This window comes from Rhizobium sp. 01N48 (genome assembly GCF_056399145.1).
Genome location: NZ_JBFTQT010000008.1, coordinates 56,683 through 111,313 on the forward strand (window position 1 = coordinate 56,683; position 54,631 = coordinate 111,313).

The window sequence follows — 54,631 nt, forward strand, 5'->3', positions numbered from 1 at the left end:
AGATCGCTGAGCGGCTTGCCCTCGACGGTCGATTCCTCTGCGACGGTGGCTTCGGAGAAGTAGGCCTTGGCGTCGAGTGCTTCTTCGAGCGACGGGTTTTCGTTCTTTCTTTCAGGCACCAGCCAGTGGAAGAAGATCAGGAAGACGACGCCAACCAGCGCCAGCGTGGCGCCGACGGGGGTGAAGTCGAACATGGTGAAGGGCGTGCCGGTGATCTCGCCGCGCAGGCGCGAAACGACGATGTTGGGCGAGGTGCCGATTTGCGTCATGAGGCCGCCGAGAAGGGCCGCGAAACTCATCGGCATCAGATAGAGAGAAGGCGACTTGCCGCTCTTGCGGGCGAACTGGAAGGCGACGGGGATCATGATCGCCAGCGCGCCGATATTCTTGATGAAGGCGGAGAGGACGGCGACGACGATCAGCAGCAGCGCGAGCTGGGTGTGCAGCGTGTCGAGATTTGGAAAGAAGCGCTTGATTGCGGTATCGACGATGCCGGAGCGGGCGACGCCGGCGCTGACGACGAGCGCGCTGCCGACGATGATGACGATATCGTCGCTGAAGCCGGAGAAGGCCTTGTCGAAAGGCACGAGGCCGACGGCGATCGCCAGCACCAGCGCGCAGCAGGCGACGAGATCGTAGCGAAAGCGGTCCCAGATGAAGACCGCCATCATCAGGCCAATGACGCCGAAGGCGAGAATCTGCTGTGTTGTCATGCGTTTCCGGGAACTGGATCGGATGCCGGGAGATTTCCCGGCCTTCGCGGATAACTGTGCCGCGCGCGATGTACTTCAATGGCTTAGGGCGTGCAAAATTCGTGAGGGCATGCAGCGCCTGGGGGAGTTCGCATTGAGATTTCGGTCGCGGCCGGTATATGGACGCTGATGGGCGGTTGGCGCCGCCGAGGAGTGAGCATGGGCAATGAGACGCGCAAGGGCGCAGCTAGCAGCAAGCGTCCGGATGAGAAGGCGCCCGATACGCTCGCGCTATTGAAAGCGATCGCGGATAGCCCGCGGCGCGACAACTCCAGCTATCACGATGCCATGGCGCAGGCGCGCCAGGCATTCGAGGCGGCGGAGGCGGCCATTGGTGGTCCCGTCAGGGTCAAGACGAAGATCAAGACCAAGCGCAACGGCGATTATGTCGTGAAGTGGACCTTCAAGCCGGCTAAATGATCGCCGTCAGGCGGAGCCGGGCGTGAAGCCGAAATAATAGACCATGGCCATGACCACGGCGACGGTGAAGATGATGGCGACGAACCGCGTCATGCCGCGGCGGGCTTTCTTTTCTGTGCTCTTCATACGGACCAAACCGATCGAGTGCCGATATGGTTCCGCATCTGGTTGTCGTCAGCGCTGAAGTTCGGCCAGCGCGCGGCGCAGCGGCAGGTCGGAGATCTGGATGAGGCCGTTGAAGGGGATGTCCATGTCGAGCACCAGATAGATCGAGGCCGAGATCAGGAAGGCTGCGATGACGAACATCGAGACAACGATGATGTTTTTCGGCGCGCGATAGCCGAAGCTCGCGAAGATCAGGATCAGCCATGTCGCCAGCATGGCGATCAGCGGCCTCGGGATAACGCCTTCGGATTGCTCGACGAGAACCCAGCGCTGCTCGACGATGCGCTGGTATTGCTGGCGCGCATTGTTCAAGAGCGCGATATGGCCGGGATCATCAGGGGTGAGAAGGGCAAGGCTGTTTCCGACCTCGTTCAAAGCGAACTCGGCCGCCGGGTCGCCTTTCACCAACGGGTCGCTGGATGGCGGAACGTTGCCGAGTGCAATCTCCACATAGGTGGAAAGTCGCGCCTTGGTCGGGTTGGCTTCCAGCCCGTAGGTTCGAAGCGTCTGGTCGAAGAGGATGATCTCGGTGGCGAAGCTGTGGACATTGCTGTCGATGCCCTCGAAGGTGTTCTTCGCCGAGTTGATCATCAGACTGAAGACCAGCGAGGTCATGACCACGAAGATGTTGGCGACCAGTCGCACGACGGCATTGGTCTCTTCCTGCCGGTGGTGGCTTGGCAGCTTGTGATAGCTGAGCATGGTGCCGATCGAGGCTGCGATCAGGCAGGCGCAGATGAAGGCTGCCAAAAACACTTCCCGAGACATCCAGATCCTCCCGCCCGATCCTACGCATGGGGCCGCGCCTTTCCGTCCAGACTAGATGGTTTGGACGATTTTGCCAGCGGGCGATTTCGGCGCTGGACAAACGAGCGCGCGGGTATAGCTTCCGCGTCGGTATTTCATGTTGGAGATTGATTATGACCGATATCTTGAGCGTGCCGGTAAAGCTCGCCGATGGCCGCGAGACCACGCTGAACGAATACAAGGGCAAGGTCGTGCTTGTCGTCAACGTTGCCTCGAAATGCGGGCTGACGGCGCAGTATGAAGGGCTGGAGAAGCTCTACGAAGACAAGCGCGAACGCGGCTTCGTGATCGCCGCCTTCCCGGCCAACAATTTCAAGGGCCAGGAGCCGGGCACCGACGCCGAGATCGTCGAGTTCTGCACGCTGACCTACGACGTGAAGTTCCCGATCTTCTCGAAGATCTCGGTGAAGGGCGATGACCAGCATCCGCTCTACAAGCTGCTGACGGGCATGGACCTGCCGGCAACGGGCGAGGGCCCGATGCGCGAGAAGCTGGTCGATCGCGGTCTTGCCGAAGCCGGCGACAAGGGCGTTCTCTGGAACTTCGAGAAGTTCCTGGTCGGCCGCGACGGCAAGGTCGTCGCCCGCTTCGCACCCGATGTGACCGCCGATGACCAGCGGCTGGTGCAGGCGATCGACAAGGAACTGGCGGCCGGTTGATCTGATCAGGCGCGACGGTGCCGGCGACGAAATTCGCTCGGCGAGCACCGTTCGCGATCCTGGAACAGCCGTGAGAAATAAAAGGCGTCGTCGAGGCCGATCGCGCGCGCAATCGCCTCGATCGCAAGGTCCGACGTCGTCAGCAGCTGCTTGGCATGATCAATGCGCAGGCGCAGCTGGAAGGCCTTGGGCGAGAGCCCGGTCGCGGCCGCGAAGCGGCGCCGCAGCGTCGCCGGCGACAGGCCGAATTCTGCTGCGAGGGCGGCCATGTCGACCGGCTCGAACGCCCGCTCTTCCAGCGCTTCCACCACCCTCTCAATCGTCGTATCTGTCTTGGCGCTCGCTGTCGCGCGGGCTGCCTGTCGCGCGGCTTCGACGACGATCCGATAGAGCGTCGCGGCCGATGCGGCGAGGCCGAGCGGATTGTCTTCGGCGAACTCGTCCTGCAGCGTGGTGAAGAGATGCCGCATCTCGCGCGGGTTTTCGAGCGGCACCATTGGTGCGGCCTCGTCGATCAGGCGCTGGCGGAGCCATTCGTCGGCGAGGGTGCCTGAAAACAGTGCCCAGCGTTCGTCCCAGCTTTCGCCCGGATCGGGGCCGTAGCCGTGTATCTTACCGACTGGAAGCCAGAAGAGCGCCGGGCCGGATATCTCGATCGTCCCCGCCTTGTCGCAGTGTAGCCAACCGTGCCCGCGCTCCACCATCACGACGCCATGTGTCGGTAGCCTGCGGTTCTTGAGCCGGCTGGTGACGCGCTGGCGGCCGAAGCCTGTGACGGCCAAGCTCGTGGCGCCTGATGGAGGAGAGCGATAGAGCGCAATCGTGGCGTCGCTCATGAGCGAAAAGTCCAGCCTGTTTTTCCGTCCATGGTCTTCCTCCCCGGTACAGGCGATAAAGCGTCGGACTATTCGCTTGGGAGGTGATCGAAATGTCAAGTCTTGCTGTTCAATCCCGTGACGCACCCGCGATCGAGCTGTTCGCCGACGGCAAGCGCCTGTCGACCGCGCCGAACCGTATGGGGCGGCTGGAGGCGACGGATCCGGATGTCGGGCTTGAGGCGATCCGCGCGCGCTATGAGCGGGACGGCTATGTCTGGCTTAAAGGGTTCCTGAAGCGGGATGACGTGCTGGCGTTTCGCGGATGGGTGTTCTCTCACCTCGCGCGTTCCGGGCTGATCGAGGCGGGGTCCGACCCGACGCTCGGGCTGGCGTCAAGCGTCGAGCCGGACAAGCAACTGGCCGATCGCATCCTGATGGCGCTGGTGCGCTCGGCGGCCTATGAGGGGTTTTGCGCGCAGCCTCGGCTGACCCGCTTCATGGACCAGTTCCTTGCCGGCATCTCTTATCTCCACAAGCGCAAGATCATGCGATTCACCCGCCCCGGCACGCCGACGGCGACGCCGGCGCATTACGATCTCGTCTATCTGCGCGGCGGAACGAGCCGGATCGTCACGGCCTGGATTCCGCTTGGCGATACGCCGGTCGATATGGGCGGACTGGTCTATCTCGAAGGCTCACACGCGATCGGCAAAAGGATGGAGGCGGATTTTGCGGAGAAGAGCGCCGCGCTCACGCCGGAAGAGCGGATCAGCGCCTATAACAGGAACATGAGCGAGGGCGGCTGGGTGTCGAAGGATCTGCCTGATATGGCCGAGCGCTTCGATACGCGCTGGCTGATTGCCGATTACGAGGCGGGCGATGTGGTTCTGCACAGCCCCTACATGATCCACGCGGCGACCACCAATCGCAGCGCTGAACATCTGATCCGGCTTTCGACCGATATCCGCTTTCAAAATGTCGAGGACGAGATCGATGCGCGCTGGGCGAACCATTGGACGCTCGGCGACATGCTCTGAACGATGGCTTGATGCGAAACGGGCGCGGCCTGATGGTCGCGCCCGTTTTGCTTTTTAGTGCAGGGTGTTCTGCTTGTTCGCCTCGCGCTTTCGCTTCTTGGCGTTGCGGGCCAGCATGTTGAGCACCTCGACGAGCGCCGAGAACGCCATGGCGGCGTAGACGTAGCCCTTGGGGACGTGGAAGCCCATGCCTTCGGCGATCAGCGTCGTGCCGATCATCATCAGGAAGCCGAGCGCCAGCATGACGATGGTCGGGTTCTTCTCGATGAAGTTGGCAAGCGGGGTCGCGGCAACCAGCATGACGGTGACGGCGGCGACAACCGCGATCACCATGATCGGGAGGTGCGGCGTCATGCCGACGGCGGTGATGATGCTGTCGACGGAGAAGACCAGGTCGAGCACCAGGATCTGGCCGATGACGGCGGTGAAGCTGGCGACGACAGCAGCGGATGCCGCATCGTTCTCATGGTCGACAGGGTCCACGGTGTGGTGGATTTCCTTGGTCGCCTTCCAGAGGAGGAAGAGACCACCGGCGATCAGGATCATGTCCTTCCATGAGAAGCCGTGGCCGAAGACTTCGAAGACCGGCGTCGTCAGCTTGACGATCCAGGCGACGGTGCCGAGCAGCGCCAGGCGCATGATCAGGGCCAGGCCGATGCCGAGCTTGCGGGCCTTTTCGCGGGTTTCAGGTGGAAGCTTGTTGGTGAGAATGGAAATGAAGATGAGATTGTCGATCCCGAGGACCACTTCCATCACCACCAGGGTGACGAGGGCCACCCAGGCGGCCGGGTCCTGCACGAGCATCATGATGTCTTGCATCTATGTATATCCCTTTGCGCCACATTAGCGGTCGCTCGAATGTAACCGCGCGCCTCTGCTTGGCAAGCATGTCTTGGAAAGCGCGCAAGGGAGTATACGAAAGTCGGGGAGGTTTTATTCCATGGCCTAGGTCGCTTAAGCCGGACCGCTCCTGTGCCGGAACGGTCCTGATACGGGATATGAACCGCAGGTCAGTTCTTGTTCGCAACCCCATAGGTCGCCATGAACATGCGCACGGCGCCATTGATGACGCGCTCGGCTTCCTGTTTCGATGGCGGCTTTTCCATGCTGCCAAACAGGCGGAACTTGAAGAAGCTGCCGCTGGAGAGATCGAGGAACTGGGCGGCCGCAAGTTCGATGTCGCCGATATTGAGCTGGCCGGCCTCGACATAGCGAATGAGATAGTCGCGCAGGATGGTGCGCAGGTTTTCCGGGCCGTTGAAGAAGCGCTGACAGAGCGCCGGCATGCGGTCGCGCACACCGAGTACGGTGCGCATGGCGCTGATGACCTTCTCATCAGTCATATGGGCTATGAAATCCATGCCGAAATCATGGAGGCCGGTTTCCACGTCCTCGCGCTCGGCAAGCGTGGTGCGCATCGCGGCGACGAAGGCAGCGCGTTCGCTTTCGATCATCGCGGCGAACAGCTCTTCCTTGTTGGCGAAGTATACGTAGAGCGTACCCTTCGAAACGCCGGCCTCGCGCGTGATGTCGTTCATGCTGGCGGCGTCGAAGCCGTACTTCATGAACGCGCGGCGGGCACCGTCGAGAATTTGTTTGCGTTTTGCGGGATCTTCACCCGCTGCCCATCTGCCTCCTGCAGATGTCGATTCCTCCACGGAAACGTCGGAAAAGTCTGTCATAGCTCCTTAACCATATTCGCACATGCGAATGTTTCGTTAACAAAATCGAACCGGGTGGTTCGATACATCTTGATATGAACGTAAAAAGGCTCTATGTCAACTAAACCGAACCGTTCAGTTCGATCAGTTTTACTCGATTTACCGGTATTCTCTCATGTCGTCCAGCCAGAACGCCAATGTCACCAGGATTGTCAGCAAGCCTGCGGAAGATGAGGCTCAAGAAGCAGCCGTAACCGCTGAAGCGCCGCGTACGCCGCAGACCGTGGCCGCCCCGGTCGAGACAGCGCCTGAGCAGAAGAAAAAGAAGCGCAGCCCCGTGCTGCCGATCCTTGGGCTCGCCCTTCTCGCCGGCGCTGCCTATTTCGGCTACCAGTGGTTCACGGTCGGCCGTTTCATGATCTCGACCGATGACGCCTATATCGAAGGCGATATCGCCACGATCTCTCCGAAGGTCACCGGCTATGTCGCCAAGGTGAACGTCGTCGCCAACCAGCAGGTCAAGGTCGGCGATACGCTGGCAACGCTCGACGACGGCGACTACAAGCTGGCGCTGGAGCAGGCGCAGGCCTCGCTCGACACCGAGAAGCTGTCGCTGCAGCGCATCGACGCGCAGATCGCCGGCGGCGAGGCGAGCCTCGACCAGGCCAAGGCGCAGAAGGTTGCGCTCGAAGCCACCGTTCGCGGTGCCCAGATCACCCAGACCCGCGCCAGCGAACTGCAGGCGAAGTCGGTCGGCACCACCGCATCGCTCGATACCGCCAACATCGCGCTCGACCAGGCGAAGGCCAATCTCGTCGGTGGCGACGCCGCGATCGCATCGGCGGAAGCCAATGTGACGCTGCTGCACGCGCAGCGCCGCGAAGCCGAAGGCACGATCCGCCAGCTTGAGCTTGCCCGCGACAAGGCCGCCCGCGACCTGTCCTTCACGGTTTTGAAGGCGCCTTATGATGGCGTCGTCGGCAACCGCTCGGTTCAGGAAGGCGATCTGGTTTCGCCCGGCCAGCGTCTGATGGCGCTCGTTCCGGTCCGCCAGCTCTACATCGACGCGAATTTCAAGGAAACGCAGATCCAGCATCTGGTTCCGGGCTCCAAGGTCAATGTCCATGTCGACGCCTATGACGATCATGCGATCGTCGGCACGGTGGAATCGATCTCGCCGGCATCGGGCTCGGTGTTCTCGCTGCTGCCGCCTGAAAACGCGACGGGCAACTTCACCAAGATCATCCAGCGCGTACCGGTTCGCATCGCCCTGCCGCAGGACGCGCTCGACACGGGTCGCCTGCGCGCCGGCCTCAGCGTCGTTGTCGACGTCGACACGCGCACGGCGCCGGATGCCGCCAAGTAAGGCGCTTCGCGCTTAACTTGGCCCGTAATATCGTCTGACGAGGTAGGCCGATGGCCGCGAGCACAACAGCAGGATCGATGCCGGCCGCGCCGGCAGCCGATGCCATGGACCCCCGCAAACTCATCGCGTTCTTCGCGATGGTGGTGGGCATGTTCATGTCCATCCTGGACATTCAGATCGTGTCGGCGTCGCTGGCCGAAATCCAGGCCGGCCTCAGCGCCGGCACGGATGAAATCGGTTGGGTCCAGACGTCATACCTGATCGCGGAAGTCATCATGATTCCGCTGTCGGGCACGTTGGCACGCATCATCTCGACGCGCTATCTGTTCGCCTTTTCGGCGGCCGGCTTCACCGCGGCCAGCGCGCTCTGCGCGACCGCCACGAATATCGACCAGATGATCGTCTATCGTGCGATCCAGGGCTTCATCGGCGGCGGCATGATCCCGTCGGTGTTTGCGGCTGCGTTCACCATCTTCCCGCCCTCCAAGCGCAGCATCGTCTCGCCGATCATCGGCCTGATCGCGACGCTGGCGCCGACCATCGGCCCGACGGTCGGCGGCTACCTGAGCCATGCCTTCTCCTGGCACTGGCTGTTCCTCGTCAACATCATTCCCGGTATCATCGTCACGATCGTGACCTGGAATTTCATCGATTTCGACAAGCCGGAATTCTCGCTGTTCAAGAAGTTCGACTGGTGGGGCCTGGTCTCCATGGGCGTCTTCCTCGGTGCGCTGGAATATGTGCTCGAAGAAGGCAACTCGAACGACTGGTTCAATGACCGCAACATCGTTCTTGGCGCCATCGCCTCGGCGATCGGCTGCGTGGTCTTCTTCTACCGCGCCTTCAAGGTGGACTTCCCCGTCGTCGATCTCAGGGCCTTCAGCAACCGAAACTTCGCGGTCGGCTCGTTGTTCTCCTTCGTCATGGGTATCGGCCTCTACGGCCTGACCTATATCTACCCGCTCTATCTCGGGCGCATCCGCGGTTACGATTCTCTGATGATCGGCGAGACCATGTTCGTTTCCGGTCTCGCCATGTTCTTCACCGCGCCGATCGCCGGCAAGCTGTCGGCGAAGATGGATCTACGCCTGATGATGGTGCTCGGCTTCGCGAGCTTCGCCGCCGGCACCTGGATCATGACCGGCGTGACCACGGATTGGGATTTCTACGAGCTCTTCATCCCGCAGATACTGCGCGGCTTCGGCCTGATGATGTGCATGGTGCCGATCAACAATATCGCGCTCGGCACGATGCCGCCGGCGCGCATGCGCGGCGCTTCGGGCCTCTTTAACCTGACGCGTAACCTCGGCGGCGCCGTCGGTCTTGCGGTCATCAATACCGTGCTGACGAACCGCCAGGATGTGCACTACCAGCGCATCCGCGAGCATCTGGACTGGGGCAACCCTGTCGCGAGCGATCAGATCAACAACATGGCGTCGAAGTTCGACACCTATGGCATGGATGGCGCTGCCGTCGCGATCAAGCAGATGGTCGGCATGGTGACCAAGCAGGCGATGGTAATGTCGTTCAGCGATATCTTCGTCATCCTCACCGGACTTTTCGTGGCGATGATCCTCGGCATCGTGCTGATCGACAAGCCGGCGCCGCCGCAAGGCGGTGGCGGGGGTGGCGGCGGCCACTGACGGTTCACGACAGCTTCGACGAATTCTGGCGCCGGCTTGGGAAACCAAAGCTGGCGTTTTCGCGTATGTACAGTGATATCATCGGGATCGACCGCGCTTCATGTTCAAAGCTTCCGCCAGGTTCGCTGCACTTCTCACCCTTATGCTGTCCGTTGCCGTGAACCATGTGTTCGCCACCAGTCCGTCCGCCGACGAGACGCGTATCGATGTCGGCGGCTACAGGATGAACAGCCTCTATCTCAAGGCGCGGCGTCCGGATCTGCCGCCGATCGTGTTCATCCACGGCGCCAGCGCCAATCTGCACGATCCGGTGTTTTCGTTTCGCGACCGGCTGGAGGGGCGTGCCGATCTCCTCTTCGTCGATCGCCCCGGCCACGGGCGCTCGGATCGCGGCGATCAGGAGAATGCATTTCCAGACGGGCAGGCCGATGCCATCGCTGATGTCATGGCGAAACGCGGCATCAGGAAGGCGATCATCGTCAGCCATTCGTTCGGGGGCGCGGTGGCGGCGAGCTTCGCGCTCAGGCATCCCGACCGGGTGCTCGGCCTCGTTTTCCTGTCGCCTGCGGTCTACCCCTGGCCGGGTGGTATCGCCTGGTATTACGATGCCGCGAAGGTGCCGGTGACTGGCGCGCTGTTCAGCACCATCGTCGTGCCGCCTGTGGGGCTCGCGATGATCGACAGCGCCACCCGCTCGGTGTTCGCGCCCAATCCTCGGCCGCCCGGCTATATCAAGGAAACACAGGCGCTGCAGGCGCTTGGGCCGAAGGCTTTCCGCGACAACGCCATCGATGTCGCCAATCTCCTGGAATGGACGAAGCGCAATTCACCGCACTATGGCCGCATCCATGCGCCGACGGTGATCATCTCGGGCGACACCGACAGCGTCGTCTCGCCCGATATCCACGCACGCCATCTTGCCCGCGCCATCAAGGGTGCGAGGCTGCTGATGATCCACAACATGGGCCACAAGTCGGATTACGTCGCGCGTGATCTGGCCGTCGCGGCGATCGAAAGCGTCGCCGACAGGCCGCGTGATCTGAAGCGTGCGGCAGCCAGGCTCGAATCCGAAATCGCGAGGGGTCACGAAAAATAGCGGTCATCTCGACACGGAAGACACGTCGTCGAAAAATTTGATTTACGTACATCAAAAATGGCGTTAAAGGTCTCGTCAGGAGGAGCGATGAGACCTACGGTTCACGATATTGCCGCAGCTGCAGGCGTCAGCCTTGCGACTGTCGATCGGGTGCTGAACCAGCGCCCGGGCGTCCGGCACGTGACGCGGGAGAAGGTCGAAACCGCCATTCGCGAGATCGGTTATGTGCGCGACGTCGCCGCCGCCAATCTCGCGAAGGGGCGGACCTATTCGTTCGTGTTCATCGTTCCCGCCAGCGACAATTCCTTCATGCACGGGCTGAACGCCGAGGTTATGGCCGCCGTTGCGCGCTCGCCGGTGGAGCGCACCGATATCCGCACCTTGGAGGTTCCGGCCTTCGATCCGACAGCCCTTGCCGCGGCACTCGATACGCTACGCATCGAGCGTCCCGCCGGCGTAGCCTTGGTCGCGACCGATGCGCCCGAGGTTCGCGATGCCGTCGACCGGCTGGTGCAGGATGGCATTCCCGTCGTCACCGTCGTGTCCGATCTCACCGGCTCGCAGCGCCATCATTATGCCGGCGTCGACAATATCGCGGCCGGCCGCACGGCGGCGCGGCTGCTCGGCCGTTTTCTCGGCGGTGCCAAGGGCGATGTCGCGGTTCTCGCCGGCTCAATGCTGGTGCGCGACCATCGCGAGCGGCTGGAGGGTTTTGCCGCCGTCATGGCCGAGGAATTTCCCGGTCTCTCCATCCTGCCTGTCATCGAGGGCCGCGACGATCCCGACATGGCGCATATGCTGGTTTCGGATGCGCTCTCCAAGCGCGACGGCATCATCGGCGTCTACAGCCTCGGCGCCGGCAATCGCGGCCTGATCCGGGCGCTGAAGGAGAAAGCCGTCGACCGGGCGCTCACCGTCATCGCGCACGAACTGACTGATCATACGCGCACGGCACTGCTCGACGGTACGATCGACGCAATCTTGAACCAGGATGCGGGCCACGAGGTGCGCAGCGCCATCCGCGTGTTGAAGGCCAAGGCCGACGGGCTTTCGGTCATCGACGCGCAGGAGCGCATCCGTCTCGATATCTTTCTGAAAGACAATCTGCCGTAACGGCAAAGGGAGAAACACATGTATCTGGGTCTCGATCTCGGAACCTCCGGCGTCAAAGCGATGCTGATCGATGGCGATCAGAAGATCATCGGCTCGGCCAATGGTTCGCTCGACGTGTCGCGTCCGCATCACGGATGGTCGGAGCAGGAGCCTTCGCACTGGGTGCGGGCGACCGAGGAGGCGATTGCCGGTCTGAAGGCGAAGCACCCGAAGGAGCTTGCCGCCGTTAGGGGCATTGGCCTTTCCGGCCAGATGCACGGCGCGACGCTGCTCGATGCCGACGACAAGGTGCTGCGGCCCTGCATTCTCTGGAACGACACGCGCAGCTATCTCGAGGCGGCAGCGCTCGATGCCGATCCGAAATTCCGCAAGCTCACCGGCAATATCGTTTTCCCGGGCTTCACCGCGCCGAAGCTCGCCTGGGTCGCCAAGCACGAGCCTGAGATTTTCGCCAAGGTCGCCAAGGTGCTCTTGCCGAAGGATTATCTTCGCCTGTGGCTGACCGGCGAGCACATTTCCGAAATGTCGGATTCCGCCGGCACCTCCTGGCTCGATACCGGCAAGCGCAAGTGGTCGTCCGAGCTCCTGGCCGCGACCGGCCTCGATGAAAAACACATGCCAACGCTGGTCGAAGGCACGGAAGAGGGCGGCAAGCTGCGTGGTGAGCTCGCCTCGCAATGGGGCATCACGGGTTCCGTCGTCGTTGCCGGCGGGGCGGGCGATAACGCCGCGTCCGCCTGCGGCATGGGCACCGTCAGCCATGGCGCGGCCTTCGTCTCGCTCGGCACGTCGGGCGTGCTCTTTGCGGCCAACGGTTCCTATCTGCCGAAGCCGGAGAGCGCCGTTCACGCCTTCTGCCACGCGCTGCCCAACACCTGGCACCAGATGGGTGTCATTCTCTCGGCCACCGATGCGCTGAACTGGCACTCGCATGTGACGTCCAAGTCGGCGGCGGAGCTGACCGCCGAACTCGGCGAAACGCTGAAGGCGCCATCGGGCGTGACCTTCCTTCCCTATCTCTCCGGCGAGCGCACGCCGCACAACGACGCCGTCATCCGCGGCGCCTTCATCGGGCTCGAGCATGAGAGCAGCCGCGTGGTGCTGACCCAGGCGGTGCTCGAAGGCGTGTCGTTTGCGATCCGCGACAATCTCGAGGCGCTGCGCTCAGCCGGCACCGACATTGCCCGCGTCACCGCCATCGGCGGCGGCTCGCGCTCGCGCTACTGGCTGGCCTCGATCGCCACAGCACTCGGCGTTCCCGTCGACCTGCCCGCCGACGGCGACTTCGGCGCCGCCTTCGGGGCCGCGCGTCTTGGTCTGATCGCGGCCACGGGCGCTGATCCGGTCGCGGTCTGCACGCCGCCTGAGACGGATGGGACGATCGAGCCGGATACGGCGCTGAGCGGGGCGTATGAGGAGGCTTATGGCCGCTATCGTGCGCTTTATCCGGCGATCAAGGCTTTGGCGCATTGAGGAAAATTCACTGGGAGGTGTCGTAAGACCCCTCCCCAACCCCTCCCCACAAGGGGGAGGGGCTTCGTGCCCCGCGCGCCCGCCTTCCGAGGTGAGGGGCGGTGCCACCAGCTTTCTCCCCCCTTGTGGGGGAGATGCCGGCAGGCAGAAGGGGTCTTGAGCCGCAGGCCACACGGAACACCATCACTTTTTAAACCACCCAAGGAGGAGTACCCCATGAGCACCGGATTTTTCGGCGATATCCAGAAGATCAAGTATGAAGGCCCTGATAGCACCAATCCGCTGGCCTTCCGCTATTACCAGCCGGACGAGATCGTTCTCGGCAAGCGGATGGAAGACCATCTGCGTTTCGCGGTCGCCTACTGGCACACGTTCACATGGCCGGGCGGCGATCCCTTTGGTGGGCAGACGTTCCTGCGTCCGTGGTTCGAAGACACGATGAAGGCTGCGAAGCTGAAGGCCGACGTCGCTTTCGAATTCTTCTCGCTGCTCGGCGCGCCCTATTATTGCTTCCACGACGCCGACGTGCGCCCCGAGGGCAAGAACTTCGCCGAAAACACCAAGAACCTGAACGAGATCGTCGATTACTTCGCCGAGAAGCAGGCCGCGACGGGCACCAAGCTGCTCTGGGGCACGGCGAACCTCTTCTCCAACCGCCGCTTCATGTCGGGTGCCGCAACCAATCCCGATCCCGATGTCTTCGCCTTCTCCGCCGCGACCGTAAAGACCTGCATGGACGCGACGATGAAGCTCGGCGGCGAGAACTACGTGCTGTGGGGCGGTCGCGAAGGCTATGAGACGCTGCTCAACACCGACCTCAAGCGCGAGCTCGACCAGATGGGCCGCTTCCTCAACCTCGTGGTCGAGTACAAGCACAAGATCGGCTTCAAGGGCCAGATCCTGATCGAGCCGAAGCCGCAGGAGCCGACCAAGCACCAGTACGATTACGACGTCGCGACCGTCTACGGCTTCCTGAAGAAGAACGGCCTCGAAAACGAAGTGAAGCTCAACATCGAGCAGGGCCACGCGATCCTTGCCGGCCATTCCTTCGAGCACGAGCTGGCGCTCGCAAACGCGCTCGGCATCTTCGGCTCGATCGACATGAACCGCAACGACTACCAGTCCGGCTGGGATACCGACCAGTTCCCGAACAACGTTCCTGAGATGGCGCTGGCTTACTACCAGGTTCTGGCAGGCGGCGGGTTCACCTCCGGCGGCACCAACTTCGACGCCAAGCTGCGCCGCCAGTCACTCGATCCGGCCGACCTGCTGATCGGTCACATCGGCGGCATGGATTGCTGCGCCCGTGGTCTGAAGGCTGCCGCCAAGATGATCGAGGACAAAGCGCTGTCGCAGCCGCTCGCCAACCGCTATGCCGGCTGGGATTCGGCCGAAAGCCAGAAGATGCTGCGCGGCGAATATTCGCTAGAGCAGATCACGGCGCGCGTCGAGAGCCAGGACATCAACCCGCAGCCGAAGTCCGGCCAGCAGGAACTGCTCGAAAACGTCGTCAACCGCTACGTCTGATCGGTAGCGGATTGTTGAAACAAAGAAGCCGGGGAGCATTCGCTTCCCGGCTTTTTCAATTGCGCTATCGGCTCACGCCTCAGAACACCTGACGCAGGATGATGAAGAGCACGAAGGCGATGGCGATGGACGCGGGCAGCGTCAGGACCCAGGCCATCAACATGTTGCGCACCGTCGACCATTGCAGGCCGGAACCGTTCGCCGCCATTGTGCCGGCGACGCCCGACGAGAGCACGTGGGTAGTCGAAACAGGCAGGCCGAGATGGTCGGCGGCGCCGATGGTGACCATGGCGACGACTTCGGCGGCTGCCCCCTGGCCGTAGGTCAGGTGGGTCTTGCCGATCTTCTCGCCGACGGTGATGACGATGCGCTTCCAGCCGACCATGGTGCCGAGGCCGAGCGCGATGGCGACGGCGATCTTGACCCATAGCGGGATGAACTTGGTCGCGTTGTCGACCGCCTTGTGATAGGCGCTCACCGCCTGCAGGTCGGCCGGCTCCATAGTAAGCAGCTTCTGCTTGTCGATCAGCTTCAGGGCCTCGCCGATCAGGTAGATGTCGTTGCGGACGTTGCTGACCAGATGCGTGGGCACGGCCTCCAGCGTCGGGAAGGCGGCGACTTCGGCGCTCGTGGCGTGGATGAACTGCTGAAGCGCCGGTGTCGTTGCGTCCGTCCAGACCTTGTTCTTCACGGCATTGCTGACCTCGACGCGGAAATCGCCGGCGGCAGCACCAGGCTTCACATATTTGCCGAGCGCGGTTTCCACTTGGGCCGACGCGCTCTTGTAGGCTTCGAGGTAGTTGACGTCGGGGGTGCGGTTGAGCGCGAAGGCGGTGGGGACGAGGCCGATCAGGATCAGCATGATCAGGCCCATGCCCTTCTGGCCGTCGTTCGATCCGTGGGCGAAGCTGACGCCGGTGCAGGTGAAGATCAGCAGGCCACGGATCCAGAGCGGCGGCGGGTTGTTGCCCTTCGGCTCCTCGTAGAGCGCCTTGTTACGCACGAGCACCTTCATGACCAGAAGCAGGACGGCGGAGAGGCCGAAGCCGATCAGCGGCGAGATCAGCAGCGACAGGCCGATATTGGTCGCCTGCGACCAGTCGACGCCGCTGGTGGCGCTTCCCGCCGGCGCCAGGAACTGGTTGGCGAGGCCGACGCCGATGATCGAGCCGACCAGCGTGTGCGAGCTCGAGGACGGCAGGCCGAGATACCAGGTGCCGAGGTTCCAGAGGATGGCGGCGATCAAGAGCGCGAAGACCATGGCGAGGCCGGAACCGGAGCCGACCTGCAGGATGAGCTCGACCGGAAGCAGCGCCAGGATGCCGAAGGCGACCGCGCCGCTCGACATCATGACGCCGAGGAAATTGAAGAAGCCCGACCAGATGACGGCAAGTTCAGCCGGCATGGAGCGGGTGTAGATGACTGTCGCGACGGCGTTGGCGGTGTCGTGGAAACCGTTGACGAACTCGAAGCCGAGCGCGATGAGCAACGCCAGGCCGAGCATGATCCAGGGAACGGCGGCAACGCTGGTGAGGTCGCGCCCGAGCGCGTAACCGACATAGCCGAGACCGGCGACAAGCAGGATGATGATGACGGGAAGGAACCACTTTTTCGAAGCCGACCCGTGCAGCGGATGGTTTTCGTGATCCCGGTGAATAGTCTCGTTGGTGATGTCAGCCATCTCAGTTCCTCTCTCAGAAGCCGTCCCTTCGAGTTATGCCTGCTGCGTGAACCTCTCATGACAATCGTCAATTCCATGTGCCGGCATGGCACGCGATGTCGCATTGCGGCTGACCGCGATCTCGGCTCTATTGCGAACAGACATCAGCATGCATGATCGGGAGGATCACATGAGCTTGCCTTTCCAACTTGCCGCCTGCGCCGAGATGATCTGGCGCGACCGACCGATCGAATGGCGGGCTTCCAGGCTGAAGGAAATGGGCTTCGGCGTCGGGCTGTGGAACTGGCCGGAGCATCATCTCGGCAAGCTCGAGGCGACGGGCGCCACCTTCACCATCATGAACGGCTATCTCACCGGCCGGCTGACGGATGACGAGGGGGCGGCGGAGCTTTTGAAGACGGCGCGCGAGACAGCCAAGGTCGGCAAGCGGCTCGGCGTGCAGCGTCTCAACCTGCACGGAACCGGGCTGGGCGAAGGCGGCCTGCCGGTGCAGCCGATCGAGGTGGTGACAGGTCAGATGTGGTTGAAGGCGCGCGACACGCTCGCCCGCATCGTCGACATGGCGGAGGAGGAGGACGTGGTCTTCACTCTCGAAAACCTCAACCTTGATGTCGATCACCCGGGCGTGCCCTTCGGCCGCGCCGAGGACACGCTGGCGCTGGTCTCGAGCATCGACCACCCGCGCCTGCGGCTCAATCTCGACCTCTATCACGCGCAGATCGGCGAGGGGAACTTGATCGAGCTCTGCCGCAAGAGCCTGCCATGGATCGGCGAAATCCAGGTCGCCGACGTCCCCGGCCGCATGGAGCCGGGAACCGGCGAGGTGAACTGGAAAGGTATCGCGCGGGCCTTGAAGGCGATGGGCTATGCCGGGCCCGTCGGTATGGAGGCGTTTGCGTCGGGTGACCCCGAAGCGGCGCTTGTGGCGTTCCGCGAGGCGTTTACGGTTTAGCGGCGGCTTTTGCCTCTCGATCGGTGTGCGCCGGCACTTTTGCCGTCAGGCCGATACCGAGCGCCTTCATGACGGATAGCGTCGTCTTCAGCGTCGGGTTGCCCTCGGCGCTGAAGGAACGATAGAGCTGCTCCCGGGAAAGCCCCGTCTCACTGGCAATCTGGGTCATGCCCTTGGCGCGCGCAATGACGCCCAGCGCATGGGCGATATAGCCGGCGTCCTCGGTCTCGAACGCTTCCTCGATGAAGACGGCAATTGCTTCGTCCGATGTCAGGTCATCGGCCGGATCGTAGTGGGTGAATTTCTCAGCCATTGTTTTCATTCCATTCGCTGAACAGCCGTTTTGCCTCTGCGATATCACGCTTCTGGCTGAAGCCAGAACATGACGGATTGTCGTTTTAAAACGACAATCCGTCAATGATCCGCGTTTGGCGAAGGCGAAGCTTAAGGAACCAACCGGTCGGCCCGCAGTTGCTTGAACAGGTCGAAGAACGCGTCGTCGGTGGGCTGATAGTCGAGGAAGCCCATGCGGCGGCTTTTCGACATGTCGGTGACCACCTCGATCGGCCGGCCGAGATCGGCGTCGGTGTGCCAGGGTGAGGACAGGCGGTTGAGATCAGGCTCGGCGAGGCCGTGGCGCGTGGCGATTTCGCGCCAGAGGTCGGCGTCGTCGGCCATCTGCTGTTCTAGCGGGCGGACCACGCCGTCGAAGGCGACCGGTTCGATGCCGAACCACGCGGCGATCCGACCCCACATCCAGCTCCAGCGGAAGACGTCGCCGTTGACGACGTTGAAGCCGTGGTTGGCGGCGGCTGGTGTCGTCGATGCCCATTCGATGTGGCGCGCCAGCAGGCGTGCGTCGGTCATGTCGGTGAGGCTCTCCCACTGCGCGGCAACGCCGGGGAAGCGGAAGGGGCGGCCGGTTTCCTTGCAGATGCTGGCGTAGACGGCGAGCGTCGTGCCCATGTTCATGGCGTTGCCCACTGCCTTGCCGACGATGGTGTGCGGACGGTGGACGCTCCAGGTGAAGCCGTCGCGGGCAGCGGCGGCGAAGACTTCGTCTTCCTGCGCGTAATAGAAATTATCGATGTCGAGACGGCCCTGCTCCTCGCGGAACGGCGTCTGCGGCAGGCTGCCCTTGCCATAGGCTTCGAAGGGGCCGAGATAATGCTTAAGGCCGGTGACGAGCGCGACGTGGCGCACCGAGCCCGAGAGCCTGACGGCATCGAGCAGATTGCGGACCATGGCCGAGTTCACGCGGATGTTCTCCGCTTCCGTCGGCTGCCGCAGCCAGGTGGAAATGACGATGTGCGTGGGGGCGACATCGGCAAGCGCCGATTTGAGCGATGCGGGATCGAGCAGGTCGGCGGCAAGCGGCTGCACGCCCGGCGCCTGTTGCGGCTTGCGCGCGAGGCCGAAGACCTGCCAGCCCTTGCCGCTCAAGAGTTCCGCCGTGGCGCTGCCGACGATGCCGCTTGCGCCTGCGATCAATGCCTTGTTCAAATGCTTGTCTCCTGATGTTTTCGGGCTGTTTTTCCGCATGTAGCCATTTCGATCGTTTGCCGCTAGAAGGCACCCATTCGAGACATAGACACCCTGAGGTAACCACATGCGAGCCGGCTCACCCGATCACGAATGGCGCGAGGATTGCGCGCCGCGCCGCGTGCTGGAGATCTTTTCCAGCAAGTGGACGAGCATGATCCTGCATGTGCTGGACACGCGGCTTGACGGCTGCGCGCGCACCGGCGTGCTGCAGCGAAGCCTTCCCGGCATATCGAAGAAGATGCTGACGCAGACGCTGCGCGACATGGAGGCGGACGGGCTGGTGACGCGCCGTGTTTATGGAACGGTGCCGCCCGCCGTGGACTATACGCTGACGCCGCTTGGCAAGCGGTTCGTGGAGCCGATCGAGTTGCTCTACGGCTGGGGGCGGGCCAATGCGGATGCGCTCGACAGCCTGGCCGAACGGCGGGCGGAGAAGGACTGAACCTGTCGTTGCCGCGCATGGGCGCGTCCGTGCTCTATACCAACATATAGGCCATTTCATACGTCGGTTGCCTGTCGGTCCGTTGGGGCCCGCGCTAGCTCTCAGGATGAGCATTCGCGCTCTCCTGCAACCGACAATCGAGAGGCCCCCATGTCCGATGATACCAATCACCAACGCCGCCGCTTCCTTGGCGCCGCGGCCTTCGCTGCCGCCGCTGTCGGCATCGCCGGCACTGTGCGTGCGCAGACTGCGGGAGCGGGAAGTGGCGCGCTTGCGTCGGTCAAGCCGGGCACGAATACGTCCTTTCCGGCGCTGAAGCAGGTCAACACGGGTGTGCTCGATATCGGCTACGCGGAGCTCGGTCCGGCCAATGGACCCGCCGTGCTGTTGCTGCATGGTTGGCCCTACGACATCTACAGCTTTGTCGATGTCGCGCCGGTTCTTGCCGATGCCGGCTATCGCGTGCTCATTCCCTATCTGCGCGGCTACGGGACGACGCGGTTCCTGTCTTCGAAGACAATGCGCAATGGACAGCAGGCGGCGATTGCCGTCGACATGATCGACTTCATGGATGCGCTGAAGATCGAGCGTGCGGTTATCGGCGGTTATGATTGGGGCGGGCGGACAGCGAATATCATGGCGGCGCTCTGGCCGGAGCGGTGCAAGGCCATGGTCTCCGTCAGCGGTTACCTGATCGGCAGCCAAGCGATCAACGAAAAGCCGCTGCCGCCGAAGGCGGAACTCTCCTGGTGGTATCAGTTCTATTTCGCCACCGAACGCGGGCGTGCGGGCTATGATGCCAACAGGCACGATTTCGCCGAGCTCATCTGGACGCTTGCCTCGCCGCAATGGCACTTTGACGACGCCACTTTCGATCGCACGGCGAAAGCTTTCGAAAATCCGGATCATGTCGCGATCACCATCCATAATTATCGCTGGCGGCTCGATCTCGCCAAGGGCGAGAAGAAATACGATGCGCTGGAGCGCAAGCTCGCGAAGCTGCCCGATATCGGCGTGCCTGCTATCACCATGGAAGGCGATGCCAACGGCGCGCCGCATCCGGAGCCTGCCTCCTACGCCAAGAAGTTCACCGGCAAATACGAGCATCGGACGATTACCGGCGGCATCGGTCACAATCTGCCGCAAGAAGCACCCGCGGCCTTCGCACAGGCGATCATCGATGCCGATAAGCTTGCGTGAGTGGCTGCCATGACAGGGAAAATCATGCTGCTTGCCGCCGCCACCGCTGTCGGCGGCACCGTCTTTGCGATCGGCTCGCTCGCCGGCGAGACGCCTGCCGCCAAGCCGGTCTCGCCGATCTACGGCGTCGCCCTTCCTGACGGCTACCGGCAGTGGGAGTTGATCGCGCCGGCGCTCGAGGATGCGCCTTTGAACGAGCTGCGCGTGGTCGTCGGCAACAATATCGCCGTCAAGGCCTATCGCGATGGCACGCTTCCGTTTCCTGATGGCAGCGTGCTCGTCAAGCTCGCCTGGAAGCGCACGCCATCGGCCGAGTTCGCGCCTGCCTCGGTCCCCGGTCCGGCAACAACGGTGCAGGTCATGGTCAAGGATGCGAAGAAATACGCCGCGTCCGGCGGTTGGGGATTTGGAAGGTTCATCAACGGCGTTCCAGCCGACCAGGCTCAGCACGAGACCTGTTTTGCCTGTCACGAGGCGCGCGTGAACAATCACGACTATGTCTTTACGCGCTATGCGCCGTAGCCGATATCGCGTTTTGCGCTAGCGCTTCGACCACTGCTTCGACGGTGCCGACACGGAATTGCGGACGACGAGATCCGGCTGCAGCAGGATCTCGGTTTCCGCCGGATGGCCGTCGCCGAGAAATTCCAGCAGCAGGGCCATGGCCTGCTTGCCGATCGCGGTGCGCGGCTGGCGCACCGTCGTCAGCGGCGGCGACATGAAGACGGCCTGGGGGACGTCGTCGAAGCCGGTGACGGAGAAGTCGCGGGGGATGTCGTAGCCGCGGGCGTTGAGGCCGATCATCACGCCGATCGCCGTCTGGTCGTTGACGCACATGAAGGCTGTCGGCAGCGTGTCGCGCATGAAAAGCTGCTCCACGGCGTGGCGGCCGCTTTCGAGCGTGCCGTCGCCTTCGAGAATGATGCGCTGGCCCTTCGCGACGCCGGCTGCGTCCAGTCCCTCATCATAGCCCTGGCGGCGTCTGGAATAGGCGAGCCTCGTCTTGCTGTCACCGATGAAGGCGATCTTTCGGTGACCCTCGGCAAGCAGCAGGTCGACCGCCTTGCGCGCGCCCTCGATATCGTCGACGCCGACATAGGGAATGCCGCCGTTGAAGACCGGCTCGAAGACGCCGACGCTGGGCGGGAGCCGCGCCGTCATCGTCTGGTGGCCGAAGGGCAGGATACCGGTGAAGAGAATCAATCCGGCGGCTTGGTTTGAATTCAGGAATTTGAGATATTCGAGGCCGCGCTGGGCGTCGTTCTGCGTATGGCCGATGAGAATGCCGTAGCCATGGGCGCGGGCCTCGTTCTCCAGGCCGATCAGAATGTTGGAAAAGTTGGGGTCGCCGATGTCGGGAGCCACGACCAGGATCATGTTGGAACGGCCGAGACGCAGGCTGCGGGCCATGGCGTTCGTCGTGTATCCCGTGATCGCAATCGCCTGGTTCACCTTCAGCCGCGTCGAGTTGGCGACCTTCTCCGGCGTGTGGATCGCCCGCGACACGGTCGCGATCGAAACCTCGGCGATCCGGGCGACATCCTCGATGGTTGCGGGCGTGGAATTCGACACTGCGTCCTGCCTTGGGGCTCAATTGGCGGCGACACTACACAGACTGCGACATACGTCAAAGGGCGAAGCCCAGAGAACTTCGTGATACGATGATGTAAACCTTTACATCGCACATGTAAAGGTTTACACAAGGGTCAAGCGGGTGGGAGTCCGCAGGGGAGGACATCATGAGTTTGGAGACTGTCGAGGCGGCGCCGGTGGTGTTGTCGGCCCGGCGCATATGCAAATCCTTCAATGGGGTGCAGGTCCTCTTCAGCGTCAATTTCGAGCTGCGCGCTGGCGAAATCCATGCGCTGATGGGCGAAAACGGTGCCGGAAAGTCGACGCTCGTCAAGGTGATGTCCGGCTTCGAACAGCCGACCTCGGGCGAGATCATTCTCGATGGCCAGCCGGTCGTATTGCCGCCGAACGGCGCGGCCGAAGCGCTCGGTATCGTCATCATTCACCAGGAATTCAATCTCGCCGATCATCTCACCGTTGCCGAAAGCCTGTTCCTCGGCCGCGAGGTCACCCGCTTCGGCGTGCTCGATCGCAAGTTCATGCGGGCCGAGACCCGCAAGGCGCTCGACCTGCTCGGCTCGCATGTCGACGAGAACGCGCTGATCAGCACGCTTTCGATCGCCGACAAGCAGATGGTGGAGATCGCCAAGGCGATCAGTCGTGATGCGCGCGTGGTGTTCATGGATGAGCCGACGGCGGTGCTGTCGCGCGAGGAGACCAATTTCCTGTTCAAGCAGGTGCGCAAGCTGCGCGACAAGGGCACCAGCTTCGTCTTCGTCTCGCACAAGCTCGACGAGGTCATGGAACTGACCGACCGGGTGACGGTGTTGCGCGACGGGCAGTGGGTGAAGACGGCGCCGACGGCGATGCTCGACGGTGAATCGATCGCCCAGTTGATGGTCGGGCGCGAACTTTCCAGCCTCTATCCGACCAAGAACGAGCCCGATGTCGACGAAGAGATCGTGCTGAAGGTCGAGGGTATCTCGACCGGCTATGTGCAGGATGCGAGCTTCGAGGTGCGCAAGGGCGAGATCATCGGCTTTTCCGGCATGATCGGCTCTGGCCGTACGGAGCTGATGGAGGCGATCGCCGGCCTGCGCGGCCGTACCGCCGGCGAGGTCGTGATCCGCGGCGAGAGTGTTCAGTCGGGCGACGTGCACGCGGCCAATCGCGCCGGGCTCGCCTACATGACCAAGGATCGCAAGCACAAGGGCCTACTGCTCGGCTCCAACATGCTGGCAAACCTGACGCTGCAGTCGCTGGGTCAGCATTCGCGCCACGGCTATCTCAGCCCCAGCAGCGAGGCGGCGGCGCTGGCGAAAGCGCGGCGGCGCTTCGATATCCGCGTGCGCGACGCCAATATCGTGGCCGGGCGCATGTCCGGCGGCAACCAGCAAAAGCTGTTGCTCGCCAAGGTCATGGAGACCGACCCGGAGATCATCATCATCGACGAGCCGACGCGCGGCATCGATGTCGGCACCAAGCAGCAGATCTATCATTTCATCTCCGCACTAGCGCGCGACGGGCGCTCGATCATCGTCGTCTCCTCGGAGATGCCCGAGGTGATCGGGCTGTGCACCCGGGTGGCCGTGATGCGCGAGGGGCGGATCGTCGGCGTGCTCGAGGGCGACGAGATCTCCGAGCAGGAGATCATGCGCTATGCGGCGGGCCTGAAGAAGAAGGCCGCCTGAGGCGGTCGCAAGAGACAAACCGCCGTTACGGCGGATTATCAGACAAAATGCCTGGAGGATGGCTTTGGATATGAGTGCGAACGACGAGACCAGTCAGATCAGACGGCGCTCCTGGCGGGATATCGATCTCAGGGCGGTCGCGCCGTTCGCGGCGCTGGCGCTGCTGCTTGTCGTCGGCGCGCTGGTCAATCCGAATTTCATCGGCATCACCAATCTCGCCAATGTCGCGACGCGCAGCGCCTTCATCGCCATCATCGCCGTCGGTGCCACCTTCGTCATCTCGTCGGGGGATCTCGATCTCTCCGTGGGATCGATGGTCGCCTTCGTCGCCAGCCTGATGATCCTGTTGATGAATTCCGGCCTAATTGCCGATCCGGCCCTGATGCTGGCGGTTGCCGTCGTCTTCACCATCGTTGCCGGTGCGCTCTGCGGTTTGGCGAACGGGCTGATCACCACGGTCGGCAAGATCGAACCGTTCATCGCCACGCTCGGCACCATGGGCATCTATCGCGGCCTGACGACATGGCTCTCACAGGGCGGCGCGATCACGCTGCGCTCTGCCGAGCAGCAGTCGCTCTATCGCCCGGTCTATTTCGGCTCGATCGCCGGCGTGCCGGTGCCGATCATCGTCATCCTCGCGGTCACCGCGGTCGCCGCCTTCATCCTCTACCGCACGCGCTATGGCCGCCATGTCACGGCCGTCGGCTCGAACCGCGACGTGGCACGCTATTCCGGCATCGCCGTCAACAAGGTGCGCACCATCGCCTTCGTCATTCAGGGGCTCTGCGTGGCGATCGCCGTGCTGCTCTACGTGCCGCGTCTCGGCTCGACATCGGCGACAACCGGCATCCTGTGGGAACTGCAGGCGATCACCGCCGTCGTCGTCGGCGGCACGGCGCTGAAGGGCGGGGCAGGGCGCGTCTGGGGCACGATCTGCGGCGCCTTCATTCTGGAGCTCGTCGGCAACATCATGCTGCTCTCGAACTTCATCTCGGAATATCTGATCGGCGCCATCCAGGGCTCGATCATCATCATTGCCATGCTCGTGCAGCGGTCGCTGGCGCGCAGGTAGCAAGGGATTGGCCGGGTCGGCGGGGCGCCCGGTCTCAAGGTTCGCAAGCCCTGGGGTTTAATGGGAGGAAAACAGACATGCGTAAGACACTATTCAGCTTGGCGGTCGTGACGGCGGCGCTGCTCGCCGGCGTCGCCCACTCGGCGGACAAGAAGACCATCGGCGTATCGATCCCGGCGGCCGACCACGGCTGGACCTCCGGCGTGGTGTTCCATGCCGAGCGCGTCGCCAAGCTTCTGATGGCCGAGCACCCTGACCTCACCGTCATCGTCAAGACCTCGCCGGATGCCGCAAGCCAGGCAAACGCCGTGCAGGATCTGGCAACGCAGGGCATGGACGCGCTGGTCATCCTGCCGTCCGATCCGGATCCGCTTGTCAACGCCATCAAGGAAGTCAAGGACAAGGGCACCTTCGTGGCGCTGGTCGACCGTGCGCCGAGCACCAACGACGACAGCGTGCGTGACATCTACATCGCCGGCAACAACCCGGCGCTTGGCGAAGTCGCCGGCAAGTACATCAAGGAAACCACGCCGGACGCACAGGTCGTCGTCATCCGCGGCCTGCCGATCCCGATCGACCAGCAGCGCCAGGACGGCTTCGACAAGGGCATCGCCGGCTCGAACGTCAAGGTTCTCGACCGCCAGTTCGGCAACTGGAACCGCGACGACGCGTTCAAGGTGATGCAGGATTACTTGACCAAGTATCCGAAGATCGACGTGGTCTGGTGCCAGGACGACGACATGGCTGTCGGCGTGCTGCAGGCGATCGAGCAGGCCAAGCGCACCGACATCCAGTATGTCGTGGCCGGCGCCGGCTCCAAGGACATGGTCAAGAAGGTCATGGACGGCGACAAGCTGATCCCGGTCGACGTTCTCTATCCGCCGGCAATGGTTGGCACCGCGATGGAACTGACGGCCGCGTCGCTCTATGACCAGGTCCCGGTTCGCGGCACCTACATCCTCGACGCCACGCTGGTGACGAAGGACAACGCCAAGGACTTCTACTTCCCGGATTCGCCGTTCTGACCTTGTGAATACGAGGCGCCCGCTCGAAAGGACGGGCGTCTTTCATTGTGGCGGCAGGCCTGCCTTGGCGAGGTCGCCGACAAAGCGCTCGATGAAGGTTTCGCTCATCGCCGGCTTGAGGCCGAAATAGAATTCACGCCTGGCATCATCAAGCGTCATGCCCGGTCGAAAATTGTAGAGCTCGGCGATCGTCCGGCGTGCCTCCTCGATCTTGCCTTGCCGCCCCTGGATCGCCACCAGCGCCATCGCCGGCCAGAAGGTGACGTTCGGTGAGCGCATCGATGCGCGGGCGGCGTCGGCCGCCTCGTCGAGCTTGTCCATCTGGTAGTTCGCGAAGGCCATCATGCTGTGAAAGGTCCAGAGATGCGGGTCGCGCGGACTGAGACGAAAGGCTTCGCTGAATTCGGGCATGCCCTCCTGCGGCCGATCGGCGTAGCAGAGCGCCTGGCCGAGCGCGAAATGCGCCTGGGCAAAGCTGTGGTCCAGTTTCACCGCATGACGAAGATGGGCGATCCCTGCCTCCGTGGCGCCGTCGAGCGCCAGCGCCCGGCCGAGCGCGAGATGGGCCGCGGGCTCCTTCTGATCAAGCGTGATTGCCCGTTCGGCAAGCTCGATCGCCTCGCATATGCGCCCGGAACGCTCCTCGAGCGAGCCGTACCAGCCGAGCTGGATATGGACGTAAGCGAGCCGCGCCTGGGCCTGCGCGAAGCTCGGATCGATGGCGATCGCCTGTTCGAACAGCTGCTTTGCGGTGTTCAACTCGTCGATGGTGAAGCGGTAGAGATGCCAGAGGCCCTTCAGATAGATTTCCCAGGCGGTCATGTCGACGATCGAGCGGCCGCGCAACGCCGCGAACTCGATGGCGCTCAATTCGGGCTCGATGGTTCCGGTGATCTCGGAGGCGATCTCGTCCTGGAGGTCGAAGATATCGGCCAGCATGCGGTCATAGCGCTCGGCCCAGAGCAGCGTGCCCTCGCTTCCATCCAGGAGCTGCGCGGTGATGCGGATGCGGGTGTCGGAGCGGCGGACGCTGCCTTCGAGCACGTATTTGACACCGAGATCCTCGGCGACGCGGCGGGCATCGACGGCGCGGCCCTTGAAGCTGAAGGAGGAATTGCGGGCGGCGACCAGCAGCCAGCGACAGCGCGCCAGGGTGGCGATCAGCTCGTCGGTGAAGCCGTCGGAAAAATGCTCCTGCCCCTCGATGCTCGACATGTTGGCAAAGGGAAGCACGGCGATCGACGGACGCTTGCGCTCAGGCGGCTGGCTTGGGATCGCCCGCTCCGGGATCTCCTCGTCGAGGCCATCCGTCTGGGTGCCCGGCGGAAACCAGCGCCACACCCTGACGGTCTGCTCGATGTTCTTCAGTTTGCGATTGCCGAAGTCGGTGGCCTCGAAATCCAGCGCCGTGCCGATCTGGTCGCGCACCTGCTGCGACAGGCAGATGCCGCCGGCCGGCGCCAGCGCCTGCAGCCGCGCGGCGATGTTGACGCTCTCGCCGAAGATATCGCCATCCTCTGTCAGGACGTCGCCGACATGGATGCCGATGCGCCAGATCATCCGGCGGTCGGGCACGACATCGTGATTGCCGGCGAGAATGGCCTCTTGGATCTCCATCGCGCAGCGCAACGCGTCGACCACGCTGGAAAATTCCGCCAGCGTGCCGTCTCCGACGAACTTCACGACATGTCCGCGATGCCTGGTGATGGTGGGGACGATGGTCTCGGTGTTGTGGCGTTTCAGCGCCGCAAACGTCCCCGCTTCGTCGAGGCCCATCAGCCGGGAGAAGCCGACAACATCCGCATCCAAGATTGCCGCCAGCCGCCTCGTCATGGACCACCCTCCTGGTCGACCAAGAGTAGCACGCGGTGGCGGGAAGTCCACAAAGATGCGCTGCCGCAGAAGCGCCCGCAGAGCGGTGATCAAGAAATGCGGTACGTACGTCTTGCGACTAGGTGCCCGACATGGTTTAGTCGCGACCATCAAATCTGGCCCGGGAGGGGGAGATTTGCATTCTCGCCAAAATCGGCTTGCAGAGTGCAAATCAAGTGCTAGAACTGAACCAGAAACGTTTACGGTCATTATTCAGGGAGGAATTGACATGAAAACGATCAAGGGCCCAGGCTTGTTCCTCGGGCAGTTCGCGGGCGATGCCGCACCTTTCAACTCGTGGGATTCGATCACCAAGTGGGCCGCCGATATCGGCTACAAGGGCGTGCAGGTTCCGACCTGGGCGGGACAGCTGATCGACCTCAAAAAGGCTGCATCATCCAAGGATTATTGCGACGAGTTCGCCGGCGTGGCGCGCCAGAACGGCGTCGAGATCACCGAACTCTCCACCCACTTGCAGGGCCAGCTGGTTGCCGTGCATCCTGCCTATGACGAAGCCTTCGACGGCTTCGCGGCACCCGAAGTGCGCGGTAATCCGAAGGCTCGCCAGGAATGGGCCGTCGAGCAGGTGAAGATGGCGCTGACCGCCTCCAAGCATCTCGGCATCAAGGCGCATGCGACCTTCTCCGGCGCGCTTGCCTGGCCTTACATCTATCCCTGGCCGCAGCGCCCGGCCGGTCTCGTCGAGACCGCTTTCGACGAACTTGCCAAGCGCTGGACGCCGATCCTCAATCATGCCGACGAAAACGGCGTCGACGTCTGCTACGAGATCCATCCCGGCGAAGACCTGCATGACGGTGTCACCTTCGAGATGTTCCTCGAGCGCGTGAAGAACCATCCGCGCGCCAACATGCTCTACGACCCCTCGCACTACGTGCTGCAGTGCCTGGATTACCTCGACAACATCGACATCTACAAAGACCGGATCAAGATGTTCCACGTCAAGGATGCCGAGTTCAACCCGACGGGTCGCCAGGGTGTCTATGGCGGTTACCAGGGCTGGGTCGAACGCGCCGGCCGCTTCCGCTCGCTGGGCGATGGTCAGGTCGATTTCGGCGCGGTGTTCTCGAAGATGACGGCGAACAACTTCGATGGCTGGGCCGTGGTCGAATGGGAGTGCGCGCTGAAGCATCCGGAAGACGGCGCCCGCGAGGGTGCCGAGTTCGTCAAGTCGCACATCATCCGCGTGACGGAACACGCCTTCGACGACTTCGCGGGTAGTGGTACGGACCAGGCGGCCAATCGGCGGATGCTGGGGATTTAAGCTGGGGTTTGAGGATGTGGGGTAGGCGGCGTTGTGCCTGCGGCCCCCTCATCCGCCTGCCGGCACCTTCTCCCCGTTGGGGAGAAGAGACTTGGGGCGGGCCGCTCGCTTCCTCTTCCCTTCTCCCCAACGGGGAGAAGGTGGCCCGAAGGGTTCAGGTGCAACAAGTTGCACCGGGGATGAGGGGCCACACGGCACAGCGTTAAATCCACCTCACGCAAATACAGCACAAATTTGGAGGAACACATGGCAATCGAAGCATCAACGGAACACACGCGCGAACCGCGCATCCGTCTCGGCATGGTCGGCGGTGGCGCCGGCGCTTTCATTGGCGCGGTGCATCGCATCGCGGCGCGCATCGACGATCAGTATGAGCTGATCGCGGGCGCTCTGTCGTCGACGCCGGAAAAGGCGAAGGCGTCTGGCGCCGATCTCGGGCTCGATCCGACCCGCACCTATTCCAGCTATCGCGAGATGGCGATCCGCGAGGCGAAGCTGAAGAACGGCATCGAGGCGGTATCGATCGTCACGCCGAACCACGTACACTATGACGCCGCCAAGGAGTTTCTCCGCCGCGGCATCCACGTCATCTGCGACAAGCCGCTGACCTCGAACCTCGCCGACGCCAAGAAGCTGAAGAAGGTGGCCGACGAGAGCGGCGCTCTCTTCATCCTCACGCACAACTACACCGGCTACCCGATGGTGCGCCAGGCGCGCGAGATGATCGCCAATGGCGAACTCGGCGATATTCGCCTGGTGCAGGCCGAATATCCGCAGGACTGGCTGACGGAAGCCGTCGAGCAGCAGGGCGCCAAGCAGGCCGTGTGGCGCACCGACCCGGCGCAATCGGGTGCCGGCGGTTCCACCGGCGATATCGGCACGCATGCCTATAACCTCGCCACCTTCGTTTCCGGCCTCGAGCTCGACAGCCTTGCCGCCGATCTCGACAGCTTCGTCGAAGGCCGCCGTCTCGACGACAACGCCCATGTGATGCTGCGCTTCAAGGCCAAGGGCTCGGAAAAGCCTGCCAAGGGCATGCTCTGGTGCAGCCAGGTGGCGCCCGGCCACGAGAACGGTCTCAAGGTCCGCGTCTACGGCACCAAGGGTGGTCTGGAATGGGTGCAGGCCGATCCGAACTATCTCTGGTTCACGCCGTTCGGCGAGCCGAAGCGCCTGATCACCCGCAACGGCGCCGGCTCCGGTGCAGCGGCAGCGCGCGTCTCACGCATTCCATCGGGTCACCCGGAAGGTTATCTCGAGGCGTTCGCGACGATCTACACGGAAGCGGCGCATGCCATCAACGCGCACAAGAAGGGTAAGGCGGTCGACAAGGCTGTGGTTTATCCGACGGTTGACGATGGCGTGAAGGGCGTTGCCTTCGTGGATGCTTGCGTGGCGTCGTCGAAGCGCAATGGTGCTTGGGTTAAGGTGTAAGATAAGCTCGGCCGGAGCCAGTCGCCCCCCTCATCCGCCTGCCGGCACCTTCTCCCCGCGGGGGAGAAGAGACTCGTTGCAGGCGGCTCCCTACCTCTCTTTCTCCAGAGAGAGTGGTGCGAGTAAAAGAGGACGGTTCGGCAAGTCCCTTCGCCCCAACGGGGAGAAGGTGCCGGCAGGCGGATGAGGGGGCGGCAGACGCTGTCGCCCGCTTCTCATCAACCAATCAAGCCGCAACCACACCCTGCTTGCGCTTCATCATCGCATCGACGCTGAACGGACCAGCACCGGCGGCGACGATGTAGAGGAAGACGAAGCAGAAGAGGATGGCGGCGACGCCGCCGTTTTGGGCGGGGAAAAAGCTCTTCGACGCGTGGCCGATGAAATAGGCGAAGGCCATCAGGCCGGAGAGGACGAAGGCGGCGGTGCGGGTCTGAAAGCCGATCAGCACCAGGAAGCCGAGCGTCAGTTCAAGCAGGCCGGCAATCCAGGACATCGACCCGACATCGGGCACGCGCTCGGCAGCAGGGAAGTGCAGAATCTTCTGCGTGCCGTAGCTGAAGAGCACGAGCGCGGAGACGATGCGCAGCAGGCTGAGCAGGGCCGGCTGCAGGAGGTGGATCGAAGCGAACATGGATGACCTTTCTCGTGAGGGAAGACTGTTTCCAGCCTTTAGCCACGGTCCCGGCAATGACAATTCACGAGTTTTGACATCAGCGTTATCGGCTGGCTGCCGGCCTTCGGCGGCTCAGATGTAGAGTGGGGCCATCTTGCGCCAGGCGCTGGCGCGATGGGCGCGGCCGTCCCAGACATGCAGCTGGTGGCGCACCTGCTTGTCCGACAGAAGCCGGCTCAGATAGTGGTTGTTGTCGAGAAAGGGATCGGCATTGCCGATCGTCATGACGATCTCGACCTCGCGCAGCTTCTCCAGCTGCCAGCCGTGATGGAGCCCCGGCAGGAAGTGCGTCGGGGTGTGGAAATAGACGGCGCTGTCGTAATATCCTTCGAAGAGGTCGCCGAAGGCTTCGACGCTCAGCGTCAGGTCGTAGCGTCCCGAGAAAGCGACGAGCTTGCGAAACAGATGCGGGTGGCGGAAGACGAGGCTCGCCGCCTGGAAGGCGCCGAGGCTGCAGCCGTGCACGATGGTGCAGTCGTGCCCGTTTCTTGCGGCCATCAGCGGCAGGACTTCGTGGAGAATGTAGTCCTCGAAGGCCTGATGGCGGTGGATGCGGTCGGCTGGGTGGCGGTCGAAGCCGTAGAAGGTCTCCGTGGCGAGGCCCTCGATGCAATAGAGCTGCAACTGGCCGGCTTCGAGCTTGTGGGCGAGGCTGGCGACAAGGCCGATCCGTTCATATTCCCAGAAACGGCCGTCGCGCGTCGGAAACATCAACACCTTGGCGCCGGCATGGCCGAACACCAACAGCTCCATCTCGCGATGCAGGCGCGGGCTATGCCAGCGCAGATATTCCCGGTTCATGAACCTTCAAAAAACCTCGCAGCTTTTCGCGCAGCGCAAAATTCTGTTCCGTCATTCCAGGATAGTCGAAATGTCCGGCGTCGAGGATGAAGATTTCATTATATTTTGACGGCGGTACCGCGTTGGCCACGGCGAACTGGCAGGGCGGGGCGACGGCCGGATCGAACAGGGCTGCGGCCACCAGCATCGGCACCTTGATGCGGGTCGCAGCGGTCGCGGCATCGAAGAGGCGCAGATGATCGAGCACGTCGGGATGGGTCTTCTGGTAGGTCTGCACGGAATCGGCGCTGCCGACCGTTGGTAGCGTGAGCCACTGCTTACGGTCGCCGAAGGTGGGAACGATCAGGTGGCCGCGATCGATGCGATTGTCGAAGGGGATCGCCAGCGCGCCCAGACCGCCGCCGAAGCTGCCGCCGATATAGCCGATGCGGTTTGCGAGCCATGGATAAAGTGCCTGCAGCGTCGAGACGGCGATCCAGAGATCCTCAACGCAGCCGCCGATGACGTAGTCGTCGGGGCTGTCGATATTGTGGAGCACATGGCCGGGCGCTTCCGGCGGGATCGGCGCCTGGGCGCTCCGTGACATGCCGCGGGCGCAGGGAAAGAGGATGGCGGTCTGTTCCACAGGCAGATCGAAATCCGGCGCATCGCGACCGCCATAGCCGTGACCGACCACCAGCCCTCGCCGCACCGGCGCATCGCGCGGCAGAAGCAGCCAGCCGCCGATCGTGACGTTATCCGTCGAGGCGTAGGTGATATCGAGCACCTGCCATGCGGGGTGGGTGAGGCTGCTCTTTCTCAGCGTCGGCTGCGGGTCGATGGTGAGCGCCCGTTTGTACCGCTTCTGCCAGAAGGCGTCGAAGCCTGGTGGAGCCTCGGGCGGGACGATGGCGCGCAGCGTGTCGAGCGTCATGCCGTAGGTGGGGTCGAAGGGGAAGGGGTGCGTCTTGGGGATGGTCATGAGGGAGTTGTTTCGTGGAAATGGGGGGATTGCAAGGCGGGGTGAGCTTTTGTGTTGGCGGAAAAGTCCTCTCCGCATCCTGCCAAAAGTCCCCTCCCCAACCCCTCCCCACAAGGGGGAGGGGCTTGCTGGGCGCACTCGCTTCGCCAAATCGAAGCCTCTCAACAAGCCTCTGTTTAAAAGAGGAAGCGCAAAGGAAGCCACAGGTTAGCCCCTCCCCCTTGTGGGGAGGGGTTGGGGAGGGGACTTTCCATGAGGGGTTGGGGGAGGGAATTTTTATGAAAGGCCGGGGAGGGGCTTTACACCCCACCCCGCCTTGATTTCACCGCACCACCTGCCTAGATTGCAGCCATCCGCAATACCAACAGGACGGTGCACCATGGATTTCAACCCGATCGCAATGCCGCTTTGCCTTGCCATACGGGAAACCCATGTCCATGCCTGCATCCATTACCCTTTCCAATCTTTCGTGGTCCACGCCTGACGGGCGGCCGCTTTTTTCCAATCTCGATCTGAGCTTCGGGGCCGAACGCGCCGGGCTGGTCGGCCGCAATGGCGTCGGCAAGACGACGCTTTTGAAGCTGATCACTGGTGAGCTCGCTCCGCAATCCGGCAGCGTCGCCGTCAGTGGGCGGCTCGGTGTTCTGCGCCAGGCGGTGCAGGTCGATGCCGATGCCACGGTTGCCGATCTCTTCGGTGTGCGCGAAGCACTCGATATCGTCGCGCGCGCGGTTCTCGGCGCGGCGTCGGCCGAGGAGGTCGCCTCCGCCGACTGGACGCTTGAGACCCGGCTTGCCGATGCGCTCGATCGCATGGGCTTCTCAGCCGAGCCCGATACGCTGCTCACCTCGCTCTCGGGCGGCCAGCGCACGCGGGTCGGGCTGGCGGCGTTGATCTTCAGCGAACCCGATTTCCTCATCCTCGATGAGCCGACGAACAATCTCGATCGCGATGGCCGCGAGGCGGTGATCGCTCTGCTTCAGAGCTGGCGGGGCGGGGCGCTTGTCGTCAGCCACGATCGCGCGCTGCTCGAACGGATGGATGCGATCGTCGAGCTGACGACGCTGGGCGCCAAGCGCTATGGCGGCAATTGGAGCGCGTTTCAGGCGCGCAAGGCGGTCGAGCTTGCGGCGGCCGAACATGATCTGGCGGACGCGGAAAAACGCGTGGCGGATGTCGCCCGCAGCGCCCAGCTTTCCGCCGAGCGGCAGGCGCGCAGCGACAAAGTCGGCGCCAAGAAAGCGGCGCGGGGCGATATGCCCCGCATCGTCGCCGGCGGCCTGAAGCGGGCGGCGGAGAACACGAAAGGAGACAAGGTCCGGCTCGGCGAGAAGCGGCGCGAGGAGGCGATGGAGGACGCGAGTGCGGCGCGCGAGCGCATCGAGATCCTGCAGCCGTTTTCCGCGAAGCTCGCCTCGACTCACCTGCCCGCGTCGCGGGTGGTGCTACGGCTCGATGGCGTGACGGTCGGGTATGAGCCGGATCGGCCCTTGATCACTGACCTCTCCTTCGCCATGACGGGGCCGGAGCGGGTGGCGGTCGAGGGGCCGAATGGTTCGGGCAAGACGACGCTCTTGTCGCTCGTCACCGGGCAAATTGCGCCCTGGGCGGGAACGGTCTCGGTACCCGTGCGCCTTGCCGTCTTCGACCAGAGCGTCAGCCTGCTCGACCGGTCGCTGTCGATTGCCGAGAATTTCCGCAGTCTCAATCCCGGTGCGAACGAGAATGCCTGTCGCGCGGCGCTGGCGCGGTTCATGTTCCGGGCCGATGCCGCCCTTCAGCAGGTTTCGACGCTTAGCGGCGGGCAGTTGCTGCGCGCCGGTTTGGCTTGCGTGCTCGGAGGAGCGGAGCCGCCGCCGCTGCTGGTGCTCGATGAGCCGACCAACCATCTCGACATCGATTCCATCGCCGCCGTCGAGGCGGGGCTTGCCGCCTATGACGGGGCGTTGCTCGTCGTCAGCCACGATGCGGTGTTTCTCGAGCGGATCGGCATCACGCGGCGGCTGTTGCTGCCATCGGGGGAGGATGTGCTCTGAGCGCGCGCGTTCCTATCTGCAACGTTACAGATTTGACATTTCAAACCTATACGTAGAGTAGAGAGCAGCCCGAAGCGCGACGCAGCCGCCGGCCGAGTTTGGAGGATTTCAGTTTGACGATTGATGCAAAGAGGCTTGATGCCAAGGCCCTAGCCGCCCGCTTTCCCGGCGATTTCACCTTTGGTGTGGCGACGGCCGCCTTCCAGATCGAAGGCGCTTCGAAGGCCGATGGGCGCAAGCCGTCGATCTGGGATGCCTTCTGCAACATGCCGGGCCGGGTCTTCAATCGCGACAATGGCGACGTCGCCTGCGATCATTACAACCGCCTCGACGAGGATCTCGATCTCATCAAGTCGCTCGGCGTCGAAGCCTATCGCTTCTCCATCGCCTGGCCGCGCATTATCCCTGATGGCACTGGGCCGGTGAACGAGAAGGGGCTCGATTTCTACGACCGCCTCGTCGATGGCTGCAAGGCGCGAGGTATCAAGACCTTCGCGACGCTCTACCACTGGGACCTGCCGCTGCTGCTCGCCGGCGATGGCGGCTGGACCGCGCGGTCGACGGCCTATGCCTATCAGCGCTACGCCAAGACGGTGATGGCGCGCCTCGGCGATCGTCTGGATAGCGTCGCGACTTTCAACGAGCCGTGGTGCATCGTCTGGCTGAGCCACCTCTACGGCATCCATGCGCCGGGCGAGCGCAACATGCAGGCGGCACTCCACGCCATGCACCACATGAACCTCGCCCACGGCCTCGGCGTCGAGGCGATCCGCTCGGAAGCGCCGAACGTGCCTGTCGGTCTGGTGCTCAACGCCATGTCGGTCATCCCGGGTTCCGACAGTGCTAGCGACCAGGCCGCCGGCGAGCGGGCGCATCAGTTCCACAATGGCGCCTTCTTCGATCCTGTCTTCAAGGGCGAATATCCGAAGGAGTTCCTGGAGGCGCTCGGTGATCGCATGCCTGTCGTCGAGGAGGGGGATCTTGCTGTTATCAGCCAGAAGCTCGACTGGTGGGGGCTCAACTATTACACGCCGCTGCGCGTGGCCGACGATCCCAAGAAGAGCGGCGACTTCCCCTGGACGGTCGAGGCGCCGCGTGTCAGCGACGTCAAGACCGATATCGGCTGGGAGGTCTATGCGCCGGCGCTGAAGCATGTGGTGGAGGATCTCTACCGCCGCTACGACCTGCCGGAGTGCTACATCACCGAGAACGGCGCTTGCGACAACACCGGCATCGAAGCGGGCGTGGTCGAGGACGGGATGCGGCTCGATTACTATATCCAGCATCTCGATGTCGTCGCCGATCTCATCAAGGACGGCTATCCGATGCGCGGCTATTTTGCCTGGAGCCTGATGGACAATTTCGAATGGGCGGAGGGCTATCGCATGCGCTTCGGCCTGGTGCATGTCGATTACGACACCCAGGTCCGCACGGTGAAAACGAGCGGCAAGTGGTATTCGGAGCTCGCCGCGCAGTTTCCAAAGGGCAATCACAAGAGCGCCTGATCGCTCTCAGTCGAATTGTCTATGCGGCAGGTAGATTTTTTCCTGCCGCATCGCACAAATAAAAAAACATCCCTGTCCGGTTTCAACCACTGGCGGCATAAGTTGCAGCAACAGGAAAGGCGAAACGTCTTTCTTTCCCGCCCGCAACGAAAGCCGTGTCCATGCCTCGCACCCGTGATTGTCTTCGAATGTGCCGCCCGATTGGCTAATCGGCGCGATAGCGGTTATAGAACCGCCAATTCTTGAAGACGAACATTTGGCGAGCATTAAATGACACTCCAACACCAGGCCCAACAAGACGCTGCCCAGGGCGCGTCCGGCGGCCATTCCGGGCGAGAGCCAGAGGGCGCTGCGGGGGCGATCCCGATGGTCGCCTTTGAAGGCGCCGGCAAGCGCTACGGGCCATCAGGCGAGGGCGGTTTCACCGCGGTCGAAAAGGTCGATCTCACCGTGGCGCGTGGCGCCATCACCGGCATCATCGGCCGCTCCGGCGCCGGCAAGTCGACGCTGATCCGCATGGTCAACGGGCTGGAGACGGCAACCTCCGGCAAGGTGCTCGTTGATGGCGTCGATGTCGGCGGGCTCAGCGAAGACGGGCTTCGCGGCCTGCGCCGCCAGGTCGGCATGATCTTCCAGCACTTCAACCTTCTGTCCTCGCGCACCGCCTTCGACAATGTGGCGCTGCCGCTGGAGATCGCGGGTGTCGACAAGCAGACGATCCGCGCCAAGGTCGGGCCGCTGCTCGATCTCGTCGGTCTCGGCGACAAGGCAGGCAATTATCCCTCGGAGCTGTCGGGCGGCCAGAAGCAGCGCGTCGGCATYGCCCGCGCGCTGGCGACCGATCCGAAGCTGCTGCTCTCCGACGAGGCGACCTCGGCGCTCGATCCGGAGACGACGCAGTCGATCCTCGAGCTTCTGAAGCGCATCAATGCCGAACTCGGGCTTACCGTTCTTCTCATCACCCACGAGATGGAGGTGGTGAAGACCATCGCCAGCCACGTCGCGGTGATCGATGCCGGCCATATCGTCGAGGCCGGTCGCACCTTCGACGTCTACACCAATCCGCAGCACCAGACGACGCGCACGCTGCTTGCCTCGGCGCTGAAGCTGCCGGAATGGCTGCGTTCGGGCATCAAGGCGCAGCCCTCAGTGGGCGATCGGGCGTTGGTGCGGCTGGTGTTCTTCGGCGAAACCGCCTTCAAGCCACTGACCGGGCAGCTGGTCGCGGAGCTTGGCTCCGACGTCAATATTCTTGCCGGTGCGATCGAGGAGATCGGCGGAGAGCCCTTCGGTTCGCTGGTTGTGTCCTATTCGGCCGATCCTGATGTGATCGCGCGCGCCGACCGCTTCTATGCGGAAACCGGTCTCAAGACGGAGGTGCTCGGTTATGTCGCCTGATATGATCTACAACCTTCTCTCCAAGGCGCTGATGCAGACGCTGCAGATGGTGTTCGTGGCCGGTATCGTCGGCTCGATCATCGGCCTGCCGATCGGCGTATTTCTCGCCACATCGGGCAAGGGCGAACTGTTTCCGGCGCCGAAGACCAACCGCGTGCTCGGGCTGATCGTCAACGCCGCGCGCTCGACGCCGTTCATCATCCTCGTCGTTGCCATCGTGCCCCTGACGCGCCTTTTGACGGGCACGTCGATCGGCACCTGGGCGGCGATCGTGCCGCTTACCATCGCCACCATCCCCTTCTTCGCCCGCCTGGTCGAATCCGCCATTCGCGAGATCGACAAGGGGCTGATCGAGGCTGCCCGCGCCATGGGCGCCACGCCGTTCCAGATCGTCTTCAAGGTGCTTTTGCCGGAGGCCCGGCCGAGCATCCTGATGGCCTTGACGATGACCATCGTCAGCCTGATCGGCTACTCGGCCATGGTCGGCGCTGTCGGCGGCGGCGGGCTGGGCGATCTCGGCATCCGCTATGGCTACCAGCGCTTCAATCCCGAGATGATGGTGATTGTCGTAATCGTGCTGATCGTTCTCGTGCAGCTCGTCCAGAGTGCCGGCGATGGGCTTGCCCGCCGCTTCGACAAGCGCAACCGGAAAAACTGACCCTTTAACAACAAACCATAATTCAACACAGGAGACACCCATGAAGAAGTTCATCATCGCAGCCGCGCTCGCTGCCTTCGCAGCCGGCTCGGCACTCGCCGAAGACATCAAGGTCGGCGTCACGCCGGGCGAGCACGCGCAGATCATGGAAAAGGTCGCTGAGATCGCCAAGACCAAGGGTCTCAACATCGAGATCGTCGAGTTCTCCGACTATGTCGTGCCGAACCAGGCGCTCAACGATGGCGACATCCAGGCCAACTCGTTCCAGCACCAGCCCTACCTCGACAACCAGATCGCCGATCGCAAGTTCGATCTCGTCAGCATCGGCACGACGATCACCACCCCGATGGGCGTCTATTCCAAGAAGGTGAAGAGCCTCGACGAGCTGAAGGAAGGCGCAACCGTCGCCATCCCGAACGACCCGACCAATGGCGGCCGCGCTCTGCTCGTTCTCGCCTCCAAGGGCCTGATCAAGTTCAAGGACAATCCTGGCGTCAAGGTCACCGTTGCCGACATCATCGAGAACCCGAAGAAGATCGACTTCGCCGAAATCGACGCCGCGCAGCTGCCGCGTTCGCTCGACGACGTCGACGCCGCCGTCATCAACACCAACTACGCCATGGAAGCCGGCCTGCATCCGAAGACCGACGCCATCGCCATCGAGAGCGAAAAGTCGCCCTACGCCAACGTGATCGTTGTCCGCACCGCCGACAAGGACGCACCGTGGGCCAAGACGCTGGTCGAATCCTACCACGACGAGAGCATCCGCAAGTTCATCAACGAACAGTTCAAGGGCGCCCTGATCGCGTCCTGGTAAGAGCTGGTCTTATCCTTATACGGCATGAAGCGGTCCGGCCTTGCCGGGCCGCTTTTTCGTTGGGGCGAATCGTCGGATGCCGTAGACCAGTGGGATGGATGCCAAGCCGCTCTTTCTCTATGCGCTCTGCGGCAGCCAGCGGAAGGTCTCGACCAATCGCCGGCTGCTCACGACCTTGCGCGATCACGCGCCTGATGGCGTGACGATCGAGATCTGCGATCTCATCGGCGATCTGCCGATCTTCAATCCCGATCGCGAGGGCGAAAACACACCCGAGATCGTCGAGCGGCTGGGCGCGAAGATGCGCGCGGCCGATGGCGTTATCGTCGCCTGTCCCGAATATGCGCACGGGCTGCCGGGCGGGCTGAAGAACGCGCTGGACTGGCTGGTGTCGCGCGACGAGGTGCCGTTCAAGCCTGTCATGATCGCGCATGCATCGCATCGCGGCGACTGCGCGCTGGGGCAGTTGACCGAGGTCTTGAAGACCATGTCGTTCGATATCGTCGAGGAGGCGCATCTGCGGATCGGGCTGCTTGGGAAGGACGATGCGGCGCAGGTGGCGGTTCTCGATGCGGCTGTGCGAGACGGCGTTATTTTGAACGCGCTTGCAATATTCTGCACGCGTGTTCGTGAGAATGAGCTTTATAAGTAGATTTGAATAATTTTATCCGATTGAAATACAAGGATTTTTGTCGCTCTTGCGTTCGTGCCGCAGATGCGAAAATGCTTAATCGTTCAATCGTGTTTTAACCGTTTTTTGAAGGCTTCCCGGCAGTATTCGCCCACAGGGAGAATGCATGTCGTCGATCTTCAGCAAACGAAGCGCGATTCTGGGAGCTGGTCGCCACACAACCGTGGCCGGCGTGCTGTTTTCGTTTGCCGTCGTCGTCGCTGTCGTCACGATGATGGTGCTGAACGCGCTCGATCACGTGGCGCAGAAATCCAACGTGCTCGATGACGAGCGCTCGCGCGAGACCGTCTCCGGCGCACTGCAGAATTTCGTAGCCCAACTCGGCGCCACCCTCAACGACTATGCCGCATGGGACGATGCTGCGACCAATGTCTATGCCACCGATGGCATGGACTGGACCGTGTCGAACTATGGCGAGATGTCGGTCAACAGCGCGTTGTTCGACATGGCTGTTGTCATCGACGACGACAAGACGCCGATCCTGGTCTATCGCGACGGCAAGCCGATGGCCGACAGCTTGCAGGATTTCTTCTCGCCGGCGCTCTGGGCGCTGTTCGACAAGGTAAAGGCCGCAGGCGCGCAAGAGCTGCCCGAGGCGTCCGGCTTCATCAGCACGAAGTCCGGCATCGCCGTCGGCGGCGTGGCGCTGGTACGCGAAAAGTCCGGTGCGCTCGCAGCCGCTCCAGGCAAGCATCGCTATCTCATTTTCATCCGCCATCTCGACGCCGCCAAGATCGACGATATCGGCAAGACCTATGTCATCGGCGGGCTGCAACTCGTCCCTGGCGATCAGGCCGCCACCTATTCCGTGCCGATCGTGGATGCGCTTGGCGCGTCGCTCGGCAAGCTGATCTGGACCTCGCGGGCGCCTGGCGATGTCGGCTATGCCGATGTGCGCAGCCAGGTGGTGCGGGCAATCTGCCTTGTCGGCCTGTTCTTCGTCGTGCTGCTGATCATCGGCTGGCTGGCCGGGCGCAGGCTGAAGAGCGAGGAGATCATCGCGCGCGAGGATGCGCTGCGCGATCGGCTGAGCGGACTTCTGAACCGCGACGGCCTGCGCGTCTCCGTCGATGAGATGGTGACGCTCGCCAGGCAGTCTCAGGATAATGTCCAGCTACTCTATCTCGACCTCGATGGTTTCAAGGAGGTCAACGATTCCTACGGTCACGGCACCGGCGACCAGCTGATCCGCGCGGTCGCGGCCGGGCTGAAGGTGCTGATCCCCGATGGCGCCGTGCTTGCCCGCATCGGCGGCGACGAGTTCGCCATCGTCTTCGCCTCGCCGCAGGCGGATGCGGCTGCATTGCAGCTCTCCGAGCATATTCTCGATTTCCTGGCCGAACCGCTGGAAATCGGCCGTCGCGTGGTCGTCATCGGTGCCAGCATCGGCATCGCGGTCTCGCCCGCGGGCAGCGTCGATCGCGAGGAGCTGGTGCGGCGTGCAGATCTTGCCATGTACAAGGCCAAGGAAGCCGGCCGCGCGCGGATGACGCTCTACGATCCCGCCATGGATGCCGATCGCGAGGAGCGCAACGCGCTGGAGCTCGATCTGCGCCAGGCGATCGAAGGCGGCGATCTGACGCTTGCCTACCAGCCGCTGATCGGCGCCGACAGCAATGAGATGGTCGGCGTGGAAGCTCTTGTGCGCTGGAACCGCCCGGGCCACGGGCCGGTGTCGCCCGATGTGTTTATCCCTGTTGCGGAGACCAGCGGTCTCATCGAGGCGCTCGGCCTGTTCGTGCTGCGCAAGGCCTGCGAGACGGCCAAGCAATGGCCGGAGCTCAGGATCGCGGTCAACGTTTCGCCCGGCCAGTTCCGCAATCCCGCCTTTACCGATTACGTGCGCTACGTCCTGCGCCAGACGGAGATCGAGGCCAAGCGGGTGACGCTCGAGGTGACCGAGGGTTACATGATCCAGAACCCGAAGCGGACGCGCCAGGCGATCGAGCAGCTGAAGACGCTTGGCGTGAAGATCGCGCTCGACGACTTCGGCTCGGGCTTCTCGTCGATCGGTTATCTCCGGCAGTTCGGCTTCGACCGCATCAAGATCGACCGTTCGCTGATCATGGATATCGAGCACAGCGAGAGCCAGCGCGAGATGCTGAAGGCGACCGTGGCGCTTGCCAGCTCGCTCGATATTCCCGTGACCGCCGAGGGCATCGAGACGCCGGAGCAGGCCGATATCGCCTCGCAGTTCGGTTGCGATACGCTGCAGGGCTTCTACTTCAGCAAGCCCGTCTCCGCCGAGGATATCACCGAGCGGCTGATGGAAGCACGCGCCCGCAAGACCAGCGGACGGCGCGTCAGCGCCGCCTGATCAAGTCCTTATCCAGGCTCTAAGTGATCCCGTCAGGTGCCGATGTGCTTCTGGCCGCGCTTCTTGGCGAGCGCGATCTGTAGCTGGCGCTGGCGATAGCGCAGCCGGTCTTCCTCGCTGCGGCTGTCGTAGCAATGGCTGCAGGACACGCCTTCCTCGTATTTCTCCGAGGTGATCTCTTCCGCGGTGATCGGATTGCGGCAGGCGTGGCAGAGCTTGTGGTCGCCCTCCTTCAACCCATGCTCGACCGAGACGCGCTCGTCGAACACGAAGCAGGCGCCTTCCCACAGGCTCTCTTCCTGCGGCACTTCCTCGAGATATTTCAGGATGCCGCCCTTGAGGTGGTAGACCTCGTCGAAGCCCTGCTCCTTCATGAAGGCGGTGGCCTTCTCGCAGCGTATGCCGCCGGTGCAGTACATGGCGATCTTCGGCTTGTTGTGCAGGCCGGTGTTGTTCTTCACCCAGTCCGGAAACTCGCGGAAGGTCTTGGTGTTCGGGTCGACGGCGCCCTTGAAGATGCCGATCGCCGTTTCGTAATCGTTACGGGTGTCGATGACGATCGTATCGGGATCGGAGATCAGCGCGTTCCAATCCTGCGGCGCGACATAGGTGCCGACGATCTTGTTGGGGTCGATGTTTTCGACGCCCATCGTCACGATCTCTTTCTTCAGCTTCACCTTCATGCGCACGAAGGGCATTTTCGAGGCGCGACTTTCCTTGTGCTCCAGGCGAGCGAATTCCGGCATGGCGCGCAGATAGGCAAGCACCGTCGCGATCCCCGCATCCGGCCCGGCGATCGTGCCGTTGATGCCCTCATGGGCGAGCAGCAGCGTGCCCTTGACGCCATTATCTTCGCAAAGCTGCTGCAACGGCGCGCGCAGGCTTTCGAAGTGCGGCACGGAAACGAAATGATAAAGGGCCGCGACGAGGAAAGGGCTCGTCGCCTGTTGGGTCGATGTGTCGGTCATGCGGCTGGAAATACAGCTTTCAGAGCCTTAGCGCAATCGCCCGCAGATGCGGCTAATATTCAGCCGCCAAAGGCGATCCAGAGCATCTCGATACGCATCGCCTCGTCATCCGCATCCGGGCCGAAGATGTTCTCGGCGCGATCCAGCGCATCGTGGCGACCCTGCTGCTGGTGGAAGATGATCGCATAGAGCAGGTGCGCGAGGTCGTCGGCATTCTCGAAATGATGATGCTCGGTCTCGACCAGCTCGCACAGCAGCTCGAGATCGTTGATGCGCCCGAGCAGGTCGACCAGCGTGCTCGCCGCATCGTACTTGGCGTTCATGGCGGTCGGCCAGAGCGGATTGAGCAGCTTGTGATAGGCGCGGTAATCCTGCGTGCGCTTGCGCAGCGTATGAAAGGCTTCGGCCGAGACATGCCCTTCGCAGGCGGCGAGCGCCTTGCGCGCCTTGCGCACCGTGGTGTCCCACCCATGCGCCAGAAGCCGCCCATGCCGGCGGTGCCCACCCTTGAGGTTGATGTCCTGAACGGCCGCGACCGCCCGCTTCAGCGCCGAGATGGTGTCGGAGACGACCTTTTCGGGATCACGCCTTGCAGCGATCAGCCGGTCACGCCGGGCGGTGAGCGCCACGACGATGCGGCCGAGCGCCTCGGCCTCGTCGCTGTCGCGGGCGCGTTCGTGGAGATAGGTGGCGGTCTCCACCAGCGCCGCCGCATCGCGCAGGGAGGACAGCGAGCGGGCGATGCCGCGCAGCCTTATGTTCTCACGGGCGGAGAATTTCGGCACGGCGCTGGCGACGAGACGGTAGAGCGAGCGCACCCGCTTCAGCCGCTTGCGCGCCTCATGGATCGCGTGGTCGGTGCCCTGTGGCCGCGTTTCGAGCACATCGATCGCATGGCGCAGCTGGCGTCGCGCGAGCTTGTGAAACTGTGATTTGAAGGACCGGTCAGGCCGTATGCTGAAGGGCATGCCGGTCGTGCTCAAATTCGGTTGCCAATGCCTGATTTGAGTATCTGAAATCGCCGGTGACCTCGCGGCCGAGCCAGGCGGGAAGCGCCGGCCGTTCGGCTTCCGACCCCATCTCGACCTCGGCGATGACGAGGCCGCGGTGCTGGCCGGCGAAAACGTCGACCTCCCAGACGTAGCCCTCATAGGGCACGCGGTAGCGGGTCTTTTCGATGACGATGCCGATCGCCGCACCAAGCAGTTCTTCGGCGTCGGTGACCGGGATTTCGTATTCGAATTCGTCGCGGGTCATCTTGCTGCGACCGATCTTGGTGGTCAGCCGCGCGCTCTTCCTGTCGATGATGCGCACACGTACCGAACGATCGTCCATAGACGCGATATAGCCCTGTCTGAGGACAGACTTCGTTTCCGCGCCGGAGCGCCAGCCATCGCTGCGTACCAGGAACTTCCGCTCGATCTCTTTTGCCATGACCGATGAACCTCTTTGACGACGGCGGGTACGCTAGCGCAAATTGGCTGAGGTTGATACCCATTCCGTTCCAAAGATGGTTGCGGTCTCGACAAACTTTAGCGGTAGGTCTATTCCGTTGCCGGAATTAAATCGTTTCAAAGGAACCACGGCCATGGGCGAAAAGACAGAGAAACTCCTTTCCATCCTGAAACTGCAGCCCGTCGTGCCGGTTCTGATCGTCGACGACGTCAAGTCGGGCGTTTCGCTGGCACGGGCGCTGGTCGCGGGCGGTCTGAAGGCGATCGAAATCACCATGCGCACGCCTGCCGCGCTCGACACGGTTCGCGCCGTGGCCGACGAAGTCGAGGGTGCCGAGGTCGGCGCCGGAACCATTCTCAATGCCAAGCATTGGGAAGCAGCCGTTGCCGCCGGCTCCAAGTTCATCGTCAGCCCGGGCACCACGCAGGAGCTGCTCGACGCCGCCCGCGATTCTTCCGTGCCGCTTCTGCCAGGTGCCGCGACCGCCAGCGAGGTCATGGCGCTGCGCGAAGAAGGCTATCAGGTGCTGAAGTTCTTCCCGGCCGAGCAGGCCGGTGGCGCGGCCATGCTGAAGGCGTTTTCCTCGCCGCTCGTCGGCACGTTGTTTTGCCCGACCGGAGGCATCTCGCTGAAGAACGCCATGGATTACCTGTCGCTGCCCAACGTCATCTGCGTCGGCGGCTCCTGGGTCGCGCCGAAGGAACTGATCGCATCAGGCGACTGGGCCGGCATCACCAAGCTCGCCGCTGAGGCGGCCGCGCTGAAGGGCTGAGGCGGCTTCGGGGCTCTCGCTTCGTTGCGAAAGCCCTTTGCTTCTTGGCGAAGACCCCTCCCCAACCCCTCCCCACAAGGGGGAGGGGCTTAATCGTGGCGCCGCCACGAGTCTCCTTCCCCCTTGTGGGGAAGGTGGCCGGCAGGCCGGAAGGGGTCTTTGCCACACGCACTGTTGCCGTGTGGGTCCTAACGCACCCGTTATTTGCAATCCCTCATTGCCGCTCCTATCTCCCCAACATCAGCAAAAGGGAGACAATCAAGTATGTTCGACGCGAAAAAGCTTCTTGAGCAGTTTCTGGGATCGCAGATTCCAGGTGTCGGCGGCAGCGTTCGCGATCGGGCGGGAGGGGCGATCGAGATGGCCAAGAACAATCCGTGGAAGGCAGGGGCGCTTGCGACCGCCGTGCTCGGCACCAAGACCGGCCGCAACATCGCCGGCAATGTCGCGACGATCGGCGGGCTCGCGGCCGTCGCCGGGCTCGGTTATCTCGCCTACAAGAATTATCAGTCGGGCAAGTCGCCTGAGGCAGCGCCGCAACCTGCCGCCACGACCGGCCAGCCGATCGCGCTGCCGCCGCCGGAGTCGGCCTTCAGCCTGGAAGGGCCGCAGCTCTCCAATGATTTCGCCCTGACGCTGATCCGCGCGATGATCGCCGCCGCCAAGGCCGACGGCCATATCGACGATGCCGAGCGCGCCAACATCATGGAGAAGGTGCGCGAAGTCGATCTTGGTTCTGAAGCCGAAGCCTTCCTGCGCAACGAACTCGCCAACCCCGTCGATATCGACGATCTCGTGGCCGCCGCGCGCACCGAGGAACAGAAGGTCGAGCTCTATACCGCAACGCGGCTGACCATCAATCCCGACACCCGCGCCGAACGCGGCTATCTCGACCTCCTTGCCGGCCGCCTCGGCCTGCCGGACGCGCTGCTCGACCATATCGACGCGACCGTATCGTCGGCCAAGGTCACGGCCTGAGCCGAAAAAGGCTTGCCGTTTGACGATCGGCAAGCCTGTGCTCGCGGCGAGTGGCACGGCCAGTTGCCTTTCGCCGGCGGCTGGCCTAAGCCCTTCTCCTCACCCGCAGGAGATTTTCGCATGGCCGACCACAGATCCGAACGCCGCTCGCCGGCGATTGCCGCTGCGATCATCCTCGTCTGCGCCGGGCTGGTCATCTATTTCCTGCCGTCGGTGGTGCTGTGGATCGGCAATTACTCGCCGACGCTGGCGATCATCGTCGGGGTTTGTCTGGTGATGGCGTTTTTCGCTGTGTTCTGGCTGCGGGCGCGGTATCAGCGCAGGCGGGGTGGGTGAGGTAGAGTTTAAGGTTTTACCGTCTGTGGTGAGGGTGTGCCGTGAGGCCCCCTCATCCGCCTGCCGGCACCTTCTCCCCGCGGGGGAGAAGAGACTCGTGGCCGGCCGCTCGCTCCATCTTCCCTTCGCCCCAGCGGGGAGAAGGTGGCCCGAAGGGTCGGATGAGGGGGCACGCGGCACGACCCTCAACAACCAAACCTACCCACCAAACCCCACACCCTGCAGCGAAGCGCCGAGCAACAACGCACCCATCACGATGACCAGCAGTGCACCGAGCAGCTCGATGCTGTTGCCCACCCAGGTCGAGACGCGCGAGCCGTGGCCGGCGAGGCGCATGGCGGTGCCTTTGGCGGTGACGGCGAGGGTTGCGAGGATGGCGACGGTGATGGCGGTGCCAAGCGACATGGCGAAGACCGAGAGAACGCCGCCGAGATAGAGGCCGTTCAGCAAGGAGAAAGTGAGGACCAGCAGCGCGCCGGAGCAGGGGCGCAGGCCGACGGCGATGATCGCCGACCAGGCCTCGCGGATGCTGAATTTTTCCGCGCCGAGCATCGCCGGGTCGGGCATGTGCGACTGGCCGCAGGTCTCGCAGGCCATGCCCGATATGAACTTGTGGCCGGCCTTGGCGGCCTGGGTTTCGCCGAAGGCGTAGTCGCTGCTTTCGCCGCGCTCGTCTGCGTCCTGCCAGTCGAGCATCATGCTGACGGGGCCGGATGCCAGCGCCTCCTGCCTCGGCTGGAAGGCCGGGATGATGGCGCGCAGTTTGCGCAGCAACAGCCACAGGCCGAAGAGGATGACCATGACGAAGCTTGCGATCTCCATCGCCTGCGTGGCCATGGTGAGCGTGATGCCCGAGCCGCGCAGCACCAGCCAGGCGCCGCCGACAAGCAGGATCGCCACCACTCCCTGGACGAAGGCCGAGACGAAGGAGATGGCGACGCCGCGCTTCAGCTCGATCTCGTTGGCGATCATGTAGGAAGAGATCACGGCCTTGCCGTGGCCGGGGCCGGCGGCGTGGAAGACGCCATACGCAAACGACAGGCCGACGAGCGTGCCGAGCTGCCAGGGATCCTCGCGCATGGCCTTCAGCGCGTTGGTCAGGGCGCGGTAGAAGGCCTGCTGCTCGTGATTGATGTAGAGAAACAGCGGCGCCAGCGGGCCGCCGGAGGGCTGGAAGCTCGGCTCCGCCGTGCCGATGCCGAGCGGCGATTGCGCATGCGCGACGGCAAGGCCGGTCATGAGAAGCAGGCCGGCGGCGTAGAGCAGCAGCGTGGGCTTGCGCCTCAGCATGTGACGTCCAGCTTGGTGGCGAAGAGCTTCGACATGTTGGTGCCGGTCGGATCGTTGAAGAAGGCGTCGGTCAGCGATTGCTTGTTCTGCGAGATCACCTGGTCGGCATCGGGCCGGACCACCTGGTGCTTGCAGGCCTTGAACGCGTCGCCGACGAGGATCATCTCCTTGTCGGTCGGAAAGTCGATCGAGGTGTAAAGGGTCGGATCGTAGACGCCGAAGGTGAGGTTGCCCTTGAGCGGCATCTTCTCGACCGGCTTGACGGCGAAGAACATCAGGAGCTGGCCGTCGCGGTAGTCGACATGGATGATGTCGGGCTTCTGAACGGTGATGTTCTTCCCGTTCATCGTCAGGTTCATGTAGTAATCGTAGTCGGCCAGTGAATCGCGGACCGTCTTGCCGACTTCGGCGAGTTCGTTCGGCTCCAGCTTCAGGTCGGTGTTCTTGTCGAAATCCATGACGACGGAGGAGGTGAAGACCTCGTCGAAGCGCCAGACGTTGCGGAACTCCGCGATATTGCCGTCATCGCCGGCGACCACCTCGAGGCGGGCCTCCACGAAGATATGCGGATGCGCGAAGGCTGCGGCGGGCACGAGCGTCAGAAAGCCGGCCGTCAGGAAAGTCGATATCTTCATGCGTCCGCTAACTTCATCTCTAGAGTTCGGGCCAGGTTCGGCTGCCGGAAAGGCGATAAATCCGGGTGGGGCGGCCCAAATCAGTTGCTGCGATCTTGCCGGAAAATGGGACCGAATTGGGACCGGATTTCCTTGGGTTCGGCTTAGGGGTGCTTCTTGAACCAATTGTGAAGATAGTCGACGAAAATGCGCACCTTGGCCGGCAGGTAGCGGCGGTGCGGATAGACCGCGTAGATGCCGCGATCGGTGGCGATATAGTCGTTGAAGAGCGTCACCAGCTCGCCGCTCTCGATCGGCTTGCGGGCGATGAAATCGGGAATGAAGGCGATGCCGATGCCTGACAGTGCGGCGCGCAGCGTCGCATGCGGGCTGTTCACCTCGATCGGGCCGGAGGCGGCAAYGGCAAACGAGGTGCCGTCGGGGTTCTGGAAGCGGATGCTGCCCTGGCTGCGCGAATTGGTGTCGATGATGAAGGGCACGTTGGAGAGATCGGCCGGGTTCTGCAGTTGCGGATGACGCTCCAGGAATTCCGGCGTGGCGCAGAGATGAATGCGGAAATCGGAGATCTTGCGGGCGATCATGCCGGAATCCTCGAGCTTCGTCACGCGGATCGCGACGTCGAAGCCCTCCTCGATCAGGTCGACGAAACGGTCGTCGGCGGAGATTTCAAGCTGGAGATCAGGGTTCTCGCGGGCGAAATCGATCAGCGACTGGCCGACGTCGGCATCGACATAGGTGCGCGGCACTGAGATCTTCAGCTTGCCCTTCAGCTGCGCGTTGTTCTCGCGCACGAGATCGGCAAGGTTGTCGATCTCCTTCAGGATGTCGGAAGCGGTGCGATAATAGGTGTGGCCGGCCTCGGTCATCGAGAACTGGCGGGTGGTGCGGTTCAGAAGCAGCGCGCCAAGCTCATCCTCGAGTTCGCGGACATATTTCGACAGCAGCGCCTTGGACCGGCCGGTCTTGCGGGCGGCAGCGGAAAAACCCTCGGCTTCGACGACGTCGATGAAGGCGCGGATGCGGGTGAGGGTGTCCATATTGGCTCCGGAAGGTCGTTAGTCTTGCAGACCGAGCGCAAAAACAAGCGCCTTGTCCAGCCTTTGGAGATCCGCTTCGTTCAGCCGACCAATCACCGAGCCGATTCGCCGGCGCGGGACCGAGATGGGTTTATCCGCCATGATATCCGAGCGCAATTTCAATCCGTTATGGGCGGTCGGTTCGATGGTAACCCGGAACAGCGCGAGATCGTTGATCGTCGATGTGAATTGACACAGCGCTATCGCGTCATGTCCGGCATCGAGAATAATATTAGAGGTGACCACAACAGCGGGGCGTGGTTTGCCGTAATCGCCAGCGATCGCAACGGTGACCATATCGCCACGCTTCATTCGACGTCGCTGTCTTCGTCATCGAGGGCCGTGACGGCTTCGATCCAGCGCATGGCTTCCTGTTCGTCTTCGGGGTCCAGCGCGGCGATGGCAGCCCTGGTTTGCGCGATCACGTCAGGATGGCGTGCGTCGGGAACAAGCAACCGAAGCTCGCGCATCGGCAGCCCGGTGCGCGTGTCTCTGACAGCGTCCTGCATCGACTTCTTCTTTCCTGCAGTCGACATAGCCAATCCCAAGAATATCCATTGTGGGCCGCGATTTAGATAATGTAATCGGTCAGCCTTCCTTATGCAAATTCGGCCTAGGGTTGCCGAACGCGTTTTTTTGGCGAGGGTCAAAAAAACTCTTGATTATGACCGCGAATATTCTTATTTCGACCTCAGCCCAAAGTCGCACGTGCCCATGGGTGTCCGCCGAACCCTCGAATTGGTGAGGAAATCGGTAAGGTACCTGGAATTAACCCCTCCAGTCGCTATTCCGGCCAACCGGAAAATGCGAGGACGCCTGAAGCAACGACGGTGCGGGCCTTTTTGTTCTCTCCCTGCTTTCCATCAGCGGGGGTTACTGAAGAGGCACACCTTCATTGCCGGAAGTGCGGTAGGGAACCCCCTCCAATCCATGGCAGACAAAGCCGGATCCATGTCGCTTTCGCGGCGTTGATTCATCATTCGCGCATTCGAGCGCTTGCTAAGGTTCCGGGGTCTCCACCGGCTGGTTCCTATGCGAGTGATCGGCTGCCCTTTGTCCTCCGGTTTTTCCGGAGCTCTGGAATTGAAAAGGGAATCGATATGACCACTCAGCGCATCCGCGACTTTCTCGCAACCCGACGTCCCGACGGTCCCTGCCTTGTGGTCGACCTCGACGTCGTGCGCGACAATTTCTCCGCTTTCCGTCATGCCATGCCTGACAGCGCCATCTACTATGCCGTCAAGGCAAACCCGGCTCCAGAAGTCCTGAAGCTGCTCGCCGACATGGGCTCCAACTTCGATTGCGCGTCCGTCGCCGAAATCGAAATGGCGCTCAACGCCGGTGCGACCGCTGCCCGTATCTCCTACGGCAACACGATCAAGAAGGAACGCGACGTTGCCCGCGCGCATGCGCTCGGCGTCAGCCTCTTTGCGGTCGACAGCCACGAGGAAGTCGAGAAGATCGCGCGTGCCGCTCCCGGCGCCCGCGTGTTCTGCCGCGTTCTGACCGATGGCGAAGGCGCCGAATGGCCGCTGTCGCGCAAGTTCGGCTGCGTGCCGCAGATGGCCGTCGACGTTCTCGTCTACGCGCATCAGCTGGGCCTTGAGTCTTACGGTGTGTCGTTCCACGTCGGTTCGCAGATGACCAAGGTCGATGCCTGGGATTCGGCTCTTGCCGATGCCAAGCGCGTCTTCGTTCAGCTGGCCAAGCAGGGCATCCACCTGCAGATGGTCAACATGGGCGGCGGCTTCCCGACCAAGTACCTGCGCGACGTTCCGTCGGCGGAAGCTTACGGTCGTGCGATCTACCAGAGCCTTCGTGACCACTTCGGCAACAACCTGCCGAAGACGATCATCGAGCCGGGCCGCGGCATGGTCGGCAACGCCGGCGTCATCAAGACGGAAGTCGTGCTGATCTCGAAGAAGTCGGACAACGACGCCGCTCGCTGGGTGTTCCTCGACATCGGCAAGTTCGGCGGTCTGGCCGAAACGATGGACGAAGCCATTCGTTACCCGATCCGCACCGAGCGCGACGGCGACGAAATGGAGCCCTGCGTCATCGCCGGCCCGACCTGCGATTCCGCCGACGTGCTTTACGAGAAGAACCTCTACCCGCTGCCGCTCACTCTCTCGATCGGCGACGAGATCCTGATCGAAGGCACCGGCGCCTACACGACCACCTACTCGGCGGTCGCGTTCAACGGCTTCGAGCCGCTGAAGGCCTACATTATCTAGCACATGACCCTCGGATCGCAGATCCGAGAAAGGCTTATGTGCCAGTAAAGACCACGCTCGCCCCGTAGCCAGCCGGGGCGGCACCCTCACAATGATCTGACGATACCGTTTGAAACGGTTTTGAGTTCGGGAGGCCACGATGGCCGCTGTTCTTGATTCTGTCCGCGCATTCTTTGCGCATTCCATTTTCACCATCGACGCCGAAAATGCCGGCGATGTCGTTGCGCGCGAGAATTTGCTCGATCGCGCCATGGGCCCGAACCGTCGCCGCAAGTCGTCGGAAAAGATTCGCCGTGGCCGCGTTCCGGCCGAAGGCCTGGCGCTGGTTGCGCGTGATCGCGACGGTCACGTGATCGGCACCGTGCGCCTGTGGAACGTCGAAGCCGGCGTCAATGCCGATGGCACTGCCATCGACGCGCTGCTGCTCGGACCGCTGGCGGTCGATGCCAGCTTCGAGGGCAAGGGTGTCGGCTCGGCTCTGATGCGCGCTGCCATGCTGGAAGCCAAGACCCGTGGTCACGGCGCCATCCTGCTTGTGGGCGATGCCCCTTATTACGAGCGTTTCGGCTTCTTCGCCGCAAAGGCTCAGCATCTCGTCATGCCTGGTCCGTTCGAACGCTCGCGCTTTCTGGCGCTCGAGCTTGTCGAGGGCTGGCTTGACGGCGCGGCCGGCATGATCGTCCCGACGGGGCGGATGCTGGCCAGCGCGCCGATCCGCAGGGCGGCTTGACGCAAGCCTTGTCCGGGGCCTTATCCGGCAGAGCCTCTCCCCTAAAGGGAGGGGCTTTTTGTTTCATTTCCAGTTTCAGGAAATCAGTTTGAAGGGGCGCCGGAAGAGCCGGCGGACTATGTTCCCCTCTGTATTCGCTGCGCCAGTCGTTTGAGGGCGCTTACTTGACGACGCTGGCGTCAACCAACTGTGTCCCGGCAGTCTGAACGATATTGTCCGGTATGGCGGCGATGAAAAACATCGTGAAAGCATAGACCGCGAATATGGTCGCTGCGGCTGTGGCCTTAAGAATCATTCATGCACTCCTAGTTCTCTGGTATCTAATGTGAGCGCAAAAGTCGGCTTTCCCAAGAGTTTTCTGAACGCTAGATGAACAAAAAACTGTGACGGTAAATTTTAACGATATTTTAGCAACACTGCAGCTTCGCCTTTATGGGGAAGAAATTCCCTTTTCGTTCTAATAAAATGCAGAAAAAACAATCATATGGATGAAAATATGGGCGAGAATCATCCCCATGGCGTAGGGTCGGCGCATCATGAACGCGTCATCGAGCAGGGAGCCGGGTTCATGAACCGGTTCGGTCTCCGTTCATAATTCGGCGCTTGATGACGGTCGCGAAAGGTCGACTCGGATGCCGTCAAGGCAGATGATTCGTCCGGGGCCGCCAGATCGAGAGACGCTCCTGTCGGTCTGATGAAGCCGGAAAGCCTGAAACGATCGGGCAGGCGGACCAGCCTGACACCTCCTACTCAATACCTCGACCGCCTGCCTTCTCCCCTTTTTTGCCGCCGCGGACAGATCGCGCGCGGATATTCGTGCTGCCCGCCGATCGGATGACTTGCCGCCGGCGCGATTCCGTAGGAATGTATTTTAGTAATCACTAAAACGTGAGGGCGAGCATATGATACGGTCTCTGCTTCTTTCCCTTTCCTGCGCGTGCCTGCTGTCGCTTGCGGGCGCGTCCGTTTCCATGGCGGCAACGCAGACAGTGACGACGAAGCCGACGCTCGAAAGTCTGCCACCCGGCAAGTCCGTCTATTTCGACGACAAGAAATGCGGTGCCGGCATGATCGCCAAATACTCGAAGCCGCAGCGGCGAAATCAGCTGAAGCGCGAGTGCGTGAAGCCGTAATCGTCAACTGAGCGCGATCATAAGGTTTCACATCCATGTGAGTTTGAAGGGACGGCCGGTGATTTGATCGGCCGCCCGTCATAGATAATGGCGCATGATCAAGCGCCTCGCACTTCTCTTCATCCTGTCGCTAACGCCAGCCGCCGCCTTCGCGCAGCAGCCCAACGCGGTTGCCACGTTGCTTGATGGCGGCTCGTCGCGCGAGGATCTGCGGCCACTGAAAGCTGTCATCGTCGCCAGGGATGGCGAGATCATTGCCGAGCATGGCTATCGCGGGCATTCGACCAAGGAATCTGTCAACATCAAGTCGGCCTCCAAGTCGATCATCTCGAGCCTCGTCGGCATCGCCATTGCGAAGGGCCTGCTGGAAGGGCCGGACCAGAAGATCGCACCGATCCTGAAGGCCGATCTGCCCGACAATCCGGATCCGAGGCTAGGCCAGATCACCATCGGCAACCTGCTCTCGATGCAGGCGGGGCTCGGCCGTCTCTCCGGTCCCGATTACGGGCGCTTCGTGTCGTCGCGCAACTGGGTGCGGTTCGCACTCGCGCAGCCGTTTGCCGATGCTCCGGGCGGGCAGATGCTCTATTCGACAGCCTCTACCCATCTGCTGTCAGCAATCCTGACCAAGGTCGGTGGGAAATCGACGCTCGCCCTGGCGCGGGAGTGGCTGGCGCCCGTCGATGGCTTTCGCATCGGCGCATGGGAGCGGGATCCGCAGGGGATCTATCTCGGCGGCAACCAGATGGCGATGACCGCCCGCTCGCTGCTTGCCTTCGGCGAGCTCTACCGCAATGGCGGCAAGGCTCCAGATGGCACGCAGGTCGTGCCCGCCGACTGGGTCGTCCGATCCTGGCAG

55 protein-coding genes and 1 pseudogene (2 of these 56 running past the window's edge) are annotated in these 54,631 nt (G+C 62.7%); 32 read left to right on the forward strand and 24 right to left on the reverse strand.

Annotated elements, in window-relative coordinates:
• Positions 1–713: the 5' end (the start) of an SLC13 family permease gene (locus AC1DOG_RS16350; protein WP_477929437.1), read on the reverse strand. Its footprint begins 1,057 nt before the window's first position; the window shows 713 of its 1,770 coding nt (coding positions 1–713); the start codon lies at positions 711–713; the stop codon falls past the left edge of the window.
• A gap of 198 nt (positions 714–911) precedes the next feature.
• Between AC1DOG_RS16350 and AC1DOG_RS16355 the strand changes: the two genes are divergently transcribed.
• Positions 912–1,172, forward strand: a complete 261-nt coding sequence (locus AC1DOG_RS16355; RefSeq protein ID WP_477929439.1) for a hypothetical protein — start codon at positions 912–914, stop codon at positions 1,170–1,172.
• A 174-nt stretch (positions 1,173–1,346) separates the two neighbouring features.
• On the opposite strand, the gene AC1DOG_RS16360 is transcribed toward AC1DOG_RS16355, so the two are convergent.
• A complete protein-coding gene (locus AC1DOG_RS16360; RefSeq protein ID WP_477929441.1) occupies positions 1,347–2,105 on the reverse strand; it encodes a bestrophin-like domain in 759 nt (252 codons plus the stop codon).
• A 152-nt stretch (positions 2,106–2,257) separates the two neighbouring features.
• Between AC1DOG_RS16360 and AC1DOG_RS16365 the strand changes: the two genes are divergently transcribed.
• Entirely contained in the window at positions 2,258–2,803 is a 546-nt protein-coding gene (locus tag AC1DOG_RS16365; protein ID WP_112944179.1) for a glutathione peroxidase, read from the forward strand.
• A gap of 5 nt (positions 2,804–2,808) precedes the next feature.
• On the opposite strand, the gene AC1DOG_RS16370 is transcribed toward AC1DOG_RS16365, so the two are convergent.
• Positions 2,809–3,639, reverse strand: a complete 831-nt coding sequence (locus AC1DOG_RS16370; RefSeq protein WP_477929443.1) for a helix-turn-helix domain-containing protein — start codon at positions 3,637–3,639, stop codon at positions 2,809–2,811.
• 92 nt (positions 3,640–3,731) lie between these two features.
• Here AC1DOG_RS16370 and AC1DOG_RS16375 point away from each other — a divergent pair, with 92 nt between their 5' ends.
• Positions 3,732–4,658 (forward strand): phytanoyl-CoA dioxygenase family protein, encoded by a 927-nt coding sequence (locus AC1DOG_RS16375; RefSeq protein WP_477929445.1) that lies wholly within the window; start codon positions 3,732–3,734, stop codon positions 4,656–4,658.
• Positions 4,659–4,712: 54 nt separating this feature from the next.
• Here the strand turns inward: AC1DOG_RS16375 and AC1DOG_RS16380 are convergent, their stop codons facing one another.
• Together AC1DOG_RS16380 and AC1DOG_RS16385 are read right to left on the reverse strand one after the other, a co-directional pair.
• The gene (locus AC1DOG_RS16380; protein WP_018901987.1) at positions 4,713–5,477 is read right to left on the reverse strand and encodes a TerC family protein; all 765 of its coding nucleotides are present in this window, start codon (positions 5,475–5,477) and stop codon (positions 4,713–4,715) included.
• 191 nt (positions 5,478–5,668) lie between these two features.
• Positions 5,669–6,340 (reverse strand): TetR/AcrR family transcriptional regulator, encoded by a 672-nt coding sequence (locus AC1DOG_RS16385; protein WP_477929447.1) that lies wholly within the window; start codon positions 6,338–6,340, stop codon positions 5,669–5,671.
• A 154-nt stretch (positions 6,341–6,494) separates the two neighbouring features.
• Here AC1DOG_RS16385 and AC1DOG_RS16390 point away from each other — a divergent pair, with 154 nt between their 5' ends.
• The 6 genes from AC1DOG_RS16390 (at position 6,495) to xylA (ending at position 14,537) form a co-directional block, all read left to right on the forward strand.
• Complete coding sequence (locus AC1DOG_RS16390; protein WP_477929449.1) at positions 6,495–7,685, forward strand: HlyD family secretion protein; 1,191 nt, start codon at positions 6,495–6,497, stop codon at positions 7,683–7,685.
• Between the two features lie 50 nt (positions 7,686–7,735).
• A complete protein-coding gene (locus tag AC1DOG_RS16395) occupies positions 7,736–9,328 on the forward strand; it encodes a DHA2 family efflux MFS transporter permease subunit (RefSeq protein ID WP_477929451.1) in 1,593 nt (530 codons plus the stop codon).
• Between the two features lie 100 nt (positions 9,329–9,428).
• A complete protein-coding gene (locus AC1DOG_RS16400; RefSeq protein ID WP_477929452.1) occupies positions 9,429–10,424 on the forward strand; it encodes an alpha/beta fold hydrolase in 996 nt (331 codons plus the stop codon).
• 87 nt (positions 10,425–10,511) lie between these two features.
• Positions 10,512–11,537, forward strand: coding sequence for a LacI family DNA-binding transcriptional regulator (locus AC1DOG_RS16405; RefSeq protein WP_477929454.1), 1,026 nt, complete (start codon positions 10,512–10,514; stop codon positions 11,535–11,537).
• An 18-nt stretch (positions 11,538–11,555) separates the two neighbouring features.
• Entirely contained in the window at positions 11,556–13,010 is a 1,455-nt protein-coding gene (xylB, locus tag AC1DOG_RS16410; RefSeq protein ID WP_477929456.1) for a xylulokinase, read from the forward strand.
• Positions 13,011–13,226: 216 nt separating this feature from the next.
• Positions 13,227–14,537 (forward strand): xylose isomerase, encoded by a 1,311-nt coding sequence (gene xylA, locus AC1DOG_RS16415; RefSeq protein WP_047509719.1) that lies wholly within the window; start codon positions 13,227–13,229, stop codon positions 14,535–14,537.
• 79 nt (positions 14,538–14,616) lie between these two features.
• Here the strand turns inward: xylA and AC1DOG_RS16420 are convergent, their stop codons facing one another.
• On the reverse strand, positions 14,617–16,218 hold the full coding sequence (locus AC1DOG_RS16420) for an inorganic phosphate transporter (protein WP_477929458.1): 1,602 nt from the start codon (positions 16,216–16,218) through the stop codon (positions 14,617–14,619).
• 169 nt (positions 16,219–16,387) lie between these two features.
• On the opposite strand from AC1DOG_RS16420, the gene AC1DOG_RS16425 reads away from it, so the two are divergent.
• The gene (locus AC1DOG_RS16425) at positions 16,388–17,170 is read left to right on the forward strand and encodes a TIM barrel protein (RefSeq protein ID WP_477929460.1); all 783 of its coding nucleotides are present in this window, start codon (positions 16,388–16,390) and stop codon (positions 17,168–17,170) included.
• Here the strand turns inward: AC1DOG_RS16425 and AC1DOG_RS16430 are convergent.
• Positions 17,160–17,483, reverse strand: coding sequence for an addiction module antidote protein (locus AC1DOG_RS16430; protein WP_477929462.1), 324 nt, complete (start codon positions 17,481–17,483; stop codon positions 17,160–17,162). The genes AC1DOG_RS16425 and AC1DOG_RS16430 overlap by 11 nt on opposite strands.
• A 131-nt stretch (positions 17,484–17,614) precedes the next feature.
• A complete protein-coding gene (locus tag AC1DOG_RS16435) occupies positions 17,615–18,673 on the reverse strand; it encodes an SDR family oxidoreductase (RefSeq protein ID WP_477929464.1) in 1,059 nt (352 codons plus the stop codon).
• A gap of 106 nt (positions 18,674–18,779) precedes the next feature.
• Here AC1DOG_RS16435 and AC1DOG_RS16440 point away from each other — a divergent pair, with 106 nt between their 5' ends.
• The 3 genes from AC1DOG_RS16440 to AC1DOG_RS16450 all read left to right on the forward strand — a co-directional run bounded on the left by AC1DOG_RS16440 (position 18,780) and on the right by AC1DOG_RS16450 (position 20,879).
• Entirely contained in the window at positions 18,780–19,157 is a 378-nt protein-coding gene (locus AC1DOG_RS16440; RefSeq protein WP_113009217.1) for a winged helix-turn-helix transcriptional regulator, read from the forward strand.
• Positions 19,158–19,307: 150 nt separating this feature from the next.
• On the forward strand, positions 19,308–20,357 hold the full coding sequence (locus tag AC1DOG_RS16445) for an alpha/beta fold hydrolase (protein WP_477929466.1): 1,050 nt from the start codon (positions 19,308–19,310) through the stop codon (positions 20,355–20,357).
• 9 nt (positions 20,358–20,366) lie between these two features.
• Positions 20,367–20,879, forward strand: a complete 513-nt coding sequence (locus AC1DOG_RS16450; RefSeq protein WP_477929468.1) for a cytochrome P460 family protein — start codon at positions 20,367–20,369, stop codon at positions 20,877–20,879.
• An 18-nt stretch (positions 20,880–20,897) separates the two neighbouring features.
• Here AC1DOG_RS16450 and AC1DOG_RS16455 read toward each other — a convergent pair whose 3' ends face one another.
• Positions 20,898–21,929, reverse strand: coding sequence for a LacI family DNA-binding transcriptional regulator (locus AC1DOG_RS16455; protein WP_112532929.1), 1,032 nt, complete (start codon positions 21,927–21,929; stop codon positions 20,898–20,900).
• Positions 21,930–22,096: 167 nt separating this feature from the next.
• Between AC1DOG_RS16455 and AC1DOG_RS16460 the strand changes: the two genes are divergently transcribed.
• From AC1DOG_RS16460 to AC1DOG_RS16470, 3 genes are all read left to right on the forward strand, one after another.
• The gene (locus AC1DOG_RS16460) at positions 22,097–23,620 is read left to right on the forward strand and encodes a sugar ABC transporter ATP-binding protein (RefSeq protein ID WP_112981756.1); all 1,524 of its coding nucleotides are present in this window, start codon (positions 22,097–22,099) and stop codon (positions 23,618–23,620) included.
• 70 nt (positions 23,621–23,690) lie between these two features.
• A complete protein-coding gene (locus tag AC1DOG_RS16465; RefSeq protein ID WP_018901969.1) occupies positions 23,691–24,692 on the forward strand; it encodes an ABC transporter permease in 1,002 nt (333 codons plus the stop codon).
• Positions 24,693–24,769: 77 nt separating this feature from the next.
• Positions 24,770–25,717 carry a substrate-binding domain-containing protein gene (locus tag AC1DOG_RS16470; RefSeq protein WP_018901968.1) on the forward strand — a complete coding sequence of 316 codons (948 nt, stop codon included), beginning with the start codon at positions 24,770–24,772 and terminating at the stop codon, positions 25,715–25,717.
• A gap of 42 nt (positions 25,718–25,759) precedes the next feature.
• On the opposite strand, the gene AC1DOG_RS16475 is transcribed toward AC1DOG_RS16470, so the two are convergent.
• Positions 25,760–27,550 carry an adenylate/guanylate cyclase domain-containing protein gene (locus tag AC1DOG_RS16475; protein WP_477929471.1) on the reverse strand — a complete coding sequence of 597 codons (1,791 nt, stop codon included), beginning with the start codon at positions 27,548–27,550 and terminating at the stop codon, positions 25,760–25,762.
• A 268-nt stretch (positions 27,551–27,818) separates the two neighbouring features.
• Between AC1DOG_RS16475 and AC1DOG_RS16480 the strand changes: the two genes are divergently transcribed.
• Both AC1DOG_RS16480 and AC1DOG_RS16485 read left to right on the forward strand, forming a co-directional pair.
• Positions 27,819–28,871: a sugar phosphate isomerase/epimerase family protein gene (locus AC1DOG_RS16480; RefSeq protein ID WP_477929473.1), complete on the forward strand. Its 1,053-nt coding sequence runs from the start codon at positions 27,819–27,821 to the stop codon at positions 28,869–28,871.
• A 246-nt stretch (positions 28,872–29,117) separates the two neighbouring features.
• On the forward strand, positions 29,118–30,305 hold the full coding sequence (locus AC1DOG_RS16485) for a Gfo/Idh/MocA family protein (RefSeq protein WP_018901965.1): 1,188 nt from the start codon (positions 29,118–29,120) through the stop codon (positions 30,303–30,305).
• Positions 30,306–30,531: 226 nt separating this feature from the next.
• Here the strand turns inward: AC1DOG_RS16485 and AC1DOG_RS16490 are convergent, their stop codons facing one another.
• The 3 genes from AC1DOG_RS16490 to AC1DOG_RS16500 form a co-directional block, all read right to left on the reverse strand.
• Positions 30,532–30,939: a DoxX family protein gene (locus AC1DOG_RS16490; RefSeq protein WP_477929475.1), complete on the reverse strand. Its 408-nt coding sequence runs from the start codon at positions 30,937–30,939 to the stop codon at positions 30,532–30,534.
• Positions 30,940–31,053: 114 nt separating this feature from the next.
• Positions 31,054–31,782 carry an esterase family protein gene (locus AC1DOG_RS16495; RefSeq protein WP_477929477.1) on the reverse strand — a complete coding sequence of 243 codons (729 nt, stop codon included), beginning with the start codon at positions 31,780–31,782 and terminating at the stop codon, positions 31,054–31,056.
• Positions 31,754–32,743, reverse strand: coding sequence for an acetylxylan esterase (locus AC1DOG_RS16500; protein ID WP_477929479.1), 990 nt, complete (start codon positions 32,741–32,743; stop codon positions 31,754–31,756). The genes AC1DOG_RS16495 and AC1DOG_RS16500 overlap by 29 nt, the downstream gene beginning before the upstream one ends.
• 437 nt (positions 32,744–33,180) lie before the next feature.
• Here AC1DOG_RS16500 and AC1DOG_RS16505 point away from each other — a divergent pair, with 437 nt between their 5' ends.
• Positions 33,181–34,779 (forward strand): ABC-F family ATP-binding cassette domain-containing protein, encoded by a 1,599-nt coding sequence (locus AC1DOG_RS16505; protein WP_477929480.1) that lies wholly within the window; start codon positions 33,181–33,183, stop codon positions 34,777–34,779.
• 113 nt (positions 34,780–34,892) lie between these two features.
• Positions 34,893–36,284, forward strand: a complete 1,392-nt coding sequence (locus AC1DOG_RS16510; protein ID WP_477929482.1) for a GH1 family beta-glucosidase — start codon at positions 34,893–34,895, stop codon at positions 36,282–36,284.
• Positions 36,285–36,290: 6 nt separating this feature from the next.
• Here AC1DOG_RS16510 and AC1DOG_RS16515 read toward each other — a convergent pair whose 3' ends face one another.
• Positions 36,291–36,611: a hypothetical protein gene (locus AC1DOG_RS16515; protein ID WP_477929484.1), complete on the reverse strand. Its 321-nt coding sequence runs from the start codon at positions 36,609–36,611 to the stop codon at positions 36,291–36,293.
• 39 nt (positions 36,612–36,650) lie between these two features.
• On the opposite strand from AC1DOG_RS16515, the gene AC1DOG_RS16520 reads away from it, so the two are divergent.
• From AC1DOG_RS16520 to AC1DOG_RS16540, 5 genes are all read left to right on the forward strand, one after another.
• A complete protein-coding gene (locus tag AC1DOG_RS16520) occupies positions 36,651–37,682 on the forward strand; it encodes a methionine ABC transporter ATP-binding protein (protein ID WP_477929486.1) in 1,032 nt (343 codons plus the stop codon).
• Positions 37,672–38,340: a methionine ABC transporter permease gene (locus AC1DOG_RS16525; RefSeq protein ID WP_113009228.1), complete on the forward strand. Its 669-nt coding sequence runs from the start codon at positions 37,672–37,674 to the stop codon at positions 38,338–38,340. Before AC1DOG_RS16520 ends, AC1DOG_RS16525 begins: the two co-directional genes overlap by 11 nt.
• A gap of 40 nt (positions 38,341–38,380) precedes the next feature.
• Positions 38,381–39,157, forward strand: a complete 777-nt coding sequence (locus AC1DOG_RS16530; protein WP_047509683.1) for a MetQ/NlpA family ABC transporter substrate-binding protein — start codon at positions 38,381–38,383, stop codon at positions 39,155–39,157.
• Between the two features lie 94 nt (positions 39,158–39,251).
• Complete coding sequence (locus AC1DOG_RS16535; protein ID WP_477929488.1) at positions 39,252–39,809, forward strand: NADPH-dependent FMN reductase; 558 nt, start codon at positions 39,252–39,254, stop codon at positions 39,807–39,809.
• 145 nt (positions 39,810–39,954) lie between these two features.
• On the forward strand, positions 39,955–42,165 hold the full coding sequence (locus AC1DOG_RS16540; RefSeq protein ID WP_477929490.1) for a bifunctional diguanylate cyclase/phosphodiesterase: 2,211 nt from the start codon (positions 39,955–39,957) through the stop codon (positions 42,163–42,165).
• Between the two features lie 32 nt (positions 42,166–42,197).
• On the opposite strand, the gene trhO is transcribed toward AC1DOG_RS16540, so the two are convergent.
• From trhO to AC1DOG_RS16555, 3 genes are read right to left on the reverse strand one after another with little or no spacing between them, the layout of a single operon-like run.
• On the reverse strand, positions 42,198–43,133 hold the full coding sequence (trhO, locus tag AC1DOG_RS16545; RefSeq protein WP_477929492.1) for an oxygen-dependent tRNA uridine(34) hydroxylase TrhO: 936 nt from the start codon (positions 43,131–43,133) through the stop codon (positions 42,198–42,200).
• 59 nt (positions 43,134–43,192) lie between these two features.
• Entirely contained in the window at positions 43,193–44,101 is a 909-nt protein-coding gene (locus AC1DOG_RS16550) for a CHAD domain-containing protein (protein ID WP_477929494.1), read from the reverse strand.
• Positions 44,079–44,567 (reverse strand): CYTH domain-containing protein, encoded by a 489-nt coding sequence (locus AC1DOG_RS16555; protein ID WP_112982625.1) that lies wholly within the window; start codon positions 44,565–44,567, stop codon positions 44,079–44,081. Before AC1DOG_RS16555 ends, AC1DOG_RS16550 begins: the two co-directional genes overlap by 23 nt.
• 154 nt (positions 44,568–44,721) lie before the next feature.
• On the opposite strand from AC1DOG_RS16555, the gene AC1DOG_RS16560 reads away from it, so the two are divergent.
• The 3 genes from AC1DOG_RS16560 (at position 44,722) to AC1DOG_RS16570 (ending at position 46,674) form a co-directional block, all read left to right on the forward strand.
• Positions 44,722–45,360 carry a 2-dehydro-3-deoxy-phosphogluconate aldolase gene (locus AC1DOG_RS16560; protein WP_477929496.1) on the forward strand — a complete coding sequence of 213 codons (639 nt, stop codon included), beginning with the start codon at positions 44,722–44,724 and terminating at the stop codon, positions 45,358–45,360.
• A gap of 264 nt (positions 45,361–45,624) precedes the next feature.
• Positions 45,625–46,338 (forward strand): tellurite resistance TerB family protein, encoded by a 714-nt coding sequence (locus AC1DOG_RS16565; protein ID WP_477929498.1) that lies wholly within the window; start codon positions 45,625–45,627, stop codon positions 46,336–46,338.
• 120 nt (positions 46,339–46,458) lie between these two features.
• Positions 46,459–46,674, forward strand: a complete 216-nt coding sequence (locus tag AC1DOG_RS16570) for a hypothetical protein (protein WP_477929500.1) — start codon at positions 46,459–46,461, stop codon at positions 46,672–46,674.
• A 45-nt stretch (positions 46,675–46,719) separates the two neighbouring features.
• Here AC1DOG_RS16570 and AC1DOG_RS16575 read toward each other — a convergent pair.
• The 6 genes and pseudogenes from AC1DOG_RS16575 to AC1DOG_RS16600 all read right to left on the reverse strand — a co-directional run.
• A pseudogene (locus tag AC1DOG_RS16575) lies at positions 46,720–46,866 on the reverse strand (endonuclease domain-containing protein); the annotation flags it as partial.
• Between the two features lie 6 nt (positions 46,867–46,872).
• Entirely contained in the window at positions 46,873–47,964 is a 1,092-nt protein-coding gene (locus AC1DOG_RS16580) for a nickel/cobalt transporter (RefSeq protein WP_477929501.1), read from the reverse strand.
• Entirely contained in the window at positions 47,958–48,599 is a 642-nt protein-coding gene (locus AC1DOG_RS16585; protein ID WP_018901947.1) for a DUF1007 family protein, read from the reverse strand. Before AC1DOG_RS16585 ends, AC1DOG_RS16580 begins: the two co-directional genes overlap by 7 nt.
• A 143-nt stretch (positions 48,600–48,742) precedes the next feature.
• The gene (locus AC1DOG_RS16590) at positions 48,743–49,636 is read right to left on the reverse strand and encodes a LysR family transcriptional regulator (protein WP_477929503.1); all 894 of its coding nucleotides are present in this window, start codon (positions 49,634–49,636) and stop codon (positions 48,743–48,745) included.
• Between the two features lie 18 nt (positions 49,637–49,654).
• Positions 49,655–49,987 (reverse strand): type II toxin-antitoxin system PemK/MazF family toxin, encoded by a 333-nt coding sequence (locus AC1DOG_RS16595; protein WP_477929505.1) that lies wholly within the window; start codon positions 49,985–49,987, stop codon positions 49,655–49,657.
• The gene (locus tag AC1DOG_RS16600) at positions 49,984–50,211 is read right to left on the reverse strand and encodes an antitoxin MazE-like protein (protein ID WP_477929507.1); all 228 of its coding nucleotides are present in this window, start codon (positions 50,209–50,211) and stop codon (positions 49,984–49,986) included. Before AC1DOG_RS16600 ends, AC1DOG_RS16595 begins: the two co-directional genes overlap by 4 nt.
• 564 nt (positions 50,212–50,775) lie before the next feature.
• Here AC1DOG_RS16600 and odc2 point away from each other — a divergent pair.
• Both odc2 and AC1DOG_RS16610 read left to right on the forward strand, forming a co-directional pair.
• Entirely contained in the window at positions 50,776–51,909 is a 1,134-nt protein-coding gene (gene odc2, locus AC1DOG_RS16605) for an ornithine/lysine decarboxylase (protein WP_018901943.1), read from the forward strand.
• Between the two features lie 139 nt (positions 51,910–52,048).
• Entirely contained in the window at positions 52,049–52,639 is a 591-nt protein-coding gene (locus AC1DOG_RS16610; protein WP_477929509.1) for a GNAT family N-acetyltransferase, read from the forward strand.
• Between the two features lie 160 nt (positions 52,640–52,799).
• Here AC1DOG_RS16610 and AC1DOG_RS16615 read toward each other — a convergent pair whose 3' ends face one another.
• Positions 52,800–52,934, reverse strand: coding sequence for a hypothetical protein (locus AC1DOG_RS16615; protein WP_018901941.1), 135 nt, complete (start codon positions 52,932–52,934; stop codon positions 52,800–52,802).
• Between the two features lie 607 nt (positions 52,935–53,541).
• Here AC1DOG_RS16615 and AC1DOG_RS16620 point away from each other — a divergent pair.
• Both AC1DOG_RS16620 and AC1DOG_RS16625 read left to right on the forward strand, forming a co-directional pair.
• On the forward strand, positions 53,542–53,772 hold the full coding sequence (locus tag AC1DOG_RS16620) for a DUF6719 family protein (RefSeq protein WP_477929511.1): 231 nt from the start codon (positions 53,542–53,544) through the stop codon (positions 53,770–53,772).
• Between the two features lie 94 nt (positions 53,773–53,866).
• Positions 53,867–54,631, forward strand: partial view of a serine hydrolase domain-containing protein gene (locus tag AC1DOG_RS16625; RefSeq protein ID WP_477929513.1) — the 5' portion only. Its footprint extends 243 nt past the window's final position; 765 of the gene's 1,008 nt are visible here — the first part of the coding sequence; it begins with the start codon at positions 53,867–53,869; the stop codon falls past the right edge of the window.

What these genes read in the sequence shown, in the direction of transcription:
- odc2 (WP_018901943.1), top strand. Translation starts at nt 50,776, where the DNA reads ATGACCACTCAGCGCATCCGCGACTTTCTCGCAACCCGACGTCCCGAC.
- AC1DOG_RS16430 (WP_477929462.1), bottom strand. Translation starts at nt 17,483, where the DNA reads ATGGCTGAGAAATTCACCCACTACGATCCGGCCGATGACCTGACATCG.
- AC1DOG_RS16610 (WP_477929509.1), top strand. Translation starts at nt 52,049, where the DNA reads ATGGCCGCTGTTCTTGATTCTGTCCGCGCATTCTTTGCGCATTCCATT.
- AC1DOG_RS16600 (WP_477929507.1), bottom strand. Translation starts at nt 50,211, where the DNA reads ATGTCGACTGCAGGAAAGAAGAAGTCGATGCAGGACGCTGTCAGAGAC.
- AC1DOG_RS16515 (WP_477929484.1), bottom strand. Translation starts at nt 36,611, where the DNA reads ATGGCCGCCGGACGCGCCCTGGGCAGCGTCTTGTTGGGCCTGGTGTTG.
- AC1DOG_RS16570 (WP_477929500.1), top strand. Translation starts at nt 46,459, where the DNA reads ATGGCCGACCACAGATCCGAACGCCGCTCGCCGGCGATTGCCGCTGCG.
- AC1DOG_RS16595 (WP_477929505.1), bottom strand. Translation starts at nt 49,987, where the DNA reads ATGAAGCGTGGCGATATGGTCACCGTTGCGATCGCTGGCGATTACGGC.
- AC1DOG_RS16550 (WP_477929494.1), bottom strand. Translation starts at nt 44,101, where the DNA reads ATGCCCTTCAGCATACGGCCTGACCGGTCCTTCAAATCACAGTTTCAC.
- AC1DOG_RS16480 (WP_477929473.1), top strand. Translation starts at nt 27,819, where the DNA reads ATGAAAACGATCAAGGGCCCAGGCTTGTTCCTCGGGCAGTTCGCGGGC.
- AC1DOG_RS16370 (WP_477929443.1), bottom strand. Translation starts at nt 3,639, where the DNA reads ATGAGCGACGCCACGATTGCGCTCTATCGCTCTCCTCCATCAGGCGCC.
- AC1DOG_RS16490 (WP_477929475.1), bottom strand. Translation starts at nt 30,939, where the DNA reads ATGTTCGCTTCGATCCACCTCCTGCAGCCGGCCCTGCTCAGCCTGCTG.
- AC1DOG_RS16405 (WP_477929454.1), top strand. Translation starts at nt 10,512, where the DNA reads ATGAGACCTACGGTTCACGATATTGCCGCAGCTGCAGGCGTCAGCCTT.
- AC1DOG_RS16445 (WP_477929466.1), top strand. Translation starts at nt 19,308, where the DNA reads ATGTCCGATGATACCAATCACCAACGCCGCCGCTTCCTTGGCGCCGCG.
- AC1DOG_RS16420 (WP_477929458.1), bottom strand. Translation starts at nt 16,218, where the DNA reads ATGGCTGACATCACCAACGAGACTATTCACCGGGATCACGAAAACCAT.
- AC1DOG_RS16485 (WP_018901965.1), top strand. Translation starts at nt 29,118, where the DNA reads ATGGCAATCGAAGCATCAACGGAACACACGCGCGAACCGCGCATCCGT.
- AC1DOG_RS16500 (WP_477929479.1), bottom strand. Translation starts at nt 32,743, where the DNA reads ATGACCATCCCCAAGACGCACCCCTTCCCCTTCGACCCCACCTACGGC.
- AC1DOG_RS16615 (WP_018901941.1), bottom strand. Translation starts at nt 52,934, where the DNA reads ATGATTCTTAAGGCCACAGCCGCAGCGACCATATTCGCGGTCTATGCT.
- AC1DOG_RS16505 (WP_477929480.1), top strand. Translation starts at nt 33,181, where the DNA reads ATGCCTGCATCCATTACCCTTTCCAATCTTTCGTGGTCCACGCCTGAC.
- AC1DOG_RS16470 (WP_018901968.1), top strand. Translation starts at nt 24,770, where the DNA reads ATGCGTAAGACACTATTCAGCTTGGCGGTCGTGACGGCGGCGCTGCTC.
- AC1DOG_RS16465 (WP_018901969.1), top strand. Translation starts at nt 23,691, where the DNA reads ATGAGTGCGAACGACGAGACCAGTCAGATCAGACGGCGCTCCTGGCGG.
- AC1DOG_RS16540 (WP_477929490.1), top strand. Translation starts at nt 39,955, where the DNA reads ATGTCGTCGATCTTCAGCAAACGAAGCGCGATTCTGGGAGCTGGTCGC.
- AC1DOG_RS16425 (WP_477929460.1), top strand. Translation starts at nt 16,388, where the DNA reads ATGAGCTTGCCTTTCCAACTTGCCGCCTGCGCCGAGATGATCTGGCGC.
- AC1DOG_RS16385 (WP_477929447.1), bottom strand. Translation starts at nt 6,340, where the DNA reads ATGACAGACTTTTCCGACGTTTCCGTGGAGGAATCGACATCTGCAGGA.
- AC1DOG_RS16440 (WP_113009217.1), top strand. Translation starts at nt 18,780, where the DNA reads ATGCGAGCCGGCTCACCCGATCACGAATGGCGCGAGGATTGCGCGCCG.
- AC1DOG_RS16535 (WP_477929488.1), top strand. Translation starts at nt 39,252, where the DNA reads ATGGATGCCAAGCCGCTCTTTCTCTATGCGCTCTGCGGCAGCCAGCGG.
- AC1DOG_RS16360 (WP_477929441.1), bottom strand. Translation starts at nt 2,105, where the DNA reads ATGTCTCGGGAAGTGTTTTTGGCAGCCTTCATCTGCGCCTGCCTGATC.
- AC1DOG_RS16530 (WP_047509683.1), top strand. Translation starts at nt 38,381, where the DNA reads ATGAAGAAGTTCATCATCGCAGCCGCGCTCGCTGCCTTCGCAGCCGGC.
- AC1DOG_RS16555 (WP_112982625.1), bottom strand. Translation starts at nt 44,567, where the DNA reads ATGGCAAAAGAGATCGAGCGGAAGTTCCTGGTACGCAGCGATGGCTGG.
- AC1DOG_RS16565 (WP_477929498.1), top strand. Translation starts at nt 45,625, where the DNA reads ATGTTCGACGCGAAAAAGCTTCTTGAGCAGTTTCTGGGATCGCAGATT.
- AC1DOG_RS16585 (WP_018901947.1), bottom strand. Translation starts at nt 48,599, where the DNA reads ATGAAGATATCGACTTTCCTGACGGCCGGCTTTCTGACGCTCGTGCCC.
- AC1DOG_RS16450 (WP_477929468.1), top strand. Translation starts at nt 20,367, where the DNA reads ATGACAGGGAAAATCATGCTGCTTGCCGCCGCCACCGCTGTCGGCGGC.
- AC1DOG_RS16390 (WP_477929449.1), top strand. Translation starts at nt 6,495, where the DNA reads ATGTCGTCCAGCCAGAACGCCAATGTCACCAGGATTGTCAGCAAGCCT.
- AC1DOG_RS16395 (WP_477929451.1), top strand. Translation starts at nt 7,736, where the DNA reads ATGGCCGCGAGCACAACAGCAGGATCGATGCCGGCCGCGCCGGCAGCC.
- AC1DOG_RS16375 (WP_477929445.1), top strand. Translation starts at nt 3,732, where the DNA reads ATGTCAAGTCTTGCTGTTCAATCCCGTGACGCACCCGCGATCGAGCTG.
- AC1DOG_RS16460 (WP_112981756.1), top strand. Translation starts at nt 22,097, where the DNA reads ATGAGTTTGGAGACTGTCGAGGCGGCGCCGGTGGTGTTGTCGGCCCGG.
- AC1DOG_RS16620 (WP_477929511.1), top strand. Translation starts at nt 53,542, where the DNA reads ATGATACGGTCTCTGCTTCTTTCCCTTTCCTGCGCGTGCCTGCTGTCG.
- xylB (WP_477929456.1), top strand. Translation starts at nt 11,556, where the DNA reads ATGTATCTGGGTCTCGATCTCGGAACCTCCGGCGTCAAAGCGATGCTG.
- AC1DOG_RS16525 (WP_113009228.1), top strand. Translation starts at nt 37,672, where the DNA reads ATGTCGCCTGATATGATCTACAACCTTCTCTCCAAGGCGCTGATGCAG.
- AC1DOG_RS16355 (WP_477929439.1), top strand. Translation starts at nt 912, where the DNA reads ATGGGCAATGAGACGCGCAAGGGCGCAGCTAGCAGCAAGCGTCCGGAT.
- AC1DOG_RS16380 (WP_018901987.1), bottom strand. Translation starts at nt 5,477, where the DNA reads ATGCAAGACATCATGATGCTCGTGCAGGACCCGGCCGCCTGGGTGGCC.
- AC1DOG_RS16365 (WP_112944179.1), top strand. Translation starts at nt 2,258, where the DNA reads ATGACCGATATCTTGAGCGTGCCGGTAAAGCTCGCCGATGGCCGCGAG.
- xylA (WP_047509719.1), top strand. Translation starts at nt 13,227, where the DNA reads ATGAGCACCGGATTTTTCGGCGATATCCAGAAGATCAAGTATGAAGGC.
- AC1DOG_RS16495 (WP_477929477.1), bottom strand. Translation starts at nt 31,782, where the DNA reads ATGAACCGGGAATATCTGCGCTGGCATAGCCCGCGCCTGCATCGCGAG.
- AC1DOG_RS16400 (WP_477929452.1), top strand. Translation starts at nt 9,429, where the DNA reads ATGTTCAAAGCTTCCGCCAGGTTCGCTGCACTTCTCACCCTTATGCTG.
- AC1DOG_RS16475 (WP_477929471.1), bottom strand. Translation starts at nt 27,550, where the DNA reads ATGACGAGGCGGCTGGCGGCAATCTTGGATGCGGATGTTGTCGGCTTC.
- AC1DOG_RS16560 (WP_477929496.1), top strand. Translation starts at nt 44,722, where the DNA reads ATGGGCGAAAAGACAGAGAAACTCCTTTCCATCCTGAAACTGCAGCCC.
- trhO (WP_477929492.1), bottom strand. Translation starts at nt 43,133, where the DNA reads ATGACCGACACATCGACCCAACAGGCGACGAGCCCTTTCCTCGTCGCG.
- AC1DOG_RS16580 (WP_477929501.1), bottom strand. Translation starts at nt 47,964, where the DNA reads ATGCTGAGGCGCAAGCCCACGCTGCTGCTCTACGCCGCCGGCCTGCTT.